This window comes from Erwinia sp. S43 (genome assembly GCF_016624745.1).
GTDB lineage: Bacteria > Pseudomonadota > Gammaproteobacteria > Enterobacterales > Enterobacteriaceae > Erwinia > Erwinia coffeiphila.
Genome location: NZ_JACVTX010000011.1, coordinates 57672 through 115191, shown reverse-complemented (window position 1 = coordinate 115191; position 57520 = coordinate 57672). Strand labels below are relative to the sequence as shown.

Sequence of the window (57520 nt, the reverse complement as noted above, 5' to 3'; positions counted from 1 at the left end):
CCGCATAGATTTTCTCAATTTTCTGCGGATCGAGATCGTCGCCGGGCCGGCTGCTAAAGCCCAGCCCTTTTCCCATCACAATCACATCTTCTTGGCCGGGGGTACTGGCTAACACCAGACTGTTATTCAGTACCTTCACTACCGTCATTTTTTCCATTGTTGCCACCCGGCCATTGTCTGCTGCGTGTTGTTTTACAGGCTCTGCCCGTTGCTGGCAATCACCTGCTGATACCAGCCGAAGCTCTGCTTGCGAATGCGCTTCAGATCTTTCAGATCGTGCTCGCCGCGATTAACGTAGATAAACCCGTAGCGTTTGCCGTAGCCCTGATGGGTACTGACCACATCAATCGCCGACCACGGACAGTAGCCGATCACCTCAACGCCATCCGCCAGCGCCAGCTGAAGCTGCGCAAGATGCTGGCGTAAAAAGTCGATGCGGTAGTCGTCGTTAATCACCTCGCCCGCTTCCAGTTCGTCCGGCGCGCCGATGCCGTTTTCGGTGATCAGGATCGGCAGGTTGTAGCGCTCCCAGGTTTTGCGCAGCGTCAGGCGCAGCCCCACCGGGTCGACCACCCAGCCGTATTGGGTTTTGCCAACGAAGGGATTTTCCGCCGCGCGATACACGCCGGGTTCGCCCAGCATAATCTGCTGATCCCCGGCTCTGGCGCTGATATCCGAGGCGTCGCCCCGGCTGGCGGCGATGGTGGCCGTGGAGTAGTAGTTGATCGCCACGTAGTCCGGCCTGCCCTGCAGCAGGATCGCCGCATCCCCTTCCGCAACGTCCGGCGCAATATCGCGGTCCAGCAGGTAGCGCCAGGCCAGCGAGTTGTAGCGGCCGTGCACCGCCACATCGAGGAAATTCCAGCCGCGCAGGGTTTCCCAGTTGTGCGCCGCAATGGCATCTTCCGGTTTACAGGTTTCCGCATACATCGACGTGGTGTTGATCGCCGGGCCGATTTTCGCCGTCGGCAGCAGGCGGTGACAGAGCGCCATCACCCGCGCCTGGGCCAGCATCATATGGTGGTTCTGCTGCCACAGCGATTTTGCCGTGGGCATTACGCCGCCCTCCGGCAGGCCAATCGCCCCCGGATGCAGGATCATAGTGTTCTGTTCGTTGATGGTCAGCCAGTAGCGGACCTTTTCGCCAAAGTGCGTAAACAGCGTGCGCGCGTACTCCACGAAGGCGTCGATGGTTGCCCGGTTGTTCCAGCCGCCCTGCTGCTCAAGGCACCACGGCAGATCGAAATGGTACAGGGTGACGATCGGTTCAATGCCATGGCGGTTCAGCTCATCAATCAGCCGTTCATAGAACGCCAGCCCGGCCGGATTCACTTCTCCGACGCCACCGGGGAGGATGCGCGTCCACGCAATCGAGAAGCGATAGGCCTTCAGCCCCAGCTCGGCGAACAGCGCAATGTCCTCGATCACGCGATGATAGTGATCGCTGGCTACGGTAAAATCCGCCGTTTCCGCCGCGTGCTGACACATATCAATCACCGACGGGCTTTTGCCGTCTTCGTTCCACGCGCCCTCAACCTGATAGGCCGAGGTCGAAGCGCCCCATAAAAAATCGGCTGGAAACTGTGCTGTCTGACGATACATCATGCTGTGGTCTCTCCGTGTTGACTGTTCAGGGCCAGCAGATCGGCCCCCGTGGCGATCTGGCCGTCAGCAAGGGCTTCAACCGCCCGATACTCCTCGCTGTTGACCACCAGTACCGGGGTAATCGGGTCATAACCGGCGGCAATAATCGCCGCCAGATCGAAGCTCACCAGTTCGTCACCCGGGCTGACGCGGTCGCCAACCTGCAACGAAGAGGTGAAGTGCTGACCGGCCAGATTGACCGTATCAATACCGATATGAATCAGAATTTCTGCGCCTTCGTCTGATTTGATGCCCACCGCGTGCTTAGACGGCAGGAAGGTCACCACTTCCCCCGCTACCGGGGAGAGCAGCACGCCGCGATCCGGGATAATCGCCACGCCCTGGCCCAGCAGGCCGAGGGAGAAGACGTCGTCCGGCACCGAGGAGAGCGGCACAATACGGCCGCTGAGCGGGCTGCGCAGCGTTTCCGACTTCTGCGGGTGAGCCGCTGGCGTGTCAGTGTTTGTCACCGGCGTGGTGCTGGCAGAGGGGGAGCCATCAGAAGGCGATAAATCATCTCCCCCTTCCGGCTGCGGATCGTCAAAGCCGAGGAACCAGGTCAGCGCAAAGGTCACCACGATGGCGATGGCGCAGGTGATCAGCGCATGCACGATATTCATCGGATTGTCGCCGATAAACGCAGGCAGCGCGGCCAGGCCCGGCGATACAAACGCATAGCGCACCACGCCGCTCAGCCCGGCATAAATTCCGGCGCAGCCGCCGCCGATCATCGCGGCAATCAGCGGGCGCTTCAGCTTCAGCGTTACGCCGTACAGCGACGGTTCGGTGATCCCCAGCAGCGCAGTGAAACCGGCGGACGACGCCAGCTGCTTCAGATCTTTATTTTTAGTTTTCAGCGCTACGCACAGCGTCGCCGCACCCTGCGCAATGTTGGAAGCCAGCATGCCGGGACCGTTAATGGTTTCAAAGCCCTGGCGGGTCAGCTGGGCGGTGGCAATCGGCGTCATCGCCCAAGCGGTGCCGGTGATCACCAGGAAGGGTTGCAGACCGCCCATCAACATCGGGATCAGCCAGCTGGCCTTACCGTTAATCACCGCCGCGCCCGCAGCGACCAGATCGTTAAGCAGGATGCCAAACGGCCCCACCACCACCAGCGCCAGCGGTGCCGTCACCAGCAGAACAATCATTGGTTTGATAAAGAACACCAGCATCGAAGGCGAGACTTTCTCCGCGAAGCGCTCCACCCACGACATCAGCCAGACGGTGAAAATAATCGGCAGCACCGAACCGGCATAGTCCGCCAGCCGTACGTCAATGCCGATAAAGGTAATGTCGCCGCCTTTTGCCAGCATCTGCGCCAGATTGGGGTGCAGCAGCGCTCCGGCGATGGTCATCGCCAGAATCGGGCTACAGGCAAATTTAATCGCCGCGCCGTAGGCCAGCAGCACCGGCAGGAAGAAGAACGCGGCGTCGGCAATGGTATCAAGCAGCTGATAGGTGGTGCTGCTGGCGCTGATTAACCCGCAAAGCTTGAGAATAGCCAGAAGCGCCTTGATCATCCCCGCGCCGGTAATTGCCGGGATCACCGGAGTGAAGGTGGTGGAGATCACGCTGATAATCTGGCTGAATATGCCGCTTTTTTTCGCCGCCGTGTTTCCGCTGGCAGGCTGCGCGTTCAGCGTGCCGATTTCCGACATCAGCGTGCGATAGGTTTGCTGCACCTGATTGCCGACCACAATCTGGAACTGGCCGCCGCTTTCCACCACGCCGATCACCCCCGGCAGTTTTTCAATCGCCTGTGCGTCAACTTTGGCGCGATCGTTAAATTCCATGCGCAGCCGCGTCGCGCAGTGGGTGAGCCTGCTGATGTTGTTTTTGCCGCCGCCGAGCGACAGGATTTGATGGGCGAGCTGTTTATAATCCACTGTTTTCCCCGGAAAAAAACCAAAAAAAAAGACCAAAATAAAAAATGCGCCTCGCGGTGGAGGAACATTTTTATTTTGGTCTTGCCTGCTTTACCAGTTACACGCCTTAATAAAAATCACGGCAACCTGTAAAGCTCGTTGCGTGGCGATTATCAACAGAGCCGGTGCAGACTGGCAATCTCCGGAATGCAGTAATGCGATCTGGCTCGCAACTTTCACTTCACACCGCCGCCTCCTTTGCCGCCTTCTGGAAATTTCTGACCGCTTTCATGTGATTGCGATCAAATTCTGGAAGGTTGCGATTGACAATTCTGACGCTAAAAAATAGCGTAGCGGCATTCTGATATCGATTTCATACATTATGACTGCAACCATTAAAGATGTGGCAGAGCACGCCGGACTGTCGGTCACTACCGTCTCGCGCTTTCTGAACAATCACCCTTACATCTCCGAAGATAAGAAAGTGCGTATCCTCGCGGCGATGAAGGCGCTGGACTATGAGCCAAGCACCGCCGCCCAGCAGATGCGCGGGGTGAAGTCGCACCGCATCGGTATTCTGGTGTCGCGGATCACCAACCCCTTTTTCGCCAATCTGGTGGATGCACTGGAGGTAACAGCGCGCAAAAACGGCTATTCGGTGCTGATCGTGCAGAACCACGACAGCGTGGGGGAAGAAGCCAACTGCCTCGACCTGCTGAAGAAAAAGATTATTGATGGCCTGATCCTCTGCTCGGTGGAGAGCGATAAAGCGGTGCTGGAAAAATATCAGCAGCACGGCCCTATTCTGCTGTGCAACACCCGCGTGGACGGTTCGGATCTGCCGGTGGTGCGAGTGGATGATGAAGAGGCAACGTTTAGCGCGATTGGCTATCTGCTGGAACAGGGTTACCAGAAAATCGCCTACTGCACCGGCGGTGATTTCCTGCAAAAAGGCCACGGCGAGCGCCGTAACCGCGGCTTCCTGAAAGCGATGGCAGCGGCGGGAAAAACCGTTGATGACACGCTGATTTTCCGCAGGCTGCACACCTACAAAGACGGCATCCGCCTGGCGGAACAGCTGGCGGCACTGCCCCCTTCCGCACGGCCCGACGTGGTGTTTACCGGCAGTGACGATGTGGCCTGCGGCCTGGTCACCTGGCTGACCAACCATGACATTCGGGTGCCGCAGGATATCGCGGTCGTCGGCTTCGATAATCTGCCGGTTTCCGAAATGGTCAGCGTGCCGATTACCACGGTAAACCAGCCAGTGGACAAGCTGGGCCAGTTCTCGGTGGAATATTTGATTGCCCTTATCGCCGGTAAACCCTACCGCTACAACAGTGACGATCTGAAAGCGGAACTGGTGCTCAGAAAGTCGGCGTAAATTTTTTTTATCACAATGTGGTATCGATACCACATCACAGAGGTGGACATGTTAAAGCAGCAAGCAGGCCAGGATAACGCCTGGTGGAAAGAATCCGTGATTTACCAAATCTATCCAAGGAGCTTTAAGGACAGTAATAACGACGGGATTGGCGATCTGCCGGGGATTATCGAAAAGCTGCCCTATTTGCAGTCGCTGGGCGTGACGATGCTGTGGATTTCGCCGTTTTATCTGTCGCCGATGGCCGATAACGGCTATGACATCGCCGATTACTACGCGGTGAACCCGGAGTTCGGCGAGATGCGCGATGTGGATACGCTGATCGACAAAGCCGCCGCGCTGGGCATTAAAATCATGATCGACCTGGTGGTGAATCACACCAGCGATGAGCATCAGTGGTTCCGGCAGGCGCTGGCCGATGCGGATTCCCCCTATCGCGATTATTATCTGTTCCGCCCGGCGGTCAACGGCCTGCCGCCGAATAACTGGCGATCGATTTTCGGCGGCAGCGCGTGGGAAAAAGTGCCGGGGGAAGAGACGTATTACCTGCACGTGTTCCACAAGAAGCAGCCCGATCTGAACTGGGAAAATCCGCAGATGCGCGAGGCGATTTACCAGATGATTAACTGGTGGCTGGAGAAAGGCGTGGCCGGATTCCGCGTGGATGCGATTACCTTTATCAAGAAAGATGCCGACTATGCCTCCGTGCCGGTCGACGGCGTTGACGGGCTGGGGTCGATCAAAAGCAAGGCGCGCAACCGCCCCGGCATTGACGTGTTTCTGAACGAGCTGAAGGAAAACACCTTTGATAACTATGCCTGCGTCACCGTCGGCGAAGCGCCGGGCGTTCCCTATGCGGAGTACGGCCAGTTTATCGGCGAGAACGGCTACTTCGATATGATTTTTGACTTCCACGCGGCGGATATTGATGTGGAAAACGGCTCGGAGTGGTTCCGCCGCCGCGACTGGACGGTGGCCGAGTTTCGCGAGGCGCTGTTCGACAGCCAGAACGCCTTTGCGCAGTGCGGCTGGGGCACCAGCTTTATTGAGAACCACGACCAGCCGCGAGCGCTGTCGAAACTGGTTCACCCGGATTACCAGAACGATATCGGGGCGAAATGCCTGGCGGCAATGTACTTCTTCCTGCGCGGCACGCCGTACATCTATCAGGGGCAGGAACTGGGCATGACCAACTTCTGCCGCAGCGATATCAGCGAGTTCGACGATATTTCCAGTATTGATAACTACCACCGTGCGCTGGCGGAAGGCTTCTCCGAGCGGCAGTCGCTGGCGTTCGTCAATCACCGCTCGCGGGACAACTCGCGTACGCCGTTCCCGTGGGACAATACGGTGAACAGCGGATTTAATCAGGGGGCGAAACCCTGGCTGGCGCTGTCGGCAGAGGACGCGCTGATTAATGCCGCCGCACAGCAGCAGGATGCGGATTCAGTGTTTGCCTTCTACCAGCAGCTGATTCGCCTGCGCAAAGCGTATTCCGATGCGCTGATCTGGGGCGATTTTATCCCGCTGGAAACCTCCTCGCCGGAAATCATCAGCTATCAGCGCCGCACGGCGAGTGAATGCTTTACTTCTGTCACTAACCTCAGTCACCACGCAGTTGATTATAAAATACCGGAGGGCGATATTATCGTTAATAACTATCCGCAGCTCAGTTCATCATTAAAGCCTTATCAAAGTATTCTTATCAAGGGAACAACCCAACATGAATAAATATAAAAACATTGCCGTTGAGCTGGTGAATACCATTGGCCGTGAAAATATTATTTCCGCCACTCACTGTGCCACCCGCCTGCGATTACAGGTAAAAGATCGTGGCCTGATAGACGATGAGAAAATAAGAAACGTCGATGAAGTCAAAGGCGTCTTTTTTAATTCTGGGCAGTATCAGGTTATTCTCGGCACCGGGATTGTGAATAAGGTTTATGCCGAGTTTATGCAGGCGTTTAATATCAGCGAAGTCAGCAAAGATGAAATGAGCCGCCAGGGCAGCAGCTCACTACAGGCGGGAATTCGCCATCTCTCGGATGTGTTTGTGCCGATCGTACCGGTACTGGGCGCAACGGGCCTGTTCCTCGGGCTGAAGGGCGTGCTGTTTAACGATACGGTGCTGGCGTGGTTTGGTGCCAGCACCCTCGCTCTGCCCGCTTCGGTGACCACCCTGATGACCGTGCTGTGCGATACGGCTTTTGCTTTCCTGGCGGCGTTTATCTGCTGGTCGGCGTTTAAGAAGTTTGGCGGTACGCCGATTATCGGTTTTCTGATCGGGCTGATGCTGGTTTCCCCCGCCCTGCCCAACGCCTATTCGGTGGCTTACGGCAACGCGCAGCCGATTTATCTCTTCGGTTTTATTCCGCTGGTCGGCTATCAGGGATCGATACTGACCGCGCTGATCACCGGCATTATCGGTGCGAAGCTGGAAAAGGTTTTCCGCCGGATTATGCCTGACTCGATGGATCTGATCTTCACCCCGTTCCTGGTGATCCTCTGCGCCGTGGCGATTGCGCTGCTGGTGCTCGGCCCGCTGGTGCACGGCTTTGAGCACTATGCGGTGATGGCTATCCAGCAGTTCCTCGCGCTGCCTGCCGGTATCGGCGGCCTGCTGATCGGCTTTATCTATCCGATTGCGGTGATGACCGGGATGCATCATATGTTCATTATGATTGAGACCTCGCTGATCGCCGGTACCGGCTTCAACCCGCTGATTACCGTATGCGCGATGTACGGTTTCGCCAATGCCGCCGTATGCCTGGCGATCTCCCTGAAGTCGAAAAACGTGGCGTTTAAAACCGCCGGGATCTCGGCAACTGTGACCCAGCTGCTGGGCGTTTCGGAACCAGCGCTGTTCGGTATCGTCATGCAGTCCGGCATGCGGGCCATTGGCGTGATGCTGTGCAGCTCGGCGCTGGGTGGCATGGTGCTATCCCTGCTGTCGATTAAAGCGAACTCCTACGGGTTGGCGGTGCTGCTGTCGCCGCTGATGTACCTGTATGACCGCTATCAGTTTATTACCTATATCACCGTCGGCGTGGCCGTGGCCGTCTTCGCCTTTATCTGCACGCTGCTGCTGGTCAGGGTGGATAATAAAAAACGATAATAAATCACAGACCGATGCCATAAACCCTTTGCCGTAATCCTTTGCTGTAAAAGCACGCTTCACCTTATTAATGGCAACCCCTATGCCCTGAATACTGATATTCGGAGCAGGGTGACTCACAGGTATAAATGATGAAAATAGCACTTCTTACTTTCTGTACCCTGGCCTGTACTTTACCTGCGCACGCAGCGGAATTAACTCTGGCGGAAATTAACGCCCGACTGGAAAAAGTCGAGGCGGAGCTCAAACTTTCACAAAATAAATTAACCCAGGCTGAAAATAAAATAGCCGTGGCGGAGAAACGAGCCAGCGACGCGGAATTAAAAAATAAAAACAGCAAGAGCGATATTATTAATGACGATACCGAAATTAAATTCGGCGGCTACGCCCGCACCGGTATTCTGAGCGGCAAACAGGGCACCACCACCACCGTCGGGCCATCACTGACGCCCGCGGGCAGCACCGGCGGCAGCGTGGGCCGCCTGGGTAACGAAGCTGATACCTACGTCACCGCCGACTTCGACTACAAGCGCCACTACGCTAACGATTCGAGCTTCCGCTACTACATGAAAATTGCCGAGTGGGACAAAACCTATAACACCGACAGCGCGTTTAACGGCCAGATGAACCTGCGCCAGGCGTTTGTGGAGATGAGCGATCTGCCCACCTTCACCGGCGCATTCAGCGGCTCAACGCTGTGGGCGGGCAAGCGCGAGGACCGGGACAACTTCGATATCCACTGGCTGGACTCGGACATGATGAACCTGATCGGCACCGGCGCGGGGATTTACGACGTGAATTTCTTCGGCGACGTGAAAACCAACCTGTCGGTTTACGGGCGTAACTTCAACGACATCGACGCGATGGAAAACGTTGAATACAACAACATGACCGGGGCCGATAATACCTTTATCCAGAACTACACCTTCTCGCTGAACAACCGCGTCGGCGGCTGGCAGTGGATGCTGAACGGCCTTTACTCGAAGGAGAACGACAAGCGGATCAACGACGGTCTGGCGCAGGATAACGCCGCTTCGCACGGTTTCAACACCATGCTGGCGTGGCACGGCGACAGCTTCTACGGCCTTAACGAAGGTTCGACCAAAACCGTACTGCTGTACGGTAAGGGGCTGGGGGCCGAGGTGCGCGGGCCGGGATCGGATGGCTATCTGATCGACGATGCCTGGACGGTGAAGTTCGCCACCTACGGCATGACCCGGCTGAGCGACAGGCTGAGCATTGCCCCGCTGCTGGTGGCGCAGAGCAGCAACAGCCGCTACATCGAATCCGACCACTATGACTGGGTTACGCTCAACTCGCGGCTGATTCAGGAGATCAATCAGAACTTTGCCCTACAGTACGAGGCCAGCTATCAGTATATGGACATCGATCCGAAGGGCTTTAACGGTAATAAGCCGGTGTCCGGCAGCTACTACAAGCTGACCTTCGCGCCGACCTTTAAAATGCAGAACGTCACCGACTTCTTCGAGCGGCCGGAGATCCGTTTCTTCGTCACCTGGATGAACTGGGACAAAAATCTGGATAACTACTCTTCAACCGATACCTTCGGCAACGCGGGCTATCACAGCGGCGGTTCGCTGATGTTCGGCACCCAGCTGGAAACCTGGTTCTGAGGTTAACCCGCTAACGGGGCTGAGTTCAGTTCATCAGCCCCTTCATGGCGGCAATAAATTCCTCCGCCGGGCGCGACCCCAGGCTCCGCGCCGTGACCGCCGCCATCACCGAAACCTCAAGCGACGGGCGGAAAGGCCGCACCGCCAGCCCCCGGGTATCGATCTCCAGCAGCGAGAAGCGATCCACGATGGTCACACCGCCGCCGTGCTTCACCAGATTAATCGCCATGCTGTAGCGGTTGGTTTCTACCGCCGCCACCTGCCGCTGGCGAAACTCCGGCACCACCTCGGCAATCATCGCCACCAGCCGGGTATCGGTGGTGATAAAGATCAGCTCGTGCGGGGCAATGTCCTGCCAGTTCACTTCCGCCTGCTGCGCCAGCGGATGCCCTTCCGGCAGCACGCAGACCATTTCCCCTGCGCTCACCCGCAGCGGATCGTCCGGCGCGCCGTGGCCCGGTTTAACCACAAAGCCAAGGTCGTAGCGACCCTCTTCTACCGCCTGTTCAATTTCATGATTGACGCACATATCGACCACCACGCCAAAGTCCGGGAACGCCTCGCGAAAGCGGGCCAGCGCCTGCGGCAGCAGGTTCAGCGCCAGCGCCGGGGTGGCGCACACCCGCAGCTGCCCGACGCGGTAACGGCGCAGATGCTCCACGAAGCGGTCGAACCGCATCCGATCCTGATGCACGCGCAGCGCTTCCTCATACAGCTGGGCGGCCTCTGCGGTCGGCTGCATCTTGCCGTTATAGCGGTCGAACAGGCTGAAACCCATCTGCTGTTCGGTCAGGGCCAGGCTTTTACTGACCGAGGGCTGGGACATGGCTAACTGCTGTGCGGCGGCGGTAACCGAACCCGACTGGACCACGTGGATGAACACTTCCATCTGCTTCGGCGTCATGAATAAACCTGCTAACGATATGCGTATTATGCATTTGGGATATATGCACTACGGGTTATAGAATCCATAATTATATTCACTCAGGAGTATAAAATGAAACTTTTTACATCACGTTTGATGTCGGCGTTTTTGCTGATACCAGGGTTCTTTTTCGGTCAGGCTTCGGCGGCGGATGCCGTCAGCATTGACACCATTCTGCCTTCCCACACGCTGCGCGTGGGCGCGGTCAACGCCCCGCCGTGGTATCAAAAGGATCTGCTGACCAATCAGTGGGTCGGACTCGTTCCCGATGTGGTGCAGGCGCTGACCAAGGGCACCGATATTAAAATCGAGTACGTCGATACGCAATGGGGCACCGCCGTGGCCGGTTTGCAGTCGGACCGTTTCGATATTTTAGGCGGCTTTAATAAAACACCGGAAAGAGCAAAGGCCGCCGACTTTACCCGTCCAATGGGTTCACACCAGATGGGCATTCTGACCCTGCAAAAAGAGACCAAAAAGTTCGAAAAGTGGGACACCATCAACAGCCCGGATGTGAAGCTGGCGGCGATTGACGGCTCGGCGGCGGCAACGCTGTTGCAGCCACAGGCACCGAAAGCGCAGTGGATCATCGTACCGGACAGCGACAATATGCTGCTGCAGATGGAGAGCGGCCGTGCGGATGCGGTGGTGAACAACGATATCCAGATGGCGCATTACGTCAGCAAGCGGCATCAGGGTACGGTGATTATCCCCACCCCGGTGAAAGAGCAGCCGACCAATATCGGCCTGCGCCAGCAGCGCCCCGAGCTGAAGGCCTGGCTGGATAGCCGTCTGGAACAGCTGGAAAAAGACGGCACGCTGAACTCCATCTGGAAGAAATACACCCTGTCGGCGACGCAGAAGTAATGCGTAATAACGTCTCTGCACCGCTGCTGGTGGTCGACGGGCTGAATAAGTCCTTCGCCGGAAATACCATTATCGATGATGTCTCCTTCGAGGTTCGCCCCTCGGAGGTGATCGGGCTGATTGGCCGCAGCGGCGCGGGGAAATCCACGCTGCTGCGCTGCCTGAATATGCTGGAAACGCCGGACGGCGGTCATATCCGGCTGGCGGATGAAGAGATCGGCTTTCAGGGCGCGTCGCGCAGGCCGGTTAGCCGCCGGGTTCTCGCCCGCCAGCGCGCCAGAATGGCAATGGTGTTTCAGCATTTCAATCTGTGGCCGCACCGCACGGTGCTGCAAAACGTCATTGAAGGCCCGGTACAGGTACTGAAGCAGCCGAAACAGCAGGCCAGCGCCCGCGCCATGCAGTTGCTGGAACGGATAGGGCTGGCCGATAAGGCCCACAGCTTCCCGGTGCAGCTTTCCGGCGGGCAGCAGCAGCGGGTATCTATCGCCCGCGCGCTGGCGATGGAGCCAGAGGTGATTCTGTTTGATGAACCGACTTCGGCGCTGGACCCGGAAACCGTCGGCGAAGTGCTGGCGGTGATTGCTGAACTGGCCAAAAGCGGCACCACGCTGATTGTGGTGACCCACGAAATGCGTTTCGCGCTACAGGTGTGCAGCCGACTCTTGCTGCTGGACGGCGGCAGGCTGGTCGACGAAGCCACGCCGCAGCAGATCTGGGCGGACGACAGCCATACGCAGATCCGTAATTTTATGACCCTTTCCGGGGTGTCTGCGGAGGACATTCTCTGATGCCGGTTTATCACTGGGATTTCTCCGTCCTGCTGCAGTATCACGCCATTCTGCTGGACGGCATGCTGATGACCGGCAAAATCGTCGCGGCATCGGTCACGCTGAGCATTATCGGCGGCATGATCCTCGCTCCGCTGCGCGGTGCCTCCAGCCGTCTGGTGCGCTTCCCCGCTCAGGGGCTGATTGAAGTGGTGCGCTCCGTGCCGCCGCTGGTGCTGATCGTCTGGGCCTACTACTGCCTGCCGATCCTGTTTGGCCTGACGTTCTCCTCCTACTGGACCTGCGTGCTGGCGATAGCGCTGTACGGCAGCGTGTTTTTTGCCGAGATCTTTCGCTCCGGTTTACAGTCGGTCGATCACGGGCTGGTGGAAGCCGGGCTGTCGGTGGGCATGACGCCGCTGAAGGTGCTGCTGCGCGTGACCGGGCCGGTGGCGTTTTTGCGCATACTGCCCGCCTTTGTCAGCCAGTGCGTGATGTCGATTAAGAACTCGGTGCTGGCCAGCTATATTGCCACCGGCGAACTGCTCTATCAGGGGCAGCGCCTCAGTACCGCCACCTTCCGCCCGCTGGAAACGCTGACCTTTGTCGCCCTGTTTTTCGTGGTGACCATTCTTCCCCTTTCCCTGCTGGCAAGCTACGCCGAGAGAAAGATCCGTACCCGCTATTTTAAACGTTAATCGCTATGACAACTTCCGTAACCGGCGAGCTGGTGGCGTTTGCCACCGCGCTTCGCGCTCAGGACATCCCTGAATCCATCCAGCATAAAGTCAGCCTGCATCTGCTTGACGCCCTCGCCTGCGGCTGGGCGGCCTGCGACAGCCCGGTGATGCAGCCAATCCTCGCCGCCGCAAAACTTTCCGGCGGCAGCGGCGGCAGCTTTGTGTTCGGCCAGGCCGACGGCTTCAGCCCGCTGGCCGCCGCCTTCGCTAACGCCAGTCTGATTAACGGCCTGGATCACGACGACGGCGTGGAGATCGACGGCAAAGGGCTGGGCCACCCCGGTGCCACGCTGGTGGCCGCGGCGCTGGCAGCACTCGATCTGCGCGAATCACCGATCGCCGGGGCGGAGCTGATTACCGCCCTGACCGTCGGCTTTGAGGTTAACAACCGGCTGATTCAGGCGATCCAGCCGTCGGTGGCGCGCTTTAATCAGGTGTACGGCGTGGCGCAGCATCAGTCGATTGGCGCGGCGCTGGTCGCCGGACTGCTTCTGGATCTGGACGCGGAGCGGCTGCATCATGCCGTCGGACTGGCGGCGGCGCTGACGCCGCTGCCCAGCCTGCATAAATACAACTGGCAGCAGCGCCCGCTGCTGGCGCTGAAGGACGCGGTGGCCCCGGCGGCGCAGGCGGGCGTGCAGGCGGCGATACTGGCCCACAGCGGCATCACCGGCAGCCGGGATGTACTGGACGGCGAGCAGGGATTCTGGCGGATGATCGGTTCCGACCGCTTCCGACCGGAGGTGCTGACTACAGAGTTAGGCAAGCACTGGTATGCCGGATACGGCAGCTTCAAGCGCTATCCGGCCTGCCGCTGGCTGGCCTGCGCGCTGGAAAGTATGGACGACGTGATGGCGCAGACCGGCTGGCAGGCCGGGGAGATTGAACGCATCGAGGTGCAGACCTTCCCACGGCTGGTTGACGATATGATGGACCGCACGCCGCGCAACGCCACCGACGCCCAGTTCAGCCTGCCGTGGACGCTGGCCGCCGTCGCGCTGCGCCTGCCGCCGGGCGCAGAGTGGTACAGCCCGCAGACGCGCGGATCGGCGCAGATGTCGGCACTGATGGCAAAGGTGACGGCGCAGATCGATGAGGAATTTACCGGGCGGATGTGCGGCCCGGCGCGGCAGCCGGGGGCGCGGGTGATCGTGCATCATCGCAGCGGGGCAAGTGTACAGCAGGAGCGCTATACGCCGCTCGGCAGCGCCGATCGCCCGCTGGACGAAGCGGAGATTATCGCCAAGGCGCGGCGGAATATCGCCGGTCATCTGCCGCCGCCGACCGCGCTGATTGAGGTGCTGACCGACGTAGCGGCGCTGTCCGCGACCCGTTTTGATTCTGCCCGCCAGCTGGCCGGGGGGCAGAGATAAAACGTCATCCTTTGCTTAGCACTGAGGGGAAAGGTGCGCGTTGCCCCAGAACTTCAGGCCGCCGGACAGATGTAAACTTTACTCCGCGCGGCAGACAGAAGTGCAAATAGAAACTTTACTCCAGCGCCTCAAACTTCAGTTGGCTGAGCGGCTGCACCTTATCCTCACGCACCATTTTGTATTCGGTGTCCGGCCCCAGCCAGCGGTTCCAGATGGTATCGATTTCTCCGCTCTGCTCCATCTTCGCCAGGCTGTCGTTCACTTTAGCCAGCAGCGCCTCGTCGCCCTTCTGCATCCCTACCGCCACCGGCTCCAGCGCCATCGGCTCTTTCAGGATCGCCAGATTAACGCCGTCGGCTTTGGCACGGTTCACCAGTTGGGTGGCGGTCATGCCGTTAGTGACAAAGCCCACCGATTTATTCTGCTGCAAAGCCAGATACGCCGAAGCGGTATCCTGGAAAGTAACCGGTTTCGCCTGCGCCAGGCGGATCGACTGCTCGGAGGTGGAGCCTTTGGTGGAGCTGAGGCGTTTGCCTTTGAAATCGGCACGGGTTTTCGCCGCGTTGGCTTCCTTCACCACCAGCACTTCTTTGGCGATGTAATACGGATCGCTGAACTGGATCTGCGCGGCGCGGCTTTTGGTGTAGGCGAGGTTGGCAATCAGCACGTCAACCCGACCGGTGGTCAGCACCGCAATACGTGCTTCCACCGATACCGGCATCAGGTTGACTTTTACCCCCAGCTGCTGCGCCAGCGCGTTGCACAGGTCAACATCCATCCCGGCCAGCTGGCGGGTTTTGACATCCGGCGAGGAGAACGGCGGCACGTCGGCATACACGCCGCAGTTCAGCTGGCCGCGGCTGCTGATATCGGCAAGGGTATCGGCACTGGCGGGCAGTGCGGCACTGAGCATTAACGGCAGACAGAGTGACAGCAGCGGTGTAGTGATTTTTCTCATGGTTTCAGGCTCCGTTTCGATTTCAGTGCTGACGCAGGTCGGTGAGGAAACGCTGCGCGCGTGGGTGCTGTGGGCGGTTAAAGAAGGCTTCAGGCGCGGCTTTCTCCAGGATTTTTCCTTCATCCATAAACCAGATGGTATCCGCCACCTCGCGGGCAAAGTTCATTTCGTGAGTCACACACATCATGGTCATCCCCTCGTTCGCCAGGCTGCGCATCACGTTAAGCACCTCGCCTACCATTTCCGGGTCCAGCGCCGAAGTCGGTTCATCAAACAGCATCACCGGCGGCTTCATCGCCAGCGCCCGGGCAATCGCCACGCGCTGCTGCTGACCGCCCGAGAGCTGCGCGGGCCAGGCGTTCGCCTTATGTGCCAGCCCTACCCGCTCCAGCAGCGCCAGCGCATGCTGCTTCGCCTCGCTGCGCCGCTCGCCGAGCACCTTCACCGGAGAGAGCATCACGTTGTCGATCACCGACAGGTGCGGAAACAGATTAAAGCTCTGAAAGACGAAGCCGATACGCGCACGCAGCCGGTTTTGCTGGGTGCTGGCCCCGTGAATATCCAGACCGTCGAAGACGATCTGCCCCTGCTGGATCGGCTCAAGCCGGTTAACGGTGCGGATCAGCGTGGACTTGCCGGAGCCGGACGGTCCGCAGACCACCACCACCTCGCCGCTGTTCACTTCCGCATTGAGGTCGGCGAGCGCGTGATAGGCGCCGTACCATTTATTAACCTGGTTAAAGCGAATAATCGGATTCATGCCTTACTCCTCGATAGCGGGTTTGTTGACCAGCAGCGCGGCGCGCTGTGGTGCCGTGCTGACGGCGGGACCGCGTCTTTTGGCAGCGATGCGCCGCTCCAGATAACCGGCCAGCCACGTCAGGCTGAAGCAGATGATGTAGTAGCTGATGGCCACAATCGCGAACACCTGAAACGGCTTGGTCAGCAGCTGGTTATTCACCTGATTGGCGGCAAAGGTCAGCTCCGGTACGTTGATCACGTAGCCGAGGGTGCTGTCTTTAATGATCGATACCAGCTGGCTGACCAGGCTCGGCAGCATGTTGTAGAGTGCCTGCGGCAGGATCACCAGCCGGAAGGTGCGGGTGTAGCTCATCCCCAGCGCGCGGGAGGCTTCGTACTGCCCCTGCGGCAGCGCCTGAATTCCGGCGCGGACAATTTCGGCAATATAGGCGCTTTCATAGATAACCAGCGTGACCAGCATGGTGCCGAAGCCGCTCAGCGTGTGGCCCAGCAGCAACGGCACGCAGAAGTAGGTCCAGAAGATCACCATCAGCAGCGGCACGCCGCGCAGTACATAGACCCAGGCGGTGGCAGGCCAGCGCAGAATGCGATACGGCGAGATACGCGCCACGCCCAGCAGCACGCCAAGCGGCAGTGCCAGCACAATCGCCATCAGTGACACCAGCAGCGTGCAGAGCACCCCGCCCAGCGGGCCGTTGGGATACTGGCCCATCAGGAACAGCATGCCGTTCTGCTGTAAAATCGTCAGCATTTCACTCATTCAGCTTACCTCGCGTAGACGCGGTGGAAACGCTGTGCCAGCAGCGCACCGGCGGCCATCAACAGCAGGGAGAAGAACAGGTAACAGAGCGTCGAAACCAGATAAGCTTCAAAGGTGCGGAAGGTGTAGTTTTCGATCTCGCGGGTGACGTAGGTGAGATCCGCCACGCCGATCACCATCGCCAGGCTGGTATTTTTAAACAGCAGCACCGTGTGGTTAATCAACGCAGGGAGCGCATTACGGATGCCCTGCGGCAGGATAATCAGCCGCATCGACTGCACGTAGCCCATGCCCAGCGCCCGTGCCGCCTCGCGCTGGCCGTCCGGCGTGGCACGCAGGCCGCTGCGAATATCCTCCGAGAAGTAAGCGGCCTGGCACAGCCCCAGCGCCACCATCGAGAACAGAAACTCCGCGTTGTAGTCGTTCAGCCAGATCTGCGCGGACTCCGGCAGCAGCGTCGGCACCGCAAAATACCAGATCATCAGCTGGATCAGCGTGGGCACATTGCGATGCCAGGAGACGTAAGCCGCCACCAGCCACTGCAGCGGCTTCAGCGGAGTCAGCCGGATCACCACCAGCACCATCGCCAGGATCATCGCCAGCAGCCAGGAACCCACCGCCAGCTTCAGCGTTAACGCGACGCCATCGACGATCATCTGTCCGTACTGGCCGTGCAGAATGACGCTAAAATCAAGTGAACCGTTCATCGTCGATCGCCCTCACTCAGTTCAGATTAACGCGCAACATCACCGGGGCGCATGGTGGACAGACCGCCCGGAACCTGTAGCGTCGGGGTGATTTCGATGTTGCCGATATTCACCGCCACTGGCGCAGAGATGGCGAACGCCACGGTATCGGCGATATCTTTCGCCGTCGGCAGCTCGAAGCCGTCGATAAATTCGCGGCGCGCGGCTTCTTTATCCCCGGTCACATTGCCGAAGATATCGGTGGCGACACGGCCCGGACAGATCTCGGTGATACGCACACGTTTGCCATAGCAGTCCACGCGCAGCTGGCGTGAGAGCGCGTGCACCCCCGCTTTGGTGGCGTGATAAATCGAGTTGCCGCCGAAGTTGTAGATGGCGGCGATGGAGGTGATGTTAATCACGTGGCCGCGATCGCGCTCGACCATACCCGGCACCAGCAGACGACAGAGGTGCAGTACCGCACGCAGGTTAACGTCGACCTGGGTTTCAATCTGCGACTCCTGCGATTGCAGAATCGAGCCCGGATGGGACACCCCGGCGTTGTTCACCAGAATGTCGATCTGCAGGTCGCGGCACAGGTCATTCAGCGCCTGCACATCGGAAACGTCGATGGCGTGAGGAATACAGCCGGTTCTCGCCGCCAGCTGTTCCAGTTCGTTATGACGGCGGGCCACCGCGTGAACCACGATGCCCTCCTGGCACAGACGCTCAACGATGGCTTCACCCATTCCGGCGGAAGCGCCGGTCACCAGTGCGGTTTTATAATCTGAAAATGGCATTGACTTCTCCTGTTGTTATTTTTGCTCTGTCTTTGACTGTATCCCCTCACCGCGCCGAGGGGTAAGAGGTAAAGTCTTTGTGGCAATAAGCCGATCTTATAGAGTCAGATAATCTAAGTTATCTCTCTGTTTATTCAATGAAATGTTTCGATATCGGGCGAATTTCTCCGCCCTGATCCGTAATATCAGCCCGCAGCTGTTCAATCAGCGCCAGCGCGCCTGGCGTGTCGCCGTGCATTAAAATCGAGGACACCGCCATCGGCAGCCGCGTGCCGTCAATCGCCGTGACGCAGCCGGATTTCAGCAGATCGATCACCCGCTGGCTGACCTGCTGCGGGTCGTGGATCACCGCGCCCGGCGTGCCGCGCGGCACCAGCAGACCGTTGGCCTGATAGGCGCGGTCGGCCAGAAACGTGCAGGCCACGCGCAGCCCCAGCTCGCGGGCGCAGCGCTCCACCGCGTTGGCGGCGGTGGTGCTGATAATCAGATTCGGATCAAACGCCTTCACCGCCGCCAGCAGCGGCCTCGCCAGCGACTCGTCTTCGGCAGCCATATTGCCCAGCGCACCGTGGAAGCTCATGTGGCTCAGCGGGTAGTCCGCCACGCGGGCAAAAGCGGCCAGCGCACCGAGCTGATAGGTGACGTAGTGCGCCAGGGTTTGCGTGTCGATTTGCATACGCCGTCGGCCAAATCCGGCTAAATCGGGGAAGCCGACGTGCGCCCCGAGATCCACGCCGTACCGTTTTGCCAGCGCCACGCTGCTGGCCATAATCGACGCGTCCCCGGCGTGAAAGCCGCAGGCAACGTTGGCGGAGCTGATCAGCGCCATCAGCCCGGCGTCATCGCCGATGCGCCAGTCGCCAAAGCCTTCGCCAAGGTCGGCGTTTAAATCGATGCTTCTCATTGCTCTGCCTCCGTTTTAACCATGCGGGCCACCGTCTGGCCATACTCCACCCGATCGCCCTGGGCGACCGTATACTCATCCAGCTGTCCGTCGGCCCCGGCCCGCAGCGGCAGGCAGATCGGCCCGGCCTGCACCAGCGCCAGCAGATCGCCGGTTTTCACCGTGCGCCCGTCGGCGGCAATGTTCTTGCCGGTTAGCGGGTCCTGCAGCCAGATGCGACCCGGCATCGGCGCGCCCAGCTCAACGATATTGGGCGGTGGAGATGCCGGATAAGCAGCCACAGCTGACGGTGCTGTATGGAATGCGAGTGCGGCATCAGCCGGGGCGGGAGAAGCGGGATCGCCGACGGATGCGGCATATCCGGCTGGTGCGGGACAGGCCGCCAGCCCCTCGGGGATCGCCCCGCTGCCGGAATACGCACCGCGACACGATGCTTCTTCAGCGCCGCAGCGGATGCGCACGCTGTAGCCGTCGCCTTTAATCTCAATGCTGTCTATGCCACTGCGCCGCAGACGGCGGGTAATGGCCTGTAGTTCACGAATAGTCGGCATCTTCTCTCCTTGCGGTTAAAGCGGGCAGCGGCGGTAGTCGTCAATACGCTGGCAGATCCCCGCCAGCCACCGCTGCTGGTCACGTTCCGCCTCGTCGGCCTGCGTCCAGCTCACCTCAACAAACTGGACGTTGCTGCCCACCGGCACCTGGCCCAGCAGCCACATATCGGCGTCGATCACCGTGCCGAGCTTCGGGTAGCCGCCGCTCGGCTGGGCGTCGCGCATCTGGATAATCGGCTGGCCGCTGTGGGTCACCTGGATCACCCCGGGAATAATGCCGTGCGATCGCATCTCCAGCGGCGCTTTCGCCACCAGCCCTTCGCCGTCCAGCCGGTAGCCGTAGCGGTTGCTCTGCGGTGAAACGCGCCACTGCTGCTGCCAGAAACGCGCCACCGACTCGGCGGTAAACGCGCCGTACTCCGCCGCGGGCAGCACGCGGATCTGCGGCACGCCGTCGGGGCTGTCGCACAGGCTCAGGCGCGGCGAGGCAATGCCGAAGTCCACCGCGCCCCGATACACATCGCGGGCGGCGCTCAGGCTGTCGCCCTGCTGTAATCCACGACCGCGGAAGCCGCCAAACTCACCCCTGAGCTGGGTGCTGCGCGATCCCAGCACCTGCGGCACGTCAACGCCGCCGGGCAGATGCAGATAGCTGCGCGCCGAGAAGCGAGATGCGTGCAGGGTCAGCACTTCGCCCTCTCTCGCCTGCGCCACCCACCAGGCCGGAATGCGCCGATCGCCGAGCATCGCCGGGCTGTCGCCGCCGCTGATGGCAAAGGCGCAGTCGCGGGTAAAACGCAGGCGGAACGGGAACAGCGGGATCTCAATCACCGCATCGTCCGGCTGGTTGCCGAGCAGTGCGTTACCCAGCCGCAGCGCCAGCGGGTCCATCACGCCTGCGGTTCCCACACCGTAGTGCAGCGCGCCGAAGCGGCCTTCGTCCTGCACGCTGGACAGCGCGGTAGTGCGTTCAATAACGATCATGCCAGTACCCTGCTTACCCGGAAGCGAATGCTGTCGCCGGGCTGGAGCCGCACCGGCGGTGTGGCGTGGGCATCAAAGAAAACGAAATCGGTGCGGCCGATGGTGTTCCAGCCACTGGGGCCGGGAGAGGCAGAAACGCCGGTCTGTACGCCGCCGATGGAGACCGAACCGCCGGGAATACTCTGCACCGGGCTGGCGCGGCGCGGCGTCGCCAGCTGCGGGTCCATATTACCGAGGTAGCAGTAGCCCGGATGGCTGCCGAGGGCATACACCGGGTAGAGCGGTTCGGTGTGGCGCTGCACGATCTCCTGAATGGTCATGCCGGTGTGTTCGGCCACGTCGCAGATATGCGGCCCCGGCTCGCCGCCGTAGGTCACATCCAGCTCAATCACCCGGCCGGAGAAGGTTTTACTTTCGCCGCGCTGCCACTGCTGGCGCAGACGATCGAACAGCTGTTCGCCACCGCTCATCTGCGGGCCAAACACCATCATCAGGTTGTTCATGCCCGGCACCACACCGCGAATGGCGGCCAGCCCGCTGGCGTAATCGGCCAGCGCCCAGATGCGCTGCTGGTTTTCCAGGGTGATCTCGCCGGGGGCTTCAAACAGCACCGCGTGGGTGCCGAGCCAGCTGATTTGCGGAGCCTGTAACTGACGTGCTGGGTCCATTCCTCATCCTCAACTTCATATCCGCTAACGGAAAAATGCGATAGCCACACTGTATCCCGCCGTTTCAGGCGGTCTGTAAGAGGGTTTCGCTTTAGGGGGATAAGGCAGACTTATTACTGAAAAACGGCGGCGTGATGACTGCGGCCACCCGTCGAAACAGGCTGGTGGCCGCGATGTGATGTCAGCTGACCAGGGTCAGCGGCCGGTTGTCGTGGGTGCGTTCGGCCATCAGCGACAGCAGGATTTTCTTCACCGCTTCGGCAGGCTGGGACAGCGGCAGATGATCGGAGGTGCAGAACGACAGCGGTGCCTGAATGCCCGGCTCAACGATTTTCGACATCCGCGCGCGGGACTGTTTCACCATATTGCGGGCGATGGACTCCGGCAGAATGGTCGCGCCAAGATTGCCCTCCAGCGCCTGCGCCAGGGTGGTGGCCGATTCGATTTCGCACTTCACCTTATAAGAGAGGTTTTTCTGCACGAAGGCTTCGTCCACCAGCTTGCGCATGATGTTGTACGGGCGCGGCAGGAACAGCTCAAGATGGGCGATCTGCTCCAGGGTGACGGTTTTACCGAAGCTGATTTCGCTCTGCGGCGTGACCAGATAGAGATCCTCTTTCATCAGCGGAATAAAGGCCAGTCCGTGGATCTGACGGTTGCCGTACAGCACCGCCATATCCATGCGCCCGCTCATAATCAGCTCGCTGAGGGTGGTGCCAAAGCTCTCGTTGAAGTAGAGCAGGATGCCGGGATGCTGCTTACGCACCTCCTCCATCAGCGGCAGCGCCAGCAGTGAGGCGGCAGTACCCGGTGCCAGCCCGACGGACACCTGTCCGCTCAGCGCCAGGCCCGCGCCATCGATGGCGCTTTGTGCCTGCTCGCACTGGCGCAGTATCGCCTGGGCGTGGGCATAAAGAATGCTGCCCGCTTCGGTCGGCGTAACGCCACGCTTGGTGCGGATCAGCAGCTGCTGTTTGACCTCGCTTTCCAGCGAAGCCAGCTGCTGGCTGAGGGCCGGCTGGGCGATATGCAGAATATCGGCCGCCTGGGTCAAACTGCCGACGTCGACAATTTTGATGAAGTAGCGAAGCCGCCTGAGATTCATAGTCATACCTCTCGTCACCGGACAGAATGTTAAGAAAAAGTGAACGGAAGTGTAGCAAGATCCGGACCAGCCTGAGTGTTAACTGCCCCGCAAAGCCGGACAGCCAAAAAGTTAATATGTAAAACAGTGAGATAGATCGTGTTATTTCGCTATCCATCCATTTATCAAGCGTTTGCTTTCAGCAGCGTTCTGCACCATTGCGGGGAGTTTTACTTATCGTTGGGCCCCATCCATAAGCTTTTGCTCTTGAATCAGAACAAACTCCTCTTAGCCGTCGCCCGTCGCTTATTCGTAACGTAGAGACATCCCGGAACAGACTGGAGTGATCATGAGTGCTATCCGCATTGCCGCCCGCGTTACGCGTATTAAACCTTCTCCCAGCAGCAGCGCGTCCGATCGCGCCAACGCCCTGAAGCGTGAAGGTAAAGCCATCATTAACCTGGTGGTCGGTGAACCTGATTTCGCCACCCCGCCGGAAATCTGCGAGGCGGCCTGCGCCGCAATCCGCAACGGCGAAACCCGCTACACGCAGAACAACGGCACCCCCGCGCTGCGCGAGGCCATTGCCGCCAAGTTCCTGCGCGAGAATCATCTGACGGTGAAGCCGGAAGACATTATCGTCACCAACGGCGCGAAGAGTGCGATTTTCAACGCGCTGGCCGCCACGCTGGAAGTCGGCGACGAGGTGCTGATCCCCGCGCCGTACTGGGTTTCCTACCCGGATATGGTGCTGGCCTGCGACGGTCGTCCGGTGGTGATTACCTGCCAGGAAGAAGCCGGTTTCCGCCTGACCGCCGAGCAGCTGCGGGCATCGATTACCAGCCGCTGCCGCTGGCTGATCCTCAATTCGCCGTCCAATCCAAGCGGTGCCAGCTACAGCCGCGCCGAGCTGCGCGCGCTGGCGGATGTGCTGCTGGACTATCCGCATCTGGCGATTATGACCGACGATATTTACGAGCATCTGCGCTACGACGACAGCCCGAACGTCCATCTGCTGGAGGTGGAGCCGCGCCTGGCCGACCGTACGCTGGTGGTGAACGGCGTGTCGAAAACCTATGCGATGACCGGCTGGCGCATCGGCTATGCCACCGGGCCAAAAGTGCTGATTACCGCGATGGGCACGCTGCAATCGCAGTCCACCAGCAATGCCAGCTCGGTCAGCCAGGCCGCCGCCTTAGCCGCGCTGAACAGCGGCACCGGCTTTATCACCCACAGCCGCGAAGTGTATCGCCAGCGCCGTGACGACATCGCCGCCCGCCTGAATGCCGTGCCGGGCCTGAGCTGCCGCGTGCCGGAAGGGGCGTTCTACCTTTACGTCAACTGTGGCGGGCTGCTGGGTAAAACCACCGCGCAGGGCCAGGTGCTGAAAAACGACAGCGAGGTGGTGCTGTGGCTGCTGGAGAGCGCGGGCGTGGCGGTCGTCGCCGGTGCCGCCTACGGACTTTCGCCCTACTTCCGACTTTCTATTGCCACAGACCTTGCCACGCTTCAGGCCGGGGCCGCCCAGATTGCCAACGCCGTCAGCCAGCTGAAATAATCGATCAGGAGATCCGCTATGCCCGCAGGAAACCGTATTTTCTTACAACGTAATCTTGAAGCCGCCGGCTACGTCGAGGCTTTCCGCACGCTGCCCGCCGCCGTGGTGGCCGACTGCATGAGCCGACTGCCCGCGCTGTCCGGCGAAATTCGCCTGATGAGCGCGCCGCGCAACGCGGTGATGTGCGGCCTGGCGGTCACCGTTAAGGCCCGCTCCGGCGACAATCTGATGCTGCACAAGGCGATGGATATGGCCGGTAAAGGCGATGTGATTGTGGTCTCCAACGAGGGCGATCGCAGCCAGGCGCTGATGGGCGAAGTGATGACTACCTGGGCCCGCCAGCGCGGTATTGAGGGGCTGGTGCTGGACGGCCCGATCCGCGACATCGAAGGCATCAGCAAGATGGATTACCACCTTTACGCCGCCGCCATCACCCCCGGCGGCCCGTATAAAGATGGCCCGGGTGAAATCAACGTGCCGATCGCCTGCGGTAATATTCACGTGTCGCCGGGCGACATTATTCTCGGCGACCACGACGGGGTGATCGTCATCCCTCACGGCGATGCGGCGCAAATTCTGGAAGCGGCGCAGGCCTATCTGATCGTCGACGAGCGCAACTTCGAGCTGGCGAAGCGCGGCGAGCTGGAGCGCGGCTGGATTGATGAAACGCTGAAGAACAAGCAGGTGGAGATTATTGACGGGCAATTCTAGGCGGTAAAAGAACACTATCCTGCATTGATAACAGGCACCCATAGCGGGTGCCTTTTTCGTTATGCAACCGGCGTAATGGCTTTGCCGTGAGCGAACCACGAGGCGAGATTATCCGCCACGTTTTGCGCCATCGCCTGGCGCGTTTCGGCGGTGGCGCTGGCGATATGCGGTGTCAGCACCGTATTTTCCAGCGCGAAAAAGCGCGGATCGATTGCCGGTTCACCTTCGAACACGTCCAGCCCCGCTCCGGCGATGGTGTGATTTTCCACTGCCGCGATCAGATCGTCTTCATTCACTACCGCCCCGCGCGCGACGTAATCAGCACGCCCTGCGATCCCAGCGCGTTCAGCACTTCACGATCGACCACCTTATAGTTACGTGCATCGCCAGGCACCGCCAACACCAGCACATCACTGAACAGCGCCAGCTGATGCAGATCGCCAAAGCGCTGCCAGCCGGGTTCATCACTCTGGCGGCTGTTGCAGTAGCCGACGTGCATATCGAAGGCGGCACAGCGTCGGGCAATCGCCGAGCCGATGCGCCCCAGCCCGAGGATGCCGACGCGCTTGCCGCTGAGTTTGCTGCCCAGCACCGGCGGTCGGTTTGCCCACTCGCCCGCGCGCAGGAAGGCATCCTGTGCCACGATCTGCCGCGAGACGCTGAGCATCAGCGCCAGCGCAAGGTCGGCGACGTCGTCGGTCAGAATATCGGCGGTGACGGTCACGGTAATCCCACGATCGCGGGCGGCGGCCAGGTCGATGGCGTCGGTGCCCACGCCGAAGACGGTAATCACTTCCAGTGCCGGTAGCGCGGCCATCACCTCCGCCGCCAGCCCGACGTCGCCCCGGGTGGCGACCGCGCGAATAGTCTGGCCGTGCTGCTTAAGCCATGCTGCCGCATCCGGCTGCTCGTAAAGACGATGGCACTGGTAGTCGCGGTGCAGCATTTCGCTCAGCGCGGGCATCAGCGGCTGAATAATCAGTATCTGTTGTTTCATTGCGGGCATCCTTATTAACGTAGGGTTCAGAACGTTAATAAACTAGCGGAATTCCGCCGCGGCACCCGCAAGGTTACGCTTATCGTCAGATAGGATTCGCTTATTACGCCCGCGCGGCGGCGATCATTCCGTCCAGCCACTGCTGATGGCCGTTGATCATCGGGTTAGGTCGGGCGTTAGCCAGCTCAACCGCCGGTTTGCCGTTCTGGGTTTCCTGGGTCAGCAGGCGCACGCGGCCACCCGGCAACGCCTCAATCAGCCAGGCATGATGCACGTCAAGCCGACTGTCGCCCTCGCCGCACCAGCCGTGCCACGCAATGCGCGCCGCGCCACCGATTTCCGGCGCGACGAATTCGTTAACTTCGCTTTCCACCACAAAGCCGAACGTGGTGAAGCGAAAACGCGCTCCCTCGGTCAGATACGGGCCGCTGCCGTCGTGGAACTGAATGTCGCTGGCGTTGCTGTAATAACCCGGCCAGGCGGCGGTATCGATCAGTTTGTCCCACAGCGCCGCGACGCTGACACCGGTAATAATCATTTCGTTGCTGGCGAAGTTGTCGCTGAAGCCAGGAATGTAGCCCTGCGGCCAGTGAATTGCGTTCATGATGCTGCCTCTCTGTGAGTCTGGTCGGCCAGAGCGCGGGATGCGCCTGCCGAAAACCACTGCATGATGCGCGGCACGGTGATATAAAACCAATCAGCATTTTTTATTTCAGATATTATAATTTCTGATATCTGACCCATTCACCGCCGGGGAACCGATGAGCAGCAACCTACGTACGCTGGATTTGAATCTGTTAAAAACGCTGGATGCGCTGCTGGATGAACGTAGCGTGACGCGGGCCGCCCAGCGCCTGTCGCTCACTCAACCGGCGGTAAGCGCCATGCTCAACCGCCTGCGCGAGCATTTTGACGATCCGCTGTTTACCCGTGGCCAGCACGGCATTAACCCGACGCTGCGGGCGCTGGCGCTGGCCGCACCGGTCAAACAGATCCTCGGTGATATCGACCAGCTGTTGCAGCCGCAGGTCTTTGATGCGGCCAGTTCGCAGATGTCGCTGAGCATTGCCGCAACCGATTATGCGCTGAGCGCGGTGGCGGTGCCGTTTATTGCCGCGCTTCGCCAGCAGGCTCCCGGCGTGCAGGTGAGCTTGCAGCCGGTGGAAAACGATCGGCTGGCGGTGCAGATGGAGCGCGGGGAGATTGATATGGCGCTGCTCACCCCGGACACCACGCCTGCCGATCTGCACGCTCGCCATCTGTTTGACGAGCAGTACGTCTGCCTGCTGCGCCCGGACCACCCTGCCCTGCGGCACGGTGCGCTTTCGCTGGATAGCTTCTGCGCGCTGGACCACGCGCTGGTTTCGCACAGCGGTCGCGAGTTTCGCGGCGTGACCGACCAGGCGCTGGCCGCAATCGGCCGCCAGCGGCGGGTGACGCTGGCGGTGAACAGTTTTCTGGTGCTGCCGCAGATCCTGCGCAACAGTGATCTGATTGCCGTGGTGCCGCGCAGGCTGGCCGAATCCGCCGACGGTCTGATGCAGGTAGCGTCGCCGGTCGCGGTGGCGGGCTTCAGCAAAACGCTGGTCTGGCACGAGCGCAGCCATCGCGATCCCGGCCACCGCTGGCTGCGTTCCCTGTTGTTTACCACTCTGGGACTGGACGCCAGCACGCTGTGATCGGCCAGTGCATATCGCACATACGGCTTAGTGATTATCGCTGGCCATCGCTTACCGTGATCGCCACTTATCGACAGGCCACGTGTTCTTCGATCGTCTATGACTGAGGTTATCTATGTCCGCGCTTTTTACCCCATTTAAACTGAAAGACGTTACCCTGCGTAACCGCATTGCGGTGCCGCCAATGTGCCAGTACAGCGCCGTTGACGGCCTGACTAACGACTGGCATCAGGTTCACTATCCGGCGATCGCCCGTGGCGGCGCGGGTCTGGTGATTGTAGAAGCCACCGCTGTTTCACCGGAGGGCCGCATCACTCCGGCCTGTACCGGGCTGTGGAACGATGAGCAGACGGAAGGCATGGCGCGTATTGCAGCATCGATTAAGGCGGCGGGTTCCGTTCCGGGCATTCAGATTGGTCACGCCGGTCGCAAGGCCAGCGCTAACCGTCCGTGGGAAGGCGACGATCATATTGCCGAGGGCGACAGCCGCGGCTGGCAGACCATTGCCCCTTCCGCGATTGCGTTCGGCCATCATCTGCCAAAGGTGCCGCAGGCGATGACGCTGGATGATATTAACCGGGTGAAAAGCGACTTCGTTGCCGCCGCTCGCCGCGCGCGCGATGCCGGTTTTGAGTGGCTGGAGCTGCATTTTGCCCACGGTTATCTGGCGCAAAGCTTCTTCTCCGCGCATTCCAACCAGCGCACCGACGCTTACGGCGGCGATTTTGCCGGCCGCAGCCGCTTCCTGCTGGAAACTCTTGCCGCCGTTCGTGAAGTGTGGCCGGAGAATCTGCCGCTGACCGCCCGTTTCGGCGTGCTGGAGTATGACGGCCAGGACGAGCAGACGCTGAGCGAGTCGATTGAGCTGACGCGCCTGATGCATCAGGGCGGTTTGGATCTGCTGAACGTGAGCGTGGGCTTTACTATTGCGGAAACCAACATTCCGTGGGGTCCGGGCTTCCTGGCACCGATTGCCGAGCGGGTACGTCGTGAGGCGGGTCTGCCGGTGGCGTCGTCCTGGGGCGTGGAGCAGGCGGAAGTGGCGGAGCGGGTGATTGCCGAGCAGCAGATGGATCTGGTGATGATTGGCCGTGCGCATCTGGCGAATCCGCATTATCCGTATTCTCTGGCGAAGAAGCTGAACGTTGAAGATCCGTCGTGGGTGTTGCCTGCGCCGTATGCGCACTGGCTGGCGCGTTATCGTTTAGCTGAGTAACGAGTTGGGGCATTAGATTGCTCGTGACTGCTGGGGCACAAACACGTTTCGCCGGTGACTGTAGTGGCAAAGCCGACGGGGTGTGCCCCCGCCCGGGCGGTCCTCGCGCCGCTTCGCGGTGCCTTCACTTCGTTCGTCAGCCTGACGGACCGCCACAGACGCGCGTCCTGCGCGGCTGTGCCTTTCGCCTGCGTCCATGCAGGCGAATCCTGGCTTCCTCGCTCCGTTCAGCGCTGCGGATTACCCGTTCGGGGGCACACCCCGTCTGCTTTTTGCATAAGTGTTGTCTGGCAGAAAAAGGCGAACGACCATTGAAGCGATCAATTCAGAGCTGCATTTTTTGACATCCATAAAAGTGGATCCAACCTCCAGCCTCTACTACTGCGGGGTAACCCACAACATATCAAATCACCTCTATGCGCAGAAGGCCGCCACTCTGGAAGCATAATCCAGACTTAAGCAGCCAGCACAATGTATTAAAGGCCCGGCCGCTGCGGTTACCGGGTAATCCACAGCGCTGAGGTGAAGGCGACGGGCCAGGAGACGCCAACAGGACGTTGGCGTCAGGCATGGCGCGGGCAGGACGCCCGCTCCAGGCCGGTCCGGCAGGCTCGGAGCTGCAACCGAAGGCATCGCGCACAGCGTGACGCGAGGACCGCCCGGTAACTGCAGAGGCCGGGCCGCAATCACCCGGACACAAAGCAACGAAGCACCAGCACCGGCATCCTCGTTATCGCACGCAAAAAAAGCCGCCATCCCAAAAGAGACAGCGGCTTCAAACTTCACTAAACGAGCAAAAACCTAACCCGATAACTGACCGATATCATCAGAAATCGACGTTAATCCCCGCCTGGAACGTACGGCCAGGCATCACTGCCAATGCCTTCTCGTAGGCATCCTGAGCCGTGCTGCCGGTCAGATCGCGGCTGCTGAGATAATCCCAATATTTACGATCTGTCAGGTTATAAATACCGCCGCTCAGCTTCACGTTCTTCGCCACCTGCCAGTACGCAGTCATATCCACCATGCCGTAGCCAGGAATACGATTGTACTCGGTGCTGGAATCGGTCAGCGCCGTGCCGCTGTTGGTGTAGCTTTCGCGGTTGGTCGCACTGGCCTGTTTACCCTTCACGAAGGTCGCCACCACCGCCGCACCGTAGCGCTTCGCCGGATCGTCCCACGCCATGCCGACCACCGCTTTCATCGGTGCTACGCTGTCGATATCAACATATTTGTCGCCGTCGTAGCTGGACTTGGATTTACCTTCACTGTAACCCAGGGCAAAGGTGGCGCTCAGGCCGTTAACCTCTTCGAACCAGGTACCGAAGTTCACCTTGCTGCTCAGCTCTCCGCCCCAGATGTAGGCCTTATCGCGGTTTTCAGCCTGATAAATGGTGTAAATGTTCGACGGTACGTTGGTGAACTTATCCGGGCTGCCGGAACGTGTGTAACGGCTGTAGGCGATAAAGTTCTTGTAGGTGTTGTAGAACAGAGAACCGTTCAGCGTTACGCCGTCGGTTACGTTGCCCTTCACGCCCCACTCCAGGTTATTACTGGTTTCGGTTTCCAGATCCGGATTACCAATCAGCGCGTACTGCGCGGTACCGGCATAGGATGAACCCAGGTTCCATGAACCGTAAAGCTGGCTGGCGTTAGCAAACTGCGCGCCGCGCTTGTACTGCAGATAAGTGATCATCTGCGGGGTCAGATCGTATTGCAGCATCAGCGACGGCAGGATCTGGCTGTCGCTGTTCGCCGAACCATACAGAGTTTCCAGCTCAGATGCGGTCAGTACGGTGCTGCCGGTGGTCAGGCTGGACAGGTTCTGCGGCTTGGTATTTTGATATACCGCACGCATGCCTGGGATCACCGCGAAGCGGCTGCCGTTCAGATCGAAGTTGATCTTATCCTGCACGAAACCACCGACGGTGTAGCTACGGCTATCGGCCTGTGGCTGCATGATCACGCTGTAGACGCTCGGTGCCGGGTCCTGACGGAATGGGCGTTCGGTGTCGGTGATGCGGCCGTTGATTCCGGCGCTCAGATCGTGACGGCCAAGCGTTTTATTACCGTGGGTATCAAAGCCCCAGGTATCAACGTTGTAATCCGAGTAGACATGCTGCATGGTGCCGCTGCTGTCTGTTGGCATGTAGGTGTTGTCATGCGCCTCGGTGTGTTGGTAGTAAACACGGCTGGACAGGCTGTCGACAAAACCATTGTCCGGCGTGTACTCATCCGCCAGGCTCACACCCCAGCGGCGGGTATCGCTCTGCTGCTGGCTGTCGCCAATAGTGCTGGTCCCTGCGGTGTTCCAGGTATCGTAATGGGTGTGGTTAACCTTGTGGTAGTAGTCCAGCGTGGCGCTGAATTTGTGCTCGTCGTTCGGCTGCCAGATCCCGGAGGTCATCAGCGCGGTTGAATGCCAGTTAGCCGGATAAGCGCTGACTTCATCGCTGTTATTGCTGGTCTGCTGACCGTCGCGGCGGCTAAGTACGAAAACGCCACGCAGAGTACTGTCGCCCGCTGCGGCGGTGATACCGTTATGCCAGCCGCGAGTGGCGGAATCGTAATCACTCTGGTAGCCAAACCAGGTGGAGCGTTCCGGGGAAAGATAATCATCCGCTGATTTACTGCGGAACGAGACGTTACCGCCAATAGAGGTATTTGGCTGATCGACGGAAGTGGCACCGGCATCAATATCCACGCTGCCGTACATATAAGGATCAATATAATCGCGGCCAATACCGAAGGTATTTAATCCCGCGCGGCTGACGTAGCTGCGCCCGGTCGCATCCGGCAGCGGAATACCATCCACGTCTAAACCAACGCGGTTGCTTTCCAGCCCTCGAATATTAAATCCGGTGTAGCCGCTGCGGTCGAAGCCGCTTTTCCCTGCGGTCGAGCCGCCGCTCACGCCCGTTGCGCTAATCAGCGGCTGATAACGCATTACCGAACCGAAATCGGTCGTGCCGTTCTTCTGCATCTGCTCGGCGGTAATGGTGGTTTTGCTGCCGCCCTGAAGCGGAGCCTGGGCGGTGACGGTCATGGTGCCCTGTTCATTGCTGCTTTCTGCTGCGGTTTTCGCCGTGGCAGAAGTTTCAGCCTGCGCATAGCCGCAGGCACAGTGAATCGCTGCGGCCAGCACCGCCCATTTCATTACCGGCGCACTGATTCCCTGTAATTTTGACGTGGTGAGCATTTAATTACCCTTAGCTTGTTATTAGTATTGGCTCACGGATTGCTTCGATAAAAAAGAATACGAACTTAGTTAAGTCTCACTAATATTATTATATTTTTAAGGCGGCGGGATATTAATAGGAATGATTATCTTTATCAATAGAGCACGGAGCAGAAAGTTCACTTTATTATTAAGAATAATTAATTTCGCAGGATAGCGTTAAGACCGTTAAATAAACCAGATACCTGCTTTCGAAAAACTTTCACTCTCTACACAATTTCCTCACAATTATTTAAATATAAAACTCAACGCTGAAAAATAATGATTAGAAAACGGATTTAAATAATGGATCGTGGAGGGCGAGAGCTGTGAAGGATTGGTAGTAAGCGATGTCTGTCCTTCGGGCAAGCGTCGTGCTTTGCGTGCAGATACGTACGGATACGGGCAACGATGAGCGATAAGAATCGGTACTCCGGCAGGGGTAACAACAGGTAACAGGTAACAGGTAACAGGTAACAGGTAACAGGTAACAGGTAACAGGCAGACATAATCAACAGGGGGCCCCGGCGGCAACGGCAATCTGCATAAACCGGGTAAATAGCTGGGGGTAACTGCCGAAGGGGGATGTGGCATGCATTTACCTGCAAAGCCAACGGTGCCTGACATGCAGGCTCTGGCTCTGGCTCTGGCTCTGGCTCTGGCTCTGGCTCTGGCAATAAACTAGCTGCGTTCGATCTTTTTCGCCGCCTCGTCCAGCGCATCAACGATCGCGTAGAGGGTTTCCTGCGAGATATCCTGCTGTGACAGCCGCGAGTTGAGCGCGGTTTTCATATTGTGGATTGCCCGCTCGACTTCCGGCACGCTGCGGTTATGCACCAGCACCGCCAGTGAGGAAAGCCGCTGCATGATAATCACCAGATTGGGCTGATTCCGCTGTAGCCAGTCGCGGCCCTGCGGCTCCAGTCGATAGGCTTTACGCGCCGCCTGCGGGTCGATGGCGGCAATCATCGCCGTTTCTTCCAGCAGCGTCAGGCTGGGATAGATTATTCCCGGGCTGGGCGTATATTCCCCTTTCGACAAATCCTCAATAGCTTTAATCAGCTCGTAGCCATGGGCATCACCCTGGCTGAGAAAATGCAGTACCAGAAGGCGAATATCGCTGCCGTCGAGCATTTTTTCCCGGCGCTTTTTACGCTGGCTGACGCAGGCGGTACGAGGTTCGCTGTCTGAGGAAGTAAAGGGAAATTGCGGTCGTTTCATCGCCTGCCCGTGCGGAAAAATAAGGGGGATGATAGTAGACCGCCACCCGGTGAAACACAACCGGCGCGGCGGCCCACAGGGTTACTTCTGGTGCCAGTAGGCTACGGCACGCACAAAGTTGTCGTCGCAGCCGCGCTGGAGGACAAAGTAGTCATTAAGCTGTTTTACCGCTTCTCCTTCACCGGTCAGCCAGATAAAGTAATCATCGTGCGGTAGCTGAATGCTGTCGAGTTCGCTAATCAGCGCCAGCAGACGATCGCCGTGCATATTGCCGCTGCCCAGCCAGCTGACATCGATGCCGTTCAGTCCGTCCAGATAGAGACTACCGCTGGCTTCATCAGCAAAGGCAAACAGTTTACGCACCACGCCCTGCACGGTTTCTTTACGGCGCTTGAACGCTGGCAGGCCGCTTTCGTCACAGACGTAAAGCTGGAAGGCATAATCCTCCGGCACGATCATCGAGCCGCGCGGGCCGCCAATTGCCAGCGGGTCGCCGACCTGTGCCTGTGCCGCCCAACTGCTGGCGACGCCGCCGTCGTGGATATAGAAGTCCAGAGTGAGTGTTTTTTTCACGCCGTCAAACCGCAGTGGCGTATAGTCGCGGGAAACCGGGCGGATGCCCTCTTTCCACACCACGCCATCGGAAGTCACTTCCGGCAGATGCAGTTCGCCGGTGGCGGCATCCGGGAAGAACACTTTGATATGGTCATCGAAACCCGGCGAAACGAACCCGGCCAGGTCGTCACCGATAAAATCAATACGCCAGAAATTTTCAGCAACGAGCGTTTTTGCTGCTACGGTAATCTGACGGAAGCGCAGTTCATTACGTACGCGCTTCGGCGCACGGCTTTTATTCTCGGACAAGATTATTCTCCTTGGGCTGCCGGTTGAGATCCGGCAACGTAACACCGGCAGGCAACGCCCGCCGGGAGCAATAGATGATGTGTAATCGGGGTATGCGTCAGACGCTAACCGCCAGCACGGCAGTTTCCGCCACCAGCGAATCATTGGCACCGTGCGCCCCGCTAACGCCAACGGCACCAATCACCATTCCGTTCAGCCAGACGGGTACCCCGCCCTCCAGCGGCGTGACGCCGGGCGTGGCCAGAAAACTTGGCCGGCCGCTGTTGATAAACTGCTCAAATTCCTGTGAAGGAGCCTGCAGCAGCGCAGCCGTCCGCGCCTTACCGATCGCCACATCCGGGCTGATGCCGATCGCGCTGTCGCTCCGCTCCAGTGCCACCAGCTGACCGGCATGGTCAACCACCGCCACACTGATATGCCAGCCGTTTTCCAGCGCTTTCTGCTGTGCGGCAGCGATAGCATTGCGCGCGCCCGTAAGGGTGATGGTCAGCTGAGTTCGTGATGCTGCCTGTGCTGTTTCTGTTACCGATGTGACTGTCATAACGTTCTCCACATTTTTGGCAATGGCTGAACTGGTAATGATTCGTATTAACGCATAAAAATATATCCATGATATATCTTCATCGCAAGCAGCAATCTGCTAAGACGAGCGGTAAAAAGTAACAATCTGTGCGTTTTGGGTCGAAAACTGCCGGGTTTACCTGGGTCGGAACGTTACTTCGCGACCGGGCGATACTTCCACAGCCAGCGACCGCTGTTAAAGCGGCGGCGGAAGCAGACCCCGCGAATGATCCAGTCCAGCGCCATGCCCAGCCAGATTCCGGCCACACCCATGCCGAGTACAATCCCGAGCAAATACCCGGCAACGATGCGCCCACCCCACATGCTGAGTAGCGACACCCACATGGTGTAACGCGCATCGCGCGCGCCTTTCAACCCGGCCGGCAACACCCACGAGGCAGCCCAGAACGGCATAAAGGCGGCATTCAGCCATACCAGCATTTTCACCACGTGGATCACCTGCGGGTCCTGAGTGTAAAACGCCGCCAGCACACCGGCAAATGGCACCGTCAGCAGAGCCAGCGTACACAGGCCAATATTCGACAGCCAGAAGATGTAACGCAGCAGCCGCTCCGGCTGGCCCAGCTGACCGCGCCCAAGCCGGGTACCGACAATAATCGTCGAGGCGGAACCCAGTGCGTTACCCGGCAGGTTAATCAGCGACACGATAGAGAAGGCGATAAAGTTGCCGGCAATCACGTCTGTCCCCATGCCGGCAACAAAGATCTGAGTGAGCAGCTTGCCGCCGTTGAATAACACCGACTCAATGCTGGCGGGAACGCCGATACCCAACACCTCACGCACGATGCCAAGGTTCAACCGGGTAAAATAGCTTTTAAGTGATATTTTCAACGCCGGGACAAAGCCAATCACCAACACATAAATCACCGCCGCCGCGCCGATGTAGCGGGAAATGGTCAGCCCCAGCCCGGCACCGATAAACCCCAGCCCGTGCCAGGAGAAGCAGCCGTAAATCAGCACGCTGCTGATGGCAATATTGAGGATATTCATCCCGCCGTTAATCAGCATCGGAATTTTGGTATTACCCGCTCCGCGCAGTGCGCCGCAGCCGATCAGCGCAATGGCTGCCGCCGGATAGCTCCACGCGGTGGTTTGCAGATAGGAGAGCGCCAGCGCTTTAACTTCCGGCTCCGCTTTACCGGCAATAAGGTCGATAATCTGCGGCCCGATAAACTCGATGGCAATCGCCAGCAGTACCGCAAAAATCGTCATGATGACCAGCGACTGGCGGGCGGCCGCTACCGCTCTTTCCCGATTCAGCTTGCCGAGACTGAAGGCCACCACCACCGTGGTGCCAAGATCGATGGCGGCAAAAAAGGAGATAACCACGATATTAAAGCTGTCCGCAAGGCCAACACCGGCCATCGCTTCACTACCCAGCCAGCTCACCAGGAAGGTGCTGAGCACCCCCATCAGCAGAACGCAAAGGTTCTCAAAAAAAATCGGGACGGCCAGCGGTGTGACTTCACGCCAGAACAACACTCGCCAGGAGCGTCTTTTGGGATACCACGCGGTACGTTGAATAGCCTGCTGCAGAGAAACTCTGAGGTTTTGCAAGGTCATTCCAGCTTTTTTATCAGGGAGAGAGAGGACTTATTTATGATGGTTAAAGCAGGCGAGTTATGCAAAGTCTTTTTATGTTTCAAAGTACTTTCAGAGGTGGTGCAGACCTGCGCCTGCACCATTAAGGGTTAGATCAGGGTTCGCTGAGTGAGTTTCTGCAAAATTTTAAGCGGCGCATTATCGGGGTTTTTCATCGCCGCCACCGGCAGCAGGAAGGTTTGCTCCAGCATAAACTGCCCGCTCATCGCCGCATGGGGCGTTTGATCGGCAAAACAAATCCAGCTGCTGCCCGCGGGCAGTTCCAGCGTGACCTGCGGTCCCTGCTGCTGGTAGTTCTCGTCACCTTTCATGGTGTCGTGCAGTTGCAGCATCAGATGATCATAATGGCTGCGATAACTTTTGGTGATACCAAGGCGATTCTGCAACCAGCTGCTGAACGGTGAAAAACGCTTCAGGCGTGGGATAAAGCGTTTGGCCAGCACGGGGAACGGTTCCCCTACGCGCCAGCAGCGGCTTTCACCGTGTGGATTAATATTGGTGAAGATACGCAGAATACGCTCACCGTGATTGGGACGTGATGGGAACGCATCGACATGCAGGCGGGTATCATCCTTTCGCCATGATGTGGCGTCGCGCCAGACGGTGATCGGATGCAGGCGCAGTGAGTTAACCGGCGAATGCAGCGCTGATTTGTATTCCGGCAGCAGGCTGCTGACCAGCTGGCAGGCATAATCATGGTGACGCTGCAGCAGTGCCTGCACCTGCGCTTTTTTCTCCGCCTGAGCAACGCCGTTCAGCTTGCCGTTTTGCGCATTAAAACTGATATTTTTGCGTTTAGGATCGACCAGGTCCGGGGTTAACAGCGCCAGTTCTTCCGTACTGAGAGGAAAAGCCAGCGAGGGGAGAAATAACACTTTCCCCTGTTCCAGCGCATCAACGGCGCGAGCATCATCGACGGTTTCGTTCCAGTGGCGCATCGCCAGCGAGCGAATCACCATATCGTGTGAGAGTGGGCGTTCAGACATTTGATATCCTTATTTCCTTGCAGCGAGAACCGGCTTCCAGCACGCCGCCGTTGTCTAAATAAAGTGTAATAACGTAAATTACTGCGGGATAAATAGTCAGCTTCTGACGGCTGATTATATGGCGCAGAGCCAGAATTAATTAAACCGGAGGTCAACAGAGCCACGGTGTTTACTGTTACACTGCGCCATCTTTAAAGGAGCTAATCATGAAATCCCGTTCCGTAACGCTGGATGATGTTGCTCAGGCAGCGGGCGTCTCCTATCAGACCGTTTCCCGGGTGCTGAATCACTCCAGCCAGGTGGCCGAATCGACCCGCAGTCGAGTTGAGGCTGCGATGGTTGCACTTAACTATGTGCCAAATCGCGTTGCCCAGCAGCTGGCTGGAAAGAACACCCGCACACTCGGGCTGGCAACCAGCGATCTGGCGCTGCTGGCTCCGGCGCAGATTGCCTCGGCGATGCAGCAGCGTGCCAGTCAGCTGGGATGGCACCTGGTGATGGCAATGGCGGGGGCGGACGGCGCGCAGGCGGCGGTCAGCGATCTGCTGGCGCAGCGGGTAGATGCGTTGCTGATTAATCTGCCGCTGGAAACCGATGCGGCGCAGCAGATTGAAACGATGGCCGGTTCCCTGCCCTGCCTGTTCCTTGATGTGGCGGAAGAAGCGCCGGTGTCCAGCTGCGGTTTTAGCGCACGAGCCGGAGCGCGCCAGGGCGCAGAGCACTTGCTGGCGCTGGGACATCGCCGCATTGTCTTGCTTAACGGACCATCGTCATCGGTTGCTGCGCGCGCGCGGGCAGATGCCTGGCGGCAGGTACTGCAACAGCATCAACTGGTTGCGCAGGCCGAACTGTTTGGAGACTGGAGCGCCAGCTCGGGCTTTCAGGCGGTCATGCAGCTGGCCGACCAGGATTTACCCTCGGCACTGCTGGTCGCCAACGATCAGATGGCGCTGGGTGCCATGCAGGCGCTGCATCAGCGCGGCATCGTGGTTCCGACAGAGATTTCAGTGGTGGGCTATGACGATACCGCCGACAGTGCCTGGTATCAGCCACCGCTGACTACGGTTCGCCAGGACATGCGTCTGCTGGGAGAGCGCAGCGTTGATTGGTTAATCAGTCGCGTGGAGCAGCCACAAACCCCCAGGGCGGGCGAAATCTTTACTACGGAGCTGGTGGTACGCAACAGCACTGCACCGGTGTTCAATGGTAAAAACGGGAGTGCTAAAGTCGCCGCAGAACTTCGCCGCCTGGCGCGCGTTCTGGCGCAGGGTTCAGAGCCGTAGCCCTTCCCTCAGGCAAAAAAAAGCCACTATATGCATAGTGGCCTCTGAAACAGTATCGGTGGCGACCGCAGAACAGTGCCACCTTTCGCCGGGCGTTACTTCGGCTCGCCCATCGCTTTCAGTTTTTTCGACAGGTCGCGACGTTCTTTCGACAGGTCAGCATTCTTGATGATGTAGTCATCAACGCGGTCTTCATAGTCACTACGCATGCTGGCGATGATTTCCTGGATGGCTTCTACGCTCATGCCCGGCTTAATGTACTCGGACAGGTTATCAAGCAGCAGCACGCGTTTCTGGTTGTCGCGGATTTTCTTTTCGTTATCGACGATTTCACGCTGCAGTTTGTTTTTGCGACGGAACATACGCACGAACTCCAGTACGTCCTGAAATGATTGCTTTGCATTTTCCATGAAGACACCTTTCTTTTGGGCCTGTTGCACAGGCATCACTGTCGTGGCTACCAGCTTAGCGGCACACCGCTGCCGATGGCAATGTTAAATCTGCTCAACCGAATAGCACTATCTTACCCTGGCGCTGAGCATACCGCAGTAAGTAGTTGCTGAATCGTTTTATTTTCGCAGCGCGAGGCGCAAAAGCTCGGACAGTCGCTCCAGCTGACGAGCCATTTCCAGGCTCAGCCAGACATAACCGTGAATGGGCGTTTCCACCTGTTCATCACCACCAGCTTCGGCGATCAGCTGCCGCAGTTCGCGACTGATTGATGCCAGTTCCGCACTGTTGGCCGCCATTTGCTCAGTGTTGCCGTCAACGATGGCTTTCGATAGCGTGCGCAGCATATCTTCCGTCATCTGCTGCGTGCGCCGCAGGGTTGGCGCATTAAGCAGGATAAGATGACTTTGCCGCGAGGCCCACCAGGCGTTTAACTGCAATTCCAGGGTACAAACGATATTGCGGTTAAGGGTCTGGATGGCTTCGAATACCGAGCGGGGCGTGCGCGTTTCCTTACTGGCCGGATCGATCAGCGAGCGCATTTTCACCACCTTGCCCAACAGTCTTTGTAGCGGGCGCGTGAGGCGCGGCTGTTCGACGAGATTTGGCGAAAAACCGGCATGATAGATTTTTGCCGTTTCCAACAGAGAATCAGACAGCTGAATGCGCCAGTGGGTATAGGCTTTCTGCGGCCAGATGCTGGTAAACAGTAACGCCAGCAGTGAGCCGAGAATGACATCCCCGCCACGCCAGAGCGCGGAATGGATATCTCCCGGCGTACCCCCGCAGATCACGGCGAGAGTAATGCCGATCAGCAGCGCCATATAAGGATGCTTACCCAGCGTGAGAAAGCCGCAGATAAACATCACGACGGCACACCACACCAGCATCACCGGCAGGCTGAACAGTTCCAGCTTCAACGCTATCAACCCGGATATGGAGCCAAATATCGTGCCGCCTATACGCTGCACCGCGCGAGGAAACACGTTGCCCCAGGATGAGATTGGCCCCATCACCACAACCAGGGTGATCAGCGGCCAGCTGCCTTCCGGAATATCCAGCAGACGCACCAGCAGAAAGGTGAGCACAAAGGCCACGGCAATGCGAATGCCGTGAACAATACGGTAGTTGCGATAAACGCTAAAATGCAGGGCCGAAAGCGGCGTGTCGGGTCGCAAAACAGGCTCCGAAAAAGATCAGAAATAGCGGCTAATAATACCTGAAGTGCGGAAGATGGACAGACGGACATGGCTGATTTTAGACAGTTTTTCAGGCCATTTCCGTGCGGTAAACAGCATTAACCACTGTGATTACCGCACGGTAGCAAAACTTTAACACACTGATTTTTTTGAGTGCAATTTAATTACAAAATCCCAATAAAAAATTCACATCATGCCTGGCGCTTTTCAATCGGCACGCAAATCAGGAATTCCCAGATTCCGGTTTCTGATCCATCGTTCAGATAACGATCGTAGCAGGGGCCTTCCGCCTGCTGATAACCGCTGCCCGGTAGCCAGTCATCAAAAAACTGACTCCACGGTTTGCTAAAATCACCATCACTGACCTGTACATGAGCTACGGCATAACGCGCGGCCGGAATCGGTCGCAGCTGCACACCTTCACTGTCGAGCGGTAAAATAAACTCTGTCGACACGCTGATACCGGTGTCCACTTTGAGCTGATCTACCGACATCTGCTGTGGATTACCATGGTAAACCGCCAGCCATTCGCCCTTCAGTCGATTGCGGTTTACCCACTCGCTCAGTCGGGAAAAACCCTGCGGAACGGTCATTTCCCACGCACCTTCAAGCCGATATCCCGCCATCTGACTGGCCGGTAACTCCTGTATTTCTACTCTCATCACATTTCATTCCTTTTCGCGTTGTGGTGTTACGATGTCCGGCGCAGCGGAATATGACCGCCGCGCCAGCCCAGACCCGGGACCTCACATGTCTCGGGTTAAAAATCATTCCAGTGCTGCGCCAGTTGCAGTCTGAGTTTCTCAACAAACAACCTGACTCGCGGCGGCTGGTGAAGACCGCTGAGCCAGATGGCATGCAGCGGTGCCGCAGGTAGCGGATAGTCCCCCAGAACCGTCAGAAGACGCCCATCACGTAGGTCCCCTGCGACGTCCCAGATTGATTTCATCGCGATCCCCGCGTCATTCAGCGCCAGTGCATGCGCCGCTTCTCCGGTGTTGACCTGAAGCCGTGAATTTATCGGCACGCTGCGCTGCTCTTCATCGCTGCCAAAACGCCACTCGGTCATCGGTGCATCTCCGGTAACGATGCAGCAGTGGGCGCTCAACTCTTCCAGCGTTTGCGGCAGGCCATGCCTTGCCGCATAGCCCGGCGAGGCACACAGCACCCGCCGATTGCCAACCAGCTCCCGCGCCACCAGTCTGGAATCCGCCAGCGCACCGTAGCGGATTGCCAGGTCATAGCCGCTGGCTGCCAGATCGATAACCCGGTCGCTAAGATGCAGCTGGAGCTTAACTCCGGGGTGCTCAATCATAAATTCATTGAGGATCGGCGCAAGCCAGCGCTGCCCCATACTGTGTGATGCGGTGATCCGCAGGGTTCCGCTGGCACGACCCAGGCGATTGGCCAGTGCGCTGTCAATCGCCTCCAGCTCTTGCTGTAATCGCGCGGCATGTTCAGCAAAAACCAGCCCTTCATCGGTCAGCGAAACATGCCGCGTGGTACGGTGAAACAGCCTTACGCCAAGCTGCTGTTCCATTTGCGTCAGCCGTTTGCTGACGACGGCCAGCGAGATCCCGAGCTGACGCCCGGCCGCCGATAATGTTCCGCCACTGGCTATTGCATTGAACAATGCCACATCACGCAGATCTTTTAACATCACCATTCTCAATTTTATGGAAACAATTCATTTCCATTCTTGCATACTGCGTTGATAAATACAGTTATCTGCCCGCTAAAACCAGGACAGATTGCAAATGGCGATATGAAGAACCTCGGCTGCGTTTAGCGTTCGTTGTAAGCGGACGGATCGGCGACACCACTTTTTACAGCTTACGCTGAATGTAATCGCTGATGCGGGTAAAAATGCCGGCCTGTTCTACCGACTGGAGAGTTACCAGCGGATAGCTGGTCAGCAGCTTATCGCCTTCCACCAGCTGAATGGTGCCAACCTGCTCATGCAACTTCAGCGGCGCTTCCAGATTTTTATTTTCAACCACATAGCGCGCTTTGATTTTCTGAACTTCATCACGCGGCAGGGAGAGGTAAATATCTTTTTCGCTGCCCAGAGGAACGCTGCGCGGGCTGCCGTACCACACTTTTTCATGGCCGATCTCTTTTCCAGCGTGGAACAGCTGCACGGTATCAAAGTTGCTCTGCCCCCAGGTCAGCAGCTTGCGAGCCTGCTCCTCACGCCCGTTCGGACTTTTCCCGCCCATTACCACCGCGATCAGACGGCGCTGACCATCAACGCTGGAGGCAATCAGGTTAAACCCTGCGCTTTCGGTATGCCCGGTTTTCAGGCCGTCCACGTGCAGAGTCTTGTCCCACAGCAGGCCGTTACGGTTCTGCTGGGTAATACCGTTCCAGGTCAGCGATTTTTCACTGTACATCTTATAGAAGTCCGGCTCACCGCTGATAATCGCCCGGGACAGGATCGCCAGATCGCGAGCGGTGGTGTACTGGCCCGGAGCATCCAGCCCGTGAACGGTTTCGAAATGACTGTTAGCCATGCCTAACTTGCCCACGTACTGATTCATCAGATCGACAAAACTGGACTGGCTGCCCGCCACGTAGTCTGCGAGTGCCACACAGGCATCATTGCCGGAGTCGATAATCACTCCCCGGCTGAGATCGCGCACGGTGACTTTATCGCCAGGTTTGAGGAACATCAGCGAGGAGCCCTTAAATACCGGGTTGCCGGCAGCCCAGGCATCTTTACCGACGGTAACAATATCATCGCGGCTGATGCGCTTTTTATCGATGGCGCGATCCACCACGTAACCGGTCATCAGCTTGGTCAGGCTGGCCGGGTTGCGGCGTTCATCCGGATTACCGGCCGTCAGGATTTGCCCGGTGGTGGCATCCATCAGTACCCAGGAGGCGGCATCAATAGCCGGAGGGGTAAGCGGGAACGCCAGAGCGTTCTCTGCGGGGAGATCTTCAGCACGGGCAACCGTACTCAGTAATAAAACCAGGCATACACTTCCAAGCTGACGCTTCTTCACCGCTAAATCCTCGAATTAACCAACAAAAACTGCGGATGTTGTACGAGATATCGCGTGGCAAAGTGTAATTAAATTGCAAGAAAATATGAATAATCAGAGAATTAGCGCACTAGCTGGCTTTCGACGTCTGGTACTGCACTTTCACCGCATCGATCATTGCCTTGCAGTCGGTAAAGCGATCTTCCGCTCGCTCAGCACCCAGCGTAACCACCAGCAGCAACTGGTTGTTCGGCATCGATACCACGCAGGCCAGGTTGTAGATGGGTGCCAGCGTGCCGGTTTTACCGCCAATCACTTCCAGATCGGAGAACAGCAGGTTGTTGGTGTTTGAGATGGTTTCAATACGCGGCGTATCGCCAAAAACTTTCAGACGGTAGTTCTGCGTCTTCCAGCTGCGCATAATCATCGGATAGCGCGTGGCGCGTGCCACCATTTTCAGGGCACCGATCACGCTGGCATGATTGTTTCCCAGCCCGGAAGGCGTGGTAAACAGAGCCGAGCCCATGCCGATAGAACGGCATTTTGCATTCATCTGGCGCACCCAACGTACCAAGGCCTGTCTGTCGGTGTAGTCGGTGATCCCTTCAGCCTGCAGCAGTTTTCCGCCCCAGATTCTGGCAATCATATTGGCAGTCACGTTGGAGGATGGCAGCATCAGATTATAGAAAGCATCATTCACCGAGATGGATTCACTGACGTTGAGGTTAGCGCCGGAACCCAGCGCGGAATCAGCATCGGTGCGGGTCAGCAGCGTGGTTAAATCAGGTTTCAGGTCCGCCAGAACCATTGCGGTCAATATTTTAGTCATTGACGCCATTTGTTGCAGATCGCGGTCACCCTGGGTGTACAGGGCTTTTGACCGTACCGGGCCCGGCCCTTCATTAATCAACAGGATGCCAGCGGCTTTCGAGCTGCTCAACGCAACGGGCGGAATGGCTAACAGATTTACAGGCAATTTATTCCCCGATTTCAGACAGTAACCCTGCTTCAGTGTAACGCTTAACCGCCCGTCAGGCGAGAGTTGGTAACACAGTATAGCGTGCGGCAGTCTGGAAATGCGTGGTCGCATTTTTTCTTCGCCGGTGAACGGCTGCATTCGTCACTTCAGAGCAGGGGGATAATGGTTTACCATATCTGAAACATCGTTCTGCATCGCTCAGGGCCATATGAACAAAAGTGAACGGATATAAACTTTGAAAAACGATCGCGCACAGCCTACCTTCCTCTTCCACGATTACGAAACCTTCGGCAAAAGCCCGTCTCTGGACCGTCCGGCGCAGTTCGCCGGGATTCGTACCGATATGGATTTCAATATTATTGGTGAGCCGGAACTGTTTTACTGCCAGCCCGCTGACGACTACCTGCCGCAGCCGGAAGCGGTGATGATTACCGGCATTACGCCGCAGATTGCGCGCGCGCGCGGCGTCACCGAGGTAGAGTTTACCCGCCGTATCCACCAGCTGTTCAGCGAACCCGGCACCTGCATCGTTGGCTATAACAACGTGCGCTTTGATGATGAGGTGAGCCGTAATCTGTTCTATCGTAATTTTTACGACCCCTATGCATGGAGCTGGCAGAACGGCAACAGCCGCTGGGATTTGCTGGATGTGATGCGCGCCTGTTACGCCCTGCGCCCGGAAGGAATTGTCTGGCCGGAAAACGACGACGGTTTTCCCAGCTTCCGCCTTGAGCATCTGACCAAAGCCAACGGTGTGGAACATGCCAACGCCCACGATGCGATGTCGGATGTCTATGCCACGATTGCCATGGCGAAGCTGGTCAAAGAAAAGCAGCCAAGGCTGTACGACTTCCTGTTTACCCATCGCAATAAGCAAAAGATTACCGCCCTGGTGGATATCCCGCAGATGAAACCGCTGGTGCATATTTCCGGCATGTTTGGCGCGGCGCGCGGTAATACCAGCTGGATCGCCCCGCTCGCCTGGCATCCCGACAACCGTAATGCGCTGATTACCTGCGACCTGGCTGGCGATATGTCGCCCCTCCTGACGCTGGATGCAGACCAGCTGCGTGAACGGCTGTATACCCGACGCGATGAGCTGGGCGATGCCTCGCCGGTGCCGCTTAAGCTGGTACATATCAATAAATGCCCGGTGGTGGCTCCGGCCAATACCCTGCGCCCGGAAGATGCGGCCCGGCTGGATATCGATCGCCAGCGCTGCCTGGATAACCTCGCCCTGCTGCGTCAGCACCCGGAAGTGCGTGAAAAAGTGGTGACGCTGTTTGCAGAAGCGGAGCCGTTTACCCCGTCGGAGGATGTTGATGCCCAGCTGTATAACGGCTTCTTTAGCGACGCGGATCGCCAGGCAATGAATATTGTGCGTCAGACAGCGGCGGAGAATCTGCCCGCGCTGGATTTGACCTTTGCAGATGCCCGCATTGAGAAGCTGCTGTTCCGTTTCCGCGCGCGCAATTTCCCCGGCACGCTCGATGACGCTGAACAGAAACGCTGGCTACAGCACCGTCGTGAAGCGCTGAATCCGCAGCGCGTGCAGGATTACGTGCAGGAACTGGAGATGCTGTATAACCAGTATGAGGGTGATGCAGGAAAACTGGCGCAGCTTAAGGCGCTGTTCGAGTATGCCCGCGAGCTGACTTCCTGACGATTTTCGGTGATCGACAGGTAAAAAAAGGGGCGGTTCATATGAACCGCCCCTTTTTAATGCAAAGCTTAACCGCCGTTACATCAGGTCTTCGCTACACTGCGGCACCGGATTACGGAAGCTGCGAGTCACGAAGGCCAGATAAATCAGACCAATTGCGCCCCACACCAGGCCAAGAACCATTGAGCTCTCTTCCAGGTTAATCCACAGCGCACCCACCGTCAGCGCACCCAGCATCGGCAGGATCAGGAAGGTGAAGTTGTCTTTCAGCGTTTTGTTACGCTTTTCACGGATCCAGAACTGCGAAATTACCGACAGGTTTACGAAGGTAAACGCGACCAGCGCACCGAAGTTAATCAGCGCCGTGGCAGTGACCAGGTCAAAGGTGATGGAGGTCAGCGCGATAGCACCAACCAGCAGCACGTTCAGCGCCGGGGTACGCCACTTCGGATGGATATAGCCGAAGAAACGCTCCGGGAACACACCATCACGGCCCATCACGTACATCAGACGCGATACGCCAGCGTGGGCCGCCATGCCTGAAGCCAGTACGGTCACACAGGAGAAAATCAGGATGCCGAACTGGAAGGCTTTGCCCGCCACGTACAGCATGATTTCCGGCTGTGATGCATCCGGATCTTTAAAGCGAGAGATATCCGGGAAGTACAGCTGCAGGAAGTAAGAAACCACGACAAAGATCACGCCACCGATTAAGGCAGTCAGGAAGATTGCTTTCGGGATCACGCGCCCGGCGTCTTTGGTTTCTTCAGACAGCGAACTAATGCCGTCAAAGCCGAGGAACGAGAAGCAAAGTATGGTCGCCCCCGTAATCATCGGCACAACGTGGGCATTTTCAGACCAGAATGGCTTGCTGCTGACCAGCGTACCGGCACCTTCGCCGTGCGCTACGCCCCAGACCACCATACCCATAATGACCACCATTACCGCTACCTGCAGCACAACGATCACGCTGTTGAAGTTAGCAACGGTTTTAATGCCTTTCAGGTTAGACAGGGTCATAAAGCCCACCAGCATGATCACGAAAATCCATGATGGAATGCCGGGAACCAGTGCTTCCCAGTAAATTTTGGCCAACAGAATGTTGATCATCGGCATAAACAGATAATCAAGCAGTGAAGACCAGCCGACCATAAAGCCGACGTGTGGGCTAATCGCTTTCTGTGCATAGGTGTAAGCCGAACCCGCAGACGGGAAACGACGAACCAGCTGGCCGTAGCTCAGCGCGGTAAACAGAATAGCAATCAGCGCAAATGCGTATGCGGTAGCTACGTGACCGTCAGTTAAGCCGGAAACAATGCCAAAGGTATCGAAGAGGGTCATTGGCTGCATGTAAGCCAGGCCCATCATCACTACAGGCATTAACGTCAGCGTTTTCTTCAGGTGAGCGCGAGGCTGTGCGCCAGGAGTAGCGGTATTAAGCGACATGGTTCAGCCTCCCCATAGAGTCAACCTTTCTGGGTTGAACCACAGGGAAACTTCGCGTACTGCGATAGTCTTTCTTAAGAGGATTGAGGGAATAGCAGGCAGGAGTAGAAAAAGATCCTGCTTTCGCGCCGTAGTCGTCGCGTTGGCGAATACCAGCAGATGCTGGAGTAAGAAGATGTTGCCCCATGTTTGTTTCCTCAATAAGACACGTCACTGTGTGTGCTGAAAGCTTATATCTATCCGGTTCTGGACCGGCCTCTTAAAATACAAAGTTCGTTTACCTGCATAAAAAAAATAACCGCCGCCAGGATTAATTAGCGTCGGTTACGTGATCTTCTAATGCAGGGCGCATATTTTGCACCAAACGGAGGCACTCTGACAAGCTTTTGAGACTTCCAGTTACAAATTTACGTTTAATCCTAACTGGCAAAGCACTTTTACACAGACGATTACCCGCGTTCAGCGCCTGCCAGCCGGGGCTTCAGGCGTTTTTTAGCATCCAGTCAATTTCCGTGGCGGTGATTAGCCGCTCGAAGTGCATCAGCTCATGATGCTTACAGCTGTGCCAGACAAAACCGAAACGTGCGCCCAGCAGTTTCTGTAATGCATGACTTTGCTCAAACTCATACAGCGCATCGCTCTGGCGGATCGGCAGCGGGTTGCCCTCCGCCTCGTGCCCGTTACCTTTCACCGCGACCGGTAGCGGCAGCTGGTTATCCAGCCCGTGCAGGATACCGGCCAGAATCGCCGCCATCACCAGATAAGGGTTAGCATCGGCACCGGCAACGCGATATTCCACGCGGTGGTTATCGCTGTCGCCGCAGGGAATACGCAGCGCTACGGTGCGGTTATTGTGGCCCCAGGATGCCTGTAGCGGAACGAAGGCATCCGGCAGGAAACGGCGATAGGCATTGACGTTAGGCGCCAGCAGCGCCATCGAAGCCGGCATCAGATCGATCATCCCGGCGAGCGCACGCTTCAGCAGCGGCGAATCGCTGCCGTCATCGCAGATAAAGGCATTGTGATCGGCGGCATCCAGCATGCTGATATGCACATGCATGCCGCTACCGGCGTACTCTTCGTACGGCTTGGCCATAAAAGTGGCATTCATGCCGTGGCGTTCGGCCACCTGACGGATCAGCCGCTTCAGCTGCACGGCGTGATCGCAGGCGCTCAGCACATTACGCGTGTGGTGCAGGTTGATCTCAAACTGGCCCGGGGACGCTTCCGCCAGCGCGCCGTCGGCCGGGATGCCCTGCTGTTTCGCCAGCTCGTCGATTTCACTCAGCACGTCGGCAAAATGGTCGAGATTGTCAACGGAATAGACCTGGCTTTGCATGTTGCGCTCGTCGCTGCCCGGCGCGCACGGCGGCTGAATATAGCCCTCGGCATCGCGCTGCTTGTCGACCAGATAGAACTCCAGCTCTACCGCTACCACCGGGAACAGCCCTCGATTGCGCAACTGCTGCCACAGCTGGTTGAGAACATTACGGGGTTCAACGTCAAAGGGAGTGCCATCTTGATTGCGCATGGTCAGGAGAATTTGCGCCAGATGTTCGGGATCGGAAGCGGAGGGAATTAAAGAACCTTCAACGGGAACGCAGATATTATCCGGTTCACCCAGTACCTGGCCCAGCCCCGCTTCTTCCACGGTGTTGCCGAGGATATCCATGGCATAGACAGAAGCCGGGAAGTAACAGCCTTTTTCCAGTTTCTTCAGGCTGGCAATCGGAATGCGTTTACCGCGAAAAACGCCATTTAAATCGTTGAGGAGGATATCGACGTACTGCGTTTCAGGATGGCGTTCCAGGTAAGTTTGCACTTCACTCTGGAACGCGGTGGTTCGTTTCTCTTCACTGTGCCGCGTGAAGTCTTCAACTTCGACAATATTGGTCATGATGCCACCCACCAGGTTCGTTTCGTTGTTGAGCGTTGCTCAAAATAACAGCCACACTATTAACATAGCGCCAACACAAAGAGTGTGCAAATGCAACTAACTGCTTTATTTTTCGCCTCATCACGTTTGAATATTACCCATCCCGTTGCTAGATTGACATAATATTGCACAGTTTTGCGCCACGGGCGGTTCCACCGGTTGATATTTTTAACAGTGTAACGGGGTGAGAATGGGCATTATTTTTGACAAACCATTGATTGGCGTGGTGATGTGCCAGGTCGATAAAAACGGCCATCCGACGCAGATGGTACACAACAAATATCTCGATGCCGTTCTGCTGGCAGGCGGAATTCCACTGGCGCTGCCCCACGGGCTGATGTCAGCCCCTCATCTATTAGAAAACGCTATGGCTGCGCTGGATGGTATTTTACTCACCGGCAGCCCGAGTAATATCGAACCCCATCATTATCATCAGTCCGGGGAAGAACCGGATGCCGATCCCGGCCGCGACCGCCTGGCCTTTGCGCTGGTCAACTACGCGCTGGAAAACCGGATGCCGCTGCTGGCGATTTGCCGGGGGCTGCAGGAACTGGTGGTTGCCACCGGCGGTGATTTGCACCGCCAGCTCCATCTGGTAGCCGGCATGCAGGATCACCGCGAAGATCCCTCCCTGACGCTGGAGGAACAGTACTCACCGGTTCATGAAGTCTGGCTGGAACCGGACGGCCTGCTCTCATCGCTGGTAAACCACGCCAGCAGGCTGCGGGTCAACTCCCTGCACCAGCAGGGAATACGCACGCTGGGCGCAAAAATGCGGCCCGAAGCGCGTTCCGCCGACGGCCTGATCGAAGCCGTCAGTCATTCTCAGCATCCCTTTGCCCTGGCGGTTCAGTGGCATCCGGAATGGCAAAGCGCCGGTTCGGAGCCCTCCCGCCAGATTTTTGGCGGGCTGATCGCGGCCAGCCAGCGTTTCAGAAAGGAAAGGCTATGAGCGAAATCACCCTGGCTCCCGGACGACGGCTGTCCGAGCTCCGGCAGCAGATGGGTTTGTCACAGCGCCGCGTGGCGGAGCTTTCGGGCCTGACGCATAGTGCGATCAGCACCATTGAGCAGGATAAAGTCAGCCCGGCAGTCAGCACGCTGCAAAAGTTACTCAAGGTTTACGGCCTCTCGCTGTCAGAGTTTTTCTCAGAGCCGGTGGTGGATGAAGTACCTAAAGTGGTGATTGAGGAGCATGAGCTGATCGATATCGGCGGCCAGGGGGTTTCGCTTCGCCTGATCCACAACGGCAACGCCCGCAGAACGCTGGCCATGCTGCTGGAAACTTATGAGCCAGGCTCAACCACCGGTGAAAAAATACGTCATCAGGGGGAAGAAACCGGCACGCTGCTGGAGGGTGAAATCACGCTGAATATCAACGGTCAGAGCTATCACCTGCATGCCGGTCAAAGTTATGTCATTGATACCGGCAATCCCCACAGCTTTACCAATTCGTCTTCCCGGCGCTGCTGCATTATCAGCGCCCATACGCCCGCAACGTTTTAGCCACGACAGGCCCGGTGCAGCCGGGCATAAGGGAAAAAATATGCATGTGAATAGCTACTATGCAGCAACCGCCAACCCGCACGAAGCCTGGCCGCAGCTGAAAGAGAGTATTCAGTGCGACGTGTGCATCATCGGTGGCGGGTTTACCGGCCTTTCCTCGGCGCTGTTTTTGACCGAAGCGGGCTATGATGTGGTGGTGCTGGAGGCGGCACAGGTTGGTTTTGGCGCCAGCGGCCGCAACGGCGGGCAGGTTGTTAACTCCTACAGTCGCGATGTCGACGTTATCGAACAGCGCTACGGCAGCGAGAGCGCGAAGCTGCTGGGCAGCATGATGTTTGAGGGCGCGGCAATTATTCGCGATCGCATCGACCGCTATGCCATTGACTGCGATTATCGCCCCGGCGGTGTTTTTGCCGCCCTTACCCCGCGACAGATGCAGCATCTTGACGCGCAGTCGGAACGCTGGCGGCGCTATGGCAACCACCAGCTTGAGCTACTTGACCGCGAGGAGATTCGCCGCGAAGTAGGCAGCGACCGCTACGTCGGCGGGCTGCTGGACCGCAGCGGTGGGCATATTCATCCGCTAAATCTGGCGCTGGGCGAGGCCGAAGCCATTCGCCGTCACGGCGGGCGAATCTTTGAGCGTTCGGCAGTCACCTCCGTGCAGTACGGTTCGCCACATCGCATCAGTACCGAACACGGGCAGGTTCAGGCGCGGTTTGTGATTTTTGCCGGTAATGCCTATCTGGCACCGCATCTTGAACCCCGGCTGGCGAAAAAAAGCCTGCCCTGCGGTTCGCAGATTGTTGCCACCGAGCCGCTCTCAGCCGAAGTGGCACAGTCGCTGCTGCCGAACAACTTCTGCGTTGAGGACTGTAACTACCTGCTGGACTATTTCAGACTGACCGCCGATAACCGCCTGCTGTACGGCGGCGGTGTGATCTATGGCGCGCGCGAACCGTCTGATATTGATGCGCTGATCCGCCCCAAGCTGCTGAAAACCTTCCCGCAGCTGGCCGGGGTGAAGTTTGATTACGCGTGGAGCGGCAACTTCCTGCTGACGCTGTCAAGAATGCCGCAGTTTGGCCGCCTGGAAAACGGCGTTTACTACATGCAGGGCGACAGCGGCCACGGGGTGACCAGCACACATCTTTCCGGTCGGCTGATCGCCGAGGCGATGCGCGGCGACGCCGAACGCTTTGATGCCTTTGCGAAACTGCCGCATCTGCCCTTCCCCGGCGGGCGCACCCTGCGCGTGCCGCTGACCGCGATCGGGGCCGCCTGGTATGCGCTGCGTGACCGACTGGGGGTTTAAATCCGGCCGGTTCGCAGTAAAATGCGGACCGGTCACCTGAGGAACCGTCATGAATTCAACCAGTAGCAACACCCGTTTCTTCATTATTGTGGTTTTTGGCATCATCCTGTTCTGGGCAGCGGCGTACCCCCTCTCCCGCTATGTTTCCAGCGCGGCCTTCGGCGAACCCACCGGCGCAATCTACAACGCCATTAACGTGCTGTTCACCGCGCTGGCCTTTACCGGGGTGGTGATTACCTTCCGCTTTCAGTACATCGAATCAGAACGATCCGCGAAGGATCTGGTTGAGCGTTCCATTTTTGAACTGCTGACCACCTTCACCACCGATGAGTTTCAGAAGGTGAAAGACGAGGCGTTTCTTGCCCTGCTGATTGCGGTCAGAGATAAAGCGTACGCGGAATATCTCAGCAGCCGCCTGTTCCCGATCGGCAGGAAGCCCTTCCCGGCCTCGGCCGCAGCGGCGTATGCCGAGCTGAAGCCAGAGCTTAACGGGATGAGTCTGGATGAGGTTATCGCGCTGGATCGCAACGCGCGGCTGAAGCTGGATAATGTGCTTAACTTCTTTGCCATGCTTTCGCACCGCCAGGCGGCAGCGACGGTGATCCGCCATGTGGATTTCGCCTATGACTGGTGGCGACCGACGCTGTGGATCATCGCGCAGCTGCAAAAGGAGATTAAGGACGGCAGCGAGGAAATCAGCCTGTACTGCCGCAATCCGATGCTGCACACCACGCTGGAGCGGCTGGATGAAATTTATCAATATCCGCCGATAACGCCGGGTCCGGCGGTGTACCGCTATCTGGCCATCCATCCCTGGCTCAAAGAGCAGCGGATCGATCCGGCTTTTTTCACTGACATCCCGGAGAATGCGGCCTGACGTAAGAACCACCCTGCATCCGTGCCGGCATCAGGATTGTCAGTGTGATGGCCAGCACCGTTTCAGGGTTAAGCCAGCGGCATTTTGCCCGGGTCCGGGTAGCGATATTCAAAGCCCAGTTCGCGGCAGATTTTGCTGCCGTCGATGATTTTACCGCCGTCTTTACCGGTGCGGTCGTCAATAAAGGTCGGCGGCGTCAGGCCAAGCTGGCGCGCGACGGTGGGATAAAACGCTTTTCGTGACGGGTGAACCGGGGCACAAAGATTGTAAACGTGGCCGCCTTTCGGCCGCTGGAGCAGCAGCCGGATGGCCTCAATCACATCCTCAAGATGCACCAGATTCACCCCCTGCTCACCATTGCTCAGCCCCTCTTTTCCGGCAAGGAAACGCCCCGGATGGCGCTTCGGCCCTACCAGCCCGGCAAGCCGCAAAATATCTACCGAGGTGCCGGGAAGCTTGTGCAGCCAATTTTCCAGCTCCTGCAGCGTGCGCCCGGCCACACTGACCGGTAGCAATTCGCTACTCTCTTTGGTCAAGCCCGGACGATCGCCATATACGGAGGTTGAGCTGGTGAAGATAATGCGCGGAATATTAAACGCCAGCGCGCTGTCCACCAGCTGCTGTACCGCCAGCAGATAGCTTTCGCCGCCGGATGCCGTGCGGCTGGCGGGAAGGGTAATCACCAGTGCATCAACGCTCAGCAAGGCGGCAAGGTCATCCGCCTCGCAGACCAGTTCCGGATTGAGTTCCAGCACGTAGCTTTCAATACCACACATGCGCGCAGCCTCAACGCCGTCCGGCGTAGTTTTGCTGCCGGTGACCTGCATTCCGGCGGCGGTGAGCGACAGCCCCAACGGCATTCCCAGCCAGCCCAGCCCGACAATTGCGACTCTCTTCATGTCCTTGCTCCCGTTTATTGCAACCAGTATGCCTCAGGCTACGCCAGCCCAATGCCGCTGACAACCGCCCGTGAATAAGAGAATCTTTCAACATTAACAAAAAAGTGTTGCGTCATCTCCCTATCCTGGTTAGGTTATTTGTCACGATATGAATAGACATTCATCCAAGAGAATTTTATGACTCGCGTTCAGTTTAACCATCATCACCACCATCACCCTGACTAGTCTTTCAGGCGATGTGTGCTGGAAGACGTTCAGGATCTTCCAGTGGTGCATAAACGCGAAATGGCCCCCGGAAGATCACCTTCCGGGGGCTTTTTTTTGGGCTGAACACAGAGCCCGAATGCTGAGATGACGGACTGACCAACGGCATAATGAATATAAAGCAGACAGGATAAAGAGGATTAGCACCGATGTTAGATAACACCCGTTTACGCATAGCTATGCAGAAATCAGGCCGTTTAAGTGACGAATCACGCGAACTGCTGGCCCGCTGCGGCATCAAAATTAACCTGCAGCAGCAGCGCCTGATCGCCTTCGCTGAGAACATGCCGATTGATATCCTGCGCGTACGCGATGACGATATTCCGGGCCTGGTGATGGATGGCGTGGTTGACCTTGGCATCATCGGTGAGAACGTGCTGGAAGAAGAGCTGCTGACCCGCCGCGCTCAGGGCGAAGATCCGCGCTATTTCACCCTGCGTCGCCTGGATTTCGGCGGCTGCCGCCTGTCGCTGGCGATGCCGGTGGATGACGAATATACCGGACCGGCCTGTTTACAGAATTCCCGTATTGCCACCTCCTACCCGCACCTGCTGAAAAAATACCTCGATAAGCAAAACGTTAACTTCAAATCCTGCCTGCTGAATGGCTCGGTGGAAGTGGCACCGCGCGCCGGTCTGGCCGATGCGATCTGCGATCTGGTGTCTACCGGCGCAACGCTGGAAGCCAACGGCCTGCGTGAAGTGGAAGTGATTTACCGCTCTAAAGCCTGCCTGATCCAGCGCGACGGCGAAATGCCTGCCGCCAAGCAGGAGCTGATCGACAAGCTGATGACCCGTATTCAGGGCGTGATTCAGGCTCGCGAATCAAAATACATCATGCTGCACGCGCCGAGCGAGCGTCTGGAAGACATTATTTCCCTGCTGCCGGGTGCCGAGCGCCCTACCGTTCTGCCGCTGGCGGGCGATAAGAGCCGCGTAGCCATGCACATGGTCAGTAGCGAAACGCTGTTCTGGGAAACCATGGAAAAACTGAAATCCCTCGGGGCCAGCTCCATTCTGGTGCTGCCAATTGAGAAGATGATGGAGTAATCCCATGGCGACCACGATGACCCCCATTGCCTGGCAGGATTGTAGTGAAGAGCAGCAGCAGGCGCTGCTGACCCGCCCGGCGATTTCTGCCTCGGACAGTATCAGCACCACCGTGCGCGGTATTCTCGAGAAGGTTAAAGCCGAAGGTGACGATGCGCTGCGTTACTACAGCGCCACCTTTGATAAAACGCAGGTTGATGCACTGCGCGTCAGCGAGCAGCAAATCGAGGACGCCTGCGCGCGCCTCGGTTCAGAAATCAAGCAGGCGATGGCCGTTGCGGTCGCCAATATTGATACCTTCCACGTGGCGCAGAAACTGCCGCCGGTGGATATTGAAACCCAGCCCGGCGTGCGCTGCCAGCAGGTGACCCGCCCGCTGGCCTCGGTGGGCCTGTATATTCCCGGCGGTTCTGCACCGCTGTTCTCCACCGTACTGATGCTGGCCACGCCTGCCCGCATCGCCGGCTGCCGCCGCGTGGTGCTGTGCTCGCCGCCGCCGATTGCCGATGAAATCCTTTACGCAGCCAAACTGTGCGGCGTGCAGGAAGTGTTCCAGGTGGGCGGCGCGCAGGCGATTGCCGCCCTGGCGTTCGGCACCGAAAGCGTGCCGAAAGTGGACAAAATCTTTGGCCCGGGCAACGCGTACGTCACCGAAGCCAAGCGCCAGGTCAGCCAGCGCCTGGACGGTGCGGCGATCGATATGCCTGCCGGTCCGTCGGAAGTGCTGGTCATCGCCGATGAGGGCGCAACGCCGGACTTCGTCGCTTCTGACCTGCTGTCACAGGCCGAGCACGGCCCGGACTCGCAGGTGGTGCTGCTAACGCCTTCTCTGCCGATGGCGGAAGCCGTTGCCGCCGCCGTGGATCGTCAGCTGGCCGAACTGCCGCGCGCCGCCACCGCCGCCAAAGCGCTGGAAAGCAGCCGCCTGATTGTGGTGCGCGATTTGCAGCAGTGCGTGGAGATCAGCAACCGCTACGGGCCAGAGCACCTGATTATTCAGACCCGCCAGGCACGCGATCTGGTGGAGAGCATCACCAGCGCCGGTTCGGTATTCCTTGGTGACTGGTCGCCGGAGTCCGCAGGCGATTATGCCTCCGGGACCAACCACGTGCTGCCGACCTATGGCTATACCGCCACGTATTCCAGCCTGGGTCTGGCGGACTTCCAGAAGCGAATGACGGTGCAGGAACTGACGCAGGAAGGCTTTATGGGCCTGGCGGCGACCATTGAAACGCTGGCCGCCGCCGAGCAGCTGATTGCCCACAAGAACGCCGTAACCCTGCGCGTAGCCGCACTGAAGGAGAAACCATGAGCACGAATTCCGTTGAAGCGCTGGCCCGCGCAAACGTTCGCGCGCTGACGCCGTATCAGTCCGCCCGCCGCCTGGGCGGCAACGGCGACGTCTGGCTGAACGCCAATGAATATCCGCTGGCGGTGCCGTTTGACCTCAGCCAGCAGACGCTGAACCGTTACCCGGAGTGCCAGCCGAGGCTGGTGATTGAGCGCTATGCCGCTTACGCCGGACTGAATGCAGATCAGGTGCTGGTCAGCCGTGGTGCCGATGAAGGCATTGAGCTGCTGATGCGCGCCTTCTGCGAGCCGGGTAAAGATGCGGTGCTGTTCTGCCCGCCGACCTACGGCATGTACAGCGTCAGCGCGGAAACCATCGGCGTGGAGTACCGCACCGTTGAAGCGCGTGAAGACTGGCAGCTGAATTTGTCCGGCATTGCTGAACAGCTGGACGGCGTGAAGCTGGTTTACGTCTGTAGCCCGAACAACCCGACCGGTAACCTGATCAACCCGGACGATTTCCGTGAGCTGCTGGAGATGACGCGCGGTAAAGCGCTGCTGGTGGCTGATGAAGCCTACATCGAATTCTGCCCGCAGGCGTCGCTGGCCGGCTGGCTGAAAGATTACCCGCACCTGGTGGTTCTGCGCACGCTGTCGAAAGCCTTTGCGCTGGCGGGCCTGCGCTGTGGTTTCACCCTGGCGAACGCCGAAGTGATCGCGCTGCTGATGAAAGTGATCGCCCCTTACCCGCTTTCGACCCCCGTCGCGGATATCGCCGGTCAGGCGCTGAGCGACGAAGGGATTGCGCTGATGCGTGAGCACGTCGGTCAGCTAATCGCCAACCGTGAAAAGCTGATTGCCGATCTGCGCCAGTGTGACTGCGTTGAAGAAGTGTTTAACAGTGAAACCAACTATATTCTCGCGCGCTTTACGGCCTCCAGCCAGGTCTTCAAGACGCTGTGGGATCAGGGTATTATCCTGCGCGACCAGAATAAGCAGCCGGGACTGTCCGGATGCCTGCGTATTTCCATCGGCACCCGTGAAGAGTGTGACCGTGTTATCAGCGCGCTGAAATCCTTACCCGGCGCAACCGTACCTCAGGAGCAAGCATGAGTCAGAAAGTCCTTTTTATCGATCGCGATGGCACCATTATTTCTGAGCCGCCGGAAGATTTTCAGGTGGACCGCATGGATAAACTGGCCTTTGAGCCGGATGCAATCCCCGCCCTGCTGTCGCTGCAGAAAGCCGGTTTCCGGCTGGTGATGATCAC

General features: G+C 58.2%; 55 protein-coding genes and 1 other annotated feature (2 of these 56 only partly in view). Of the genes, 23 read left to right on the top strand and 32 right to left on the bottom strand.

The window, feature by feature from the left end:
- The 3 genes in view from licT to IBT47_RS14990 are tightly spaced (at most 44 nt apart) and all read right to left on the bottom strand, a layout consistent with a single transcriptional unit that may run on beyond the window.
- A protein-coding gene (licT, locus tag IBT47_RS15000) for a BglG family transcription antiterminator LicT (protein ID WP_200546089.1) crosses the window boundary here: on the bottom strand, positions 1-148 show its 5' portion. It extends 707 nt beyond the left edge of the window; 148 of the gene's 855 nt are visible here — the first part of the coding sequence; it begins with the start codon at positions 146-148; its stop codon lies beyond the left edge, outside the window.
- Positions 149-192: 44 nt separating this feature from the next.
- Complete coding sequence (locus tag IBT47_RS14995) at positions 193-1605, bottom strand: glycoside hydrolase family 1 protein (protein WP_200561106.1); 1413 nt, start codon at positions 1603-1605, stop codon at positions 193-195.
- Positions 1602-3530 (bottom strand): beta-glucoside-specific PTS transporter subunit IIABC, encoded by a 1929-nt coding sequence (locus IBT47_RS14990; RefSeq protein ID WP_200561104.1) that lies wholly within the window; start codon positions 3528-3530, stop codon positions 1602-1604. Before IBT47_RS14990 ends, IBT47_RS14995 begins: the two co-directional genes overlap by 4 nt.
- 361 nt (positions 3531-3891) lie before the next feature.
- Between IBT47_RS14990 and IBT47_RS14985 the strand changes: the two genes are divergently transcribed.
- The 4 genes from IBT47_RS14985 to IBT47_RS14970 all read left to right on the top strand — a co-directional run bounded on the left by IBT47_RS14985 (position 3892) and on the right by IBT47_RS14970 (position 9642).
- Entirely contained in the window at positions 3892-4893 is a 1002-nt protein-coding gene (locus IBT47_RS14985) for a LacI family DNA-binding transcriptional regulator (protein WP_200561102.1), read from the top strand.
- Positions 4894-4941: 48 nt separating this feature from the next.
- Positions 4942-6624 (top strand): alpha-glucosidase, encoded by a 1683-nt coding sequence (locus tag IBT47_RS14980; RefSeq protein ID WP_200561100.1) that lies wholly within the window; start codon positions 4942-4944, stop codon positions 6622-6624.
- A complete protein-coding gene (locus tag IBT47_RS14975; protein ID WP_200561098.1) occupies positions 6617-8008 on the top strand; it encodes a PTS transporter subunit EIIC in 1392 nt (463 codons plus the stop codon). Before IBT47_RS14980 ends, IBT47_RS14975 begins: the two co-directional genes overlap by 8 nt.
- A gap of 128 nt (positions 8009-8136) precedes the next feature.
- Positions 8137-9642: a carbohydrate porin gene (locus IBT47_RS14970; RefSeq protein ID WP_200561096.1), complete on the top strand. Its 1506-nt coding sequence runs from the start codon at positions 8137-8139 to the stop codon at positions 9640-9642.
- A gap of 25 nt (positions 9643-9667) precedes the next feature.
- On the opposite strand, the gene IBT47_RS14965 is transcribed toward IBT47_RS14970, so the two are convergent.
- Positions 9668-10546 (bottom strand): LysR family transcriptional regulator, encoded by an 879-nt coding sequence (locus IBT47_RS14965; protein ID WP_200561094.1) that lies wholly within the window; start codon positions 10544-10546, stop codon positions 9668-9670.
- Between the two features lie 93 nt (positions 10547-10639).
- Here IBT47_RS14965 and IBT47_RS14960 point away from each other — a divergent pair, with 93 nt between their 5' ends.
- The 4 genes from IBT47_RS14960 to IBT47_RS14945 are packed head-to-tail and all read left to right on the top strand — an operon-like array spanning position 10640 to position 14317.
- Positions 10640-11434, top strand: coding sequence for an ABC transporter substrate-binding protein (locus IBT47_RS14960; protein ID WP_200561092.1), 795 nt, complete (start codon positions 10640-10642; stop codon positions 11432-11434).
- Positions 11434-12225, top strand: a complete 792-nt coding sequence (locus tag IBT47_RS14955) for an amino acid ABC transporter ATP-binding protein (protein ID WP_234471911.1) — start codon at positions 11434-11436, stop codon at positions 12223-12225. The genes IBT47_RS14960 and IBT47_RS14955 overlap by 1 nt, the downstream gene beginning before the upstream one ends.
- Positions 12225-12902 (top strand): amino acid ABC transporter permease, encoded by a 678-nt coding sequence (locus tag IBT47_RS14950; protein WP_200561090.1) that lies wholly within the window; start codon positions 12225-12227, stop codon positions 12900-12902. Before IBT47_RS14955 ends, IBT47_RS14950 begins: the two co-directional genes overlap by 1 nt.
- Positions 12903-12907: 5 nt before the next feature.
- Entirely contained in the window at positions 12908-14317 is a 1410-nt protein-coding gene (locus IBT47_RS14945) for an MmgE/PrpD family protein (protein WP_200561088.1), read from the top strand.
- A 115-nt stretch (positions 14318-14432) separates the two neighbouring features.
- On the opposite strand, the gene IBT47_RS14940 is transcribed toward IBT47_RS14945, so the two are convergent.
- The 10 genes from IBT47_RS14940 to nac all read right to left on the bottom strand — a co-directional run bounded on the left by IBT47_RS14940 (position 14433) and on the right by nac (position 22495).
- Positions 14433-15275: an ABC transporter substrate-binding protein gene (locus IBT47_RS14940; RefSeq protein WP_172606544.1), complete on the bottom strand. Its 843-nt coding sequence runs from the start codon at positions 15273-15275 to the stop codon at positions 14433-14435.
- Positions 15276-15297: 22 nt separating this feature from the next.
- A complete protein-coding gene (locus tag IBT47_RS14935) occupies positions 15298-16035 on the bottom strand; it encodes an amino acid ABC transporter ATP-binding protein (RefSeq protein WP_200561086.1) in 738 nt (245 codons plus the stop codon).
- Between the two features lie 3 nt (positions 16036-16038).
- Positions 16039-16797 (bottom strand): amino acid ABC transporter permease, encoded by a 759-nt coding sequence (locus tag IBT47_RS14930; RefSeq protein ID WP_105591466.1) that lies wholly within the window; start codon positions 16795-16797, stop codon positions 16039-16041.
- A 5-nt stretch (positions 16798-16802) separates the two neighbouring features.
- Complete coding sequence (locus IBT47_RS14925; RefSeq protein ID WP_105591465.1) at positions 16803-17504, bottom strand: amino acid ABC transporter permease; 702 nt, start codon at positions 17502-17504, stop codon at positions 16803-16805.
- A 26-nt stretch (positions 17505-17530) separates the two neighbouring features.
- Entirely contained in the window at positions 17531-18283 is a 753-nt protein-coding gene (locus IBT47_RS14920) for an SDR family oxidoreductase (RefSeq protein WP_105591464.1), read from the bottom strand.
- 130 nt (positions 18284-18413) lie between these two features.
- Complete coding sequence (locus IBT47_RS14915) at positions 18414-19187, bottom strand: LamB/YcsF family protein (protein ID WP_105591463.1); 774 nt, start codon at positions 19185-19187, stop codon at positions 18414-18416.
- Entirely contained in the window at positions 19184-19738 is a 555-nt protein-coding gene (locus IBT47_RS14910) for an acetyl-CoA carboxylase biotin carboxyl carrier protein subunit (protein ID WP_200561084.1), read from the bottom strand. The genes IBT47_RS14915 and IBT47_RS14910 overlap by 4 nt, the downstream gene beginning before the upstream one ends.
- A 15-nt stretch (positions 19739-19753) precedes the next feature.
- Positions 19754-20722 (bottom strand): biotin-dependent carboxyltransferase family protein, encoded by a 969-nt coding sequence (locus IBT47_RS14905; protein WP_200561083.1) that lies wholly within the window; start codon positions 20720-20722, stop codon positions 19754-19756.
- Positions 20719-21390 (bottom strand): 5-oxoprolinase subunit PxpB, encoded by a 672-nt coding sequence (pxpB, locus tag IBT47_RS14900; protein WP_105591460.1) that lies wholly within the window; start codon positions 21388-21390, stop codon positions 20719-20721. The genes IBT47_RS14905 and pxpB overlap by 4 nt, the downstream gene beginning before the upstream one ends.
- Before the next feature lie 181 nt (positions 21391-21571).
- Positions 21572-22495, bottom strand: coding sequence for a nitrogen assimilation transcriptional regulator NAC (gene nac / locus IBT47_RS14895; RefSeq protein WP_105591459.1), 924 nt, complete (start codon positions 22493-22495; stop codon positions 21572-21574).
- 328 nt (positions 22496-22823) lie between these two features.
- Here nac and IBT47_RS14890 point away from each other — a divergent pair, with 328 nt between their 5' ends.
- Positions 22824-24032 carry an aspartate transaminase gene (locus tag IBT47_RS14890; protein ID WP_105591458.1) on the top strand — a complete coding sequence of 403 codons (1209 nt, stop codon included), beginning with the start codon at positions 22824-22826 and terminating at the stop codon, positions 24030-24032.
- An 18-nt stretch (positions 24033-24050) separates the two neighbouring features.
- Positions 24051-24743 carry an RraA family protein gene (locus IBT47_RS14885; protein ID WP_200561081.1) on the top strand — a complete coding sequence of 231 codons (693 nt, stop codon included), beginning with the start codon at positions 24051-24053 and terminating at the stop codon, positions 24741-24743.
- A 59-nt stretch (positions 24744-24802) separates the two neighbouring features.
- On the opposite strand, the gene IBT47_RS27260 is transcribed toward IBT47_RS14885, so the two are convergent.
- The 3 genes from IBT47_RS27260 to IBT47_RS14875 all read right to left on the bottom strand — a co-directional run bounded on the left by IBT47_RS27260 (position 24803) and on the right by IBT47_RS14875 (position 26344).
- Complete coding sequence (locus IBT47_RS27260; protein ID WP_370569902.1) at positions 24803-25039, bottom strand: NAD(P)-dependent oxidoreductase; 237 nt, start codon at positions 25037-25039, stop codon at positions 24803-24805.
- On the bottom strand, positions 25039-25740 hold the full coding sequence (locus tag IBT47_RS14880; protein WP_255569910.1) for an NAD(P)-dependent oxidoreductase: 702 nt from the start codon (positions 25738-25740) through the stop codon (positions 25039-25041). The genes IBT47_RS27260 and IBT47_RS14880 overlap by 1 nt, the downstream gene beginning before the upstream one ends.
- Positions 25741-25843: 103 nt before the next feature.
- Positions 25844-26344: an SRPBCC domain-containing protein gene (locus tag IBT47_RS14875; RefSeq protein ID WP_200561079.1), complete on the bottom strand. Its 501-nt coding sequence runs from the start codon at positions 26342-26344 to the stop codon at positions 25844-25846.
- Between the two features lie 157 nt (positions 26345-26501).
- Between IBT47_RS14875 and IBT47_RS14870 the strand changes: the two genes are divergently transcribed.
- The gene (locus IBT47_RS14870; protein WP_200561077.1) at positions 26502-27419 is read left to right on the top strand and encodes a LysR family transcriptional regulator; all 918 of its coding nucleotides are present in this window, start codon (positions 26502-26504) and stop codon (positions 27417-27419) included.
- Between the two features lie 115 nt (positions 27420-27534).
- On the top strand, positions 27535-28635 hold the full coding sequence (locus IBT47_RS14865) for an NADH:flavin oxidoreductase/NADH oxidase (protein WP_200561074.1): 1101 nt from the start codon (positions 27535-27537) through the stop codon (positions 28633-28635).
- 826 nt (positions 28636-29461) lie between these two features.
- Here IBT47_RS14865 and IBT47_RS14860 read toward each other — a convergent pair.
- From IBT47_RS14860 to IBT47_RS14835, 6 genes are all read right to left on the bottom strand, one after another.
- Positions 29462-31834, bottom strand: a complete 2373-nt coding sequence (locus IBT47_RS14860) for a TonB-dependent receptor domain-containing protein (RefSeq protein ID WP_370569901.1) — start codon at positions 31832-31834, stop codon at positions 29462-29464.
- A 699-nt stretch (positions 31835-32533) separates the two neighbouring features.
- Complete coding sequence (locus tag IBT47_RS14855) at positions 32534-33073, bottom strand: PadR family transcriptional regulator (RefSeq protein ID WP_105591449.1); 540 nt, start codon at positions 33071-33073, stop codon at positions 32534-32536.
- A gap of 81 nt (positions 33074-33154) precedes the next feature.
- Entirely contained in the window at positions 33155-33940 is a 786-nt protein-coding gene (locus tag IBT47_RS14850) for a siderophore-interacting protein (protein ID WP_370569906.1), read from the bottom strand.
- 94 nt (positions 33941-34034) lie between these two features.
- Positions 34035-34478, bottom strand: coding sequence for a heme-binding protein (locus tag IBT47_RS14845; protein WP_200561072.1), 444 nt, complete (start codon positions 34476-34478; stop codon positions 34035-34037).
- Between the two features lie 173 nt (positions 34479-34651).
- On the bottom strand, positions 34652-36082 hold the full coding sequence (locus tag IBT47_RS14840; RefSeq protein ID WP_105591446.1) for an EmmdR/YeeO family multidrug/toxin efflux MATE transporter: 1431 nt from the start codon (positions 36080-36082) through the stop codon (positions 34652-34654).
- A gap of 128 nt (positions 36083-36210) precedes the next feature.
- Positions 36211-37107: a Kdo hydroxylase family protein gene (locus IBT47_RS14835; protein WP_200561070.1), complete on the bottom strand. Its 897-nt coding sequence runs from the start codon at positions 37105-37107 to the stop codon at positions 36211-36213.
- A gap of 206 nt (positions 37108-37313) precedes the next feature.
- Between IBT47_RS14835 and IBT47_RS14830 the strand changes: the two genes are divergently transcribed.
- Positions 37314-38390, top strand: coding sequence for a LacI family DNA-binding transcriptional regulator (locus tag IBT47_RS14830; RefSeq protein ID WP_200561068.1), 1077 nt, complete (start codon positions 37314-37316; stop codon positions 38388-38390).
- Between the two features lie 95 nt (positions 38391-38485).
- Here IBT47_RS14830 and tmaR read toward each other — a convergent pair whose 3' ends face one another.
- The 6 genes from tmaR to IBT47_RS14800 all read right to left on the bottom strand — a co-directional run bounded on the left by tmaR (position 38486) and on the right by IBT47_RS14800 (position 44002).
- On the bottom strand, positions 38486-38800 hold the full coding sequence (gene tmaR, locus IBT47_RS14825) for a PTS system regulator TmaR (RefSeq protein WP_105591443.1): 315 nt from the start codon (positions 38798-38800) through the stop codon (positions 38486-38488).
- A 159-nt stretch (positions 38801-38959) separates the two neighbouring features.
- Positions 38960-40018 (bottom strand): FUSC family protein, encoded by a 1059-nt coding sequence (locus IBT47_RS14820; RefSeq protein WP_200546023.1) that lies wholly within the window; start codon positions 40016-40018, stop codon positions 38960-38962.
- Positions 40019-40230: 212 nt separating this feature from the next.
- Entirely contained in the window at positions 40231-40701 is a 471-nt protein-coding gene (locus tag IBT47_RS14815) for a GyrI-like domain-containing protein (protein WP_200561066.1), read from the bottom strand.
- A 98-nt stretch (positions 40702-40799) separates the two neighbouring features.
- Positions 40800-41699, bottom strand: a complete 900-nt coding sequence (locus IBT47_RS14810) for a LysR family transcriptional regulator (RefSeq protein WP_105591624.1) — start codon at positions 41697-41699, stop codon at positions 40800-40802.
- A gap of 166 nt (positions 41700-41865) precedes the next feature.
- Positions 41866-43047, bottom strand: coding sequence for a serine-type D-Ala-D-Ala carboxypeptidase DacD (gene dacD, locus IBT47_RS14805; protein ID WP_200561064.1), 1182 nt, complete (start codon positions 43045-43047; stop codon positions 41866-41868).
- A 109-nt stretch (positions 43048-43156) separates the two neighbouring features.
- Positions 43157-44002, bottom strand: coding sequence for a D-alanyl-D-alanine carboxypeptidase family protein (locus tag IBT47_RS14800; RefSeq protein WP_200561062.1), 846 nt, complete (start codon positions 44000-44002; stop codon positions 43157-43159).
- Between the two features lie 238 nt (positions 44003-44240).
- On the opposite strand from IBT47_RS14800, the gene sbcB reads away from it, so the two are divergent.
- A complete protein-coding gene (gene sbcB / locus IBT47_RS14795; RefSeq protein ID WP_200561060.1) occupies positions 44241-45668 on the top strand; it encodes an exodeoxyribonuclease I in 1428 nt (475 codons plus the stop codon).
- A gap of 78 nt (positions 45669-45746) precedes the next feature.
- Here sbcB and IBT47_RS14790 read toward each other — a convergent pair whose 3' ends face one another.
- Positions 45747-47114 (bottom strand): APC family permease, encoded by a 1368-nt coding sequence (locus IBT47_RS14790; RefSeq protein WP_105591437.1) that lies wholly within the window; start codon positions 47112-47114, stop codon positions 45747-45749.
- 481 nt (positions 47115-47595) lie between these two features.
- Positions 47596-49014, bottom strand: coding sequence for a glutamine synthetase family protein (locus IBT47_RS14785; protein ID WP_200546087.1), 1419 nt, complete (start codon positions 49012-49014; stop codon positions 47596-47598).
- A 226-nt stretch (positions 49015-49240) separates the two neighbouring features.
- Between IBT47_RS14785 and puuD the strand changes: the two genes are divergently transcribed.
- The 4 genes from puuD to IBT47_RS14765 are packed head-to-tail and all read left to right on the top strand — an operon-like array spanning position 49241 to position 52748.
- On the top strand, positions 49241-50002 hold the full coding sequence (gene puuD / locus IBT47_RS14780) for a gamma-glutamyl-gamma-aminobutyrate hydrolase (protein ID WP_200561057.1): 762 nt from the start codon (positions 49241-49243) through the stop codon (positions 50000-50002).
- Complete coding sequence (puuR, locus tag IBT47_RS14775; protein WP_105591433.1) at positions 49999-50556, top strand: HTH-type transcriptional regulator PuuR; 558 nt, start codon at positions 49999-50001, stop codon at positions 50554-50556. Before puuD ends, puuR begins: the two co-directional genes overlap by 4 nt.
- 40 nt (positions 50557-50596) lie before the next feature.
- Entirely contained in the window at positions 50597-51871 is a 1275-nt protein-coding gene (locus IBT47_RS14770; RefSeq protein ID WP_200561055.1) for an FAD-binding oxidoreductase, read from the top strand.
- A gap of 49 nt (positions 51872-51920) precedes the next feature.
- Positions 51921-52748, top strand: coding sequence for a hypothetical protein (locus tag IBT47_RS14765; protein ID WP_234471908.1), 828 nt, complete (start codon positions 51921-51923; stop codon positions 52746-52748).
- 68 nt (positions 52749-52816) lie between these two features.
- Here IBT47_RS14765 and IBT47_RS14760 read toward each other — a convergent pair whose 3' ends face one another.
- Positions 52817-53647, bottom strand: a complete 831-nt coding sequence (locus IBT47_RS14760) for an SDR family oxidoreductase (protein WP_200561053.1) — start codon at positions 53645-53647, stop codon at positions 52817-52819.
- Between the two features lie 177 nt (positions 53648-53824).
- Between IBT47_RS14760 and hisL the strand changes: the two genes are divergently transcribed.
- From hisL to hisB, 5 genes are all read left to right on the top strand, one after another.
- Positions 53825-53872 carry a his operon leader peptide gene (hisL, locus tag IBT47_RS14755; RefSeq protein WP_100396937.1) on the top strand — a complete coding sequence of 16 codons (48 nt, stop codon included), beginning with the start codon at positions 53825-53827 and terminating at the stop codon, positions 53870-53872.
- Positions 53848-53970, top strand: a sequence feature (His leader region). (Overlaps the previous gene by 25 nt.)
- Before the next feature lie 90 nt (positions 53971-54060).
- Positions 54061-54960 carry an ATP phosphoribosyltransferase gene (gene hisG / locus IBT47_RS14750; protein ID WP_105591430.1) on the top strand — a complete coding sequence of 300 codons (900 nt, stop codon included), beginning with the start codon at positions 54061-54063 and terminating at the stop codon, positions 54958-54960.
- Between the two features lie 4 nt (positions 54961-54964).
- The gene (hisD, locus tag IBT47_RS14745; RefSeq protein ID WP_200561051.1) at positions 54965-56272 is read left to right on the top strand and encodes a histidinol dehydrogenase; all 1308 of its coding nucleotides are present in this window, start codon (positions 54965-54967) and stop codon (positions 56270-56272) included.
- The gene (gene hisC / locus IBT47_RS14740; protein WP_200561049.1) at positions 56269-57363 is read left to right on the top strand and encodes a histidinol-phosphate transaminase; all 1095 of its coding nucleotides are present in this window, start codon (positions 56269-56271) and stop codon (positions 57361-57363) included. Before hisD ends, hisC begins: the two co-directional genes overlap by 4 nt.
- Positions 57360-57520, top strand: partial view of a bifunctional histidinol-phosphatase/imidazoleglycerol-phosphate dehydratase HisB gene (gene hisB / locus IBT47_RS14735; RefSeq protein ID WP_105591427.1) — the 5' end (the start) only. The gene runs 907 nt beyond the window's last position; only the first 161 of its 1068 coding nucleotides appear in the window; its start codon is at positions 57360-57362; its stop codon lies off the right edge, out of view. The genes hisC and hisB overlap by 4 nt, the downstream gene beginning before the upstream one ends.

Coding starts and splice junctions, on each gene's coding strand:
- IBT47_RS14955 (WP_234471911.1), top strand. CDS start 11,434: ATGCGTAATAACGTCTCTGCACCGCTGCTGGTGGTCGACGGGCTGAAT.
- IBT47_RS14920 (WP_105591464.1), bottom strand. CDS start 18,283: ATGCCATTTTCAGATTATAAAACCGCACTGGTGACCGGCGCTTCCGCC.
- IBT47_RS14910 (WP_200561084.1), bottom strand. CDS start 19,738: ATGCCGACTATTCGTGAACTACAGGCCATTACCCGCCGTCTGCGGCGC.
- IBT47_RS14965 (WP_200561094.1), bottom strand. CDS start 10,546: ATGACGCCGAAGCAGATGGAAGTGTTCATCCACGTGGTCCAGTCGGGT.
- IBT47_RS14945 (WP_200561088.1), top strand. CDS start 12,908: ATGACAACTTCCGTAACCGGCGAGCTGGTGGCGTTTGCCACCGCGCTT.
- IBT47_RS14765 (WP_234471908.1), top strand. CDS start 51,921: ATGAATTCAACCAGTAGCAACACCCGTTTCTTCATTATTGTGGTTTTT.
- IBT47_RS14970 (WP_200561096.1), top strand. CDS start 8,137: ATGATGAAAATAGCACTTCTTACTTTCTGTACCCTGGCCTGTACTTTA.
- hisC (WP_200561049.1), top strand. CDS start 56,269: ATGAGCACGAATTCCGTTGAAGCGCTGGCCCGCGCAAACGTTCGCGCG.
- IBT47_RS14905 (WP_200561083.1), bottom strand. CDS start 20,722: ATGATCGTTATTGAACGCACTACCGCGCTGTCCAGCGTGCAGGACGAA.
- IBT47_RS14810 (WP_105591624.1), bottom strand. CDS start 41,699: ATGTTAAAAGATCTGCGTGATGTGGCATTGTTCAATGCAATAGCCAGT.
- IBT47_RS14840 (WP_105591446.1), bottom strand. CDS start 36,082: ATGACCTTGCAAAACCTCAGAGTTTCTCTGCAGCAGGCTATTCAACGT.
- IBT47_RS14995 (WP_200561106.1), bottom strand. CDS start 1,605: ATGATGTATCGTCAGACAGCACAGTTTCCAGCCGATTTTTTATGGGGC.
- IBT47_RS14980 (WP_200561100.1), top strand. CDS start 4,942: ATGTTAAAGCAGCAAGCAGGCCAGGATAACGCCTGGTGGAAAGAATCC.
- IBT47_RS14915 (WP_105591463.1), bottom strand. CDS start 19,187: ATGAGAAGCATCGATTTAAACGCCGACCTTGGCGAAGGCTTTGGCGAC.
- IBT47_RS14890 (WP_105591458.1), top strand. CDS start 22,824: ATGAGTGCTATCCGCATTGCCGCCCGCGTTACGCGTATTAAACCTTCT.
- IBT47_RS14855 (WP_105591449.1), bottom strand. CDS start 33,073: ATGAAACGACCGCAATTTCCCTTTACTTCCTCAGACAGCGAACCTCGT.
- puuR (WP_105591433.1), top strand. CDS start 49,999: ATGAGCGAAATCACCCTGGCTCCCGGACGACGGCTGTCCGAGCTCCGG.
- IBT47_RS14960 (WP_200561092.1), top strand. CDS start 10,640: ATGAAACTTTTTACATCACGTTTGATGTCGGCGTTTTTGCTGATACCA.
- IBT47_RS14985 (WP_200561102.1), top strand. CDS start 3,892: ATGACTGCAACCATTAAAGATGTGGCAGAGCACGCCGGACTGTCGGTC.
- IBT47_RS14880 (WP_255569910.1), bottom strand. CDS start 25,740: ATGAAACAACAGATACTGATTATTCAGCCGCTGATGCCCGCGCTGAGC.
- IBT47_RS14940 (WP_172606544.1), bottom strand. CDS start 15,275: ATGAGAAAAATCACTACACCGCTGCTGTCACTCTGTCTGCCGTTAATG.
- pxpB (WP_105591460.1), bottom strand. CDS start 21,390: ATGGACCCAGCACGTCAGTTACAGGCTCCGCAAATCAGCTGGCTCGGC.
- IBT47_RS14835 (WP_200561070.1), bottom strand. CDS start 37,107: ATGTCTGAACGCCCACTCTCACACGATATGGTGATTCGCTCGCTGGCG.
- hisD (WP_200561051.1), top strand. CDS start 54,965: ATGGCGACCACGATGACCCCCATTGCCTGGCAGGATTGTAGTGAAGAG.
- IBT47_RS14925 (WP_105591465.1), bottom strand. CDS start 17,504: ATGAACGGTTCACTTGATTTTAGCGTCATTCTGCACGGCCAGTACGGA.
- IBT47_RS14790 (WP_105591437.1), bottom strand. CDS start 47,114: ATGTCGCTTAATACCGCTACTCCTGGCGCACAGCCTCGCGCTCACCTG.
- hisG (WP_105591430.1), top strand. CDS start 54,061: ATGTTAGATAACACCCGTTTACGCATAGCTATGCAGAAATCAGGCCGT.
- puuD (WP_200561057.1), top strand. CDS start 49,241: ATGGGCATTATTTTTGACAAACCATTGATTGGCGTGGTGATGTGCCAG.
- IBT47_RS14770 (WP_200561055.1), top strand. CDS start 50,597: ATGCATGTGAATAGCTACTATGCAGCAACCGCCAACCCGCACGAAGCC.
- nac (WP_105591459.1), bottom strand. CDS start 22,495: ATGAATCTCAGGCGGCTTCGCTACTTCATCAAAATTGTCGACGTCGGC.
- IBT47_RS14760 (WP_200561053.1), bottom strand. CDS start 53,647: ATGAAGAGAGTCGCAATTGTCGGGCTGGGCTGGCTGGGAATGCCGTTG.
- IBT47_RS14845 (WP_200561072.1), bottom strand. CDS start 34,478: ATGACAGTCACATCGGTAACAGAAACAGCACAGGCAGCATCACGAACT.
- IBT47_RS14865 (WP_200561074.1), top strand. CDS start 27,535: ATGTCCGCGCTTTTTACCCCATTTAAACTGAAAGACGTTACCCTGCGT.
- tmaR (WP_105591443.1), bottom strand. CDS start 38,800: ATGGAAAATGCAAAGCAATCATTTCAGGACGTACTGGAGTTCGTGCGT.
- IBT47_RS14860 (WP_370569901.1), bottom strand. CDS start 31,834: ATGCTCACCACGTCAAAATTACAGGGAATCAGTGCGCCGGTAATGAAA.
- IBT47_RS14950 (WP_200561090.1), top strand. CDS start 12,225: ATGCCGGTTTATCACTGGGATTTCTCCGTCCTGCTGCAGTATCACGCC.
- IBT47_RS14930 (WP_105591466.1), bottom strand. CDS start 16,797: ATGAGTGAAATGCTGACGATTTTACAGCAGAACGGCATGCTGTTCCTG.
- IBT47_RS14875 (WP_200561079.1), bottom strand. CDS start 26,344: ATGAACGCAATTCACTGGCCGCAGGGCTACATTCCTGGCTTCAGCGAC.
- IBT47_RS14830 (WP_200561068.1), top strand. CDS start 37,314: ATGAAATCCCGTTCCGTAACGCTGGATGATGTTGCTCAGGCAGCGGGC.
- IBT47_RS14885 (WP_200561081.1), top strand. CDS start 24,051: ATGCCCGCAGGAAACCGTATTTTCTTACAACGTAATCTTGAAGCCGCC.
- IBT47_RS14935 (WP_200561086.1), bottom strand. CDS start 16,035: ATGAATCCGATTATTCGCTTTAACCAGGTTAATAAATGGTACGGCGCC.
- IBT47_RS14975 (WP_200561098.1), top strand. CDS start 6,617: ATGAATAAATATAAAAACATTGCCGTTGAGCTGGTGAATACCATTGGC.
- IBT47_RS14815 (WP_200561066.1), bottom strand. CDS start 40,701: ATGAGAGTAGAAATACAGGAGTTACCGGCCAGTCAGATGGCGGGATAT.
- IBT47_RS14870 (WP_200561077.1), top strand. CDS start 26,502: ATGAGCAGCAACCTACGTACGCTGGATTTGAATCTGTTAAAAACGCTG.